This window comes from Rhizobium oryziradicis (assembly GCF_001939045.1).
Lineage (GTDB): Bacteria > Pseudomonadota > Alphaproteobacteria > Rhizobiales > Rhizobiaceae > Allorhizobium > Allorhizobium oryziradicis.
In genome coordinates, this window is record NZ_MKIM01000031.1 from 1 (window position 1) to 57,671 (window position 57,671).

52 protein-coding genes (1 of these 52 running past the window's edge) are annotated in these 57,671 nt (G+C 55.8%); 27 read left to right on the forward strand and 25 right to left on the reverse strand.

Annotated features, from left to right (window positions below):
- Window positions 1-250: hypothetical protein (locus BJF95_RS24250; protein ID WP_210187748.1), on the reverse strand; the 250-nt coding region annotated here is incomplete at its 3' end.
- Window positions 251-266: 16 nt separating this feature from the next.
- On the opposite strand from BJF95_RS24250, the gene lhpI reads away from it, so the two are divergent.
- The 4 genes from lhpI (at window position 267) to BJF95_RS20000 (ending at window position 5,941) form a co-directional block, all read left to right on the forward strand.
- Window positions 267-1,211, forward strand: coding sequence for a bifunctional Delta(1)-pyrroline-2-carboxylate/Delta(1)-piperideine-2-carboxylate reductase (lhpI, locus tag BJF95_RS19985; protein ID WP_075641260.1), 945 nt, complete (start codon window positions 267-269; stop codon window positions 1,209-1,211).
- Between the two features lie 18 nt (window positions 1,212-1,229).
- A complete protein-coding gene (gene hrpB / locus BJF95_RS19990; protein WP_075641261.1) occupies window positions 1,230-3,692 on the forward strand; it encodes an ATP-dependent helicase HrpB in 2,463 nt (820 codons plus the stop codon).
- Window positions 3,693-3,758: 66 nt separating this feature from the next.
- On the forward strand, window positions 3,759-5,078 hold the full coding sequence (locus BJF95_RS19995; protein WP_075641262.1) for an ActS/PrrB/RegB family redox-sensitive histidine kinase: 1,320 nt from the start codon (window positions 3,759-3,761) through the stop codon (window positions 5,076-5,078).
- A gap of 254 nt (window positions 5,079-5,332) precedes the next feature.
- The gene (locus BJF95_RS20000; protein ID WP_075641263.1) at window positions 5,333-5,941 is read left to right on the forward strand and encodes an ActR/PrrA/RegA family redox response regulator transcription factor; all 609 of its coding nucleotides are present in this window, start codon (window positions 5,333-5,335) and stop codon (window positions 5,939-5,941) included.
- Between the two features lie 12 nt (window positions 5,942-5,953).
- On the opposite strand, the gene BJF95_RS20005 is transcribed toward BJF95_RS20000, so the two are convergent.
- On the reverse strand, window positions 5,954-6,448 hold the full coding sequence (locus tag BJF95_RS20005; protein ID WP_075641264.1) for an MmcB family DNA repair protein: 495 nt from the start codon (window positions 6,446-6,448) through the stop codon (window positions 5,954-5,956).
- Between the two features lie 178 nt (window positions 6,449-6,626).
- Between BJF95_RS20005 and BJF95_RS20010 the strand changes: the two genes are divergently transcribed.
- On the forward strand, window positions 6,627-7,331 hold the full coding sequence (locus tag BJF95_RS20010; protein WP_075641265.1) for a L,D-transpeptidase: 705 nt from the start codon (window positions 6,627-6,629) through the stop codon (window positions 7,329-7,331).
- 81 nt (window positions 7,332-7,412) lie between these two features.
- Here the strand turns inward: BJF95_RS20010 and BJF95_RS20015 are convergent, their stop codons facing one another.
- The 4 genes from BJF95_RS20015 to hslV form a co-directional block, all read right to left on the reverse strand.
- On the reverse strand, window positions 7,413-9,575 hold the full coding sequence (locus tag BJF95_RS20015) for a malate synthase G (protein ID WP_075641266.1): 2,163 nt from the start codon (window positions 9,573-9,575) through the stop codon (window positions 7,413-7,415).
- Window positions 9,576-9,808: 233 nt separating this feature from the next.
- Window positions 9,809-10,756: a DUF1402 family protein gene (locus BJF95_RS20020; protein WP_075641600.1), complete on the reverse strand. Its 948-nt coding sequence runs from the start codon at window positions 10,754-10,756 to the stop codon at window positions 9,809-9,811.
- A 189-nt stretch (window positions 10,757-10,945) separates the two neighbouring features.
- Entirely contained in the window at window positions 10,946-12,256 is a 1,311-nt protein-coding gene (hslU, locus tag BJF95_RS20025; RefSeq protein ID WP_075641267.1) for an ATP-dependent protease ATPase subunit HslU, read from the reverse strand.
- A 49-nt stretch (window positions 12,257-12,305) separates the two neighbouring features.
- Entirely contained in the window at window positions 12,306-12,875 is a 570-nt protein-coding gene (gene hslV, locus BJF95_RS20030) for an ATP-dependent protease subunit HslV (protein WP_075641268.1), read from the reverse strand.
- A 285-nt stretch (window positions 12,876-13,160) separates the two neighbouring features.
- Here hslV and hisB point away from each other — a divergent pair, with 285 nt between their 5' ends.
- From hisB to BJF95_RS20065, 7 genes are read left to right on the forward strand one after another with little or no spacing between them, the layout of a single operon-like run.
- On the forward strand, window positions 13,161-13,760 hold the full coding sequence (gene hisB / locus BJF95_RS20035; RefSeq protein ID WP_075641269.1) for an imidazoleglycerol-phosphate dehydratase HisB: 600 nt from the start codon (window positions 13,161-13,163) through the stop codon (window positions 13,758-13,760).
- Between the two features lie 33 nt (window positions 13,761-13,793).
- The gene (gene hisH / locus BJF95_RS20040; RefSeq protein ID WP_075641270.1) at window positions 13,794-14,444 is read left to right on the forward strand and encodes an imidazole glycerol phosphate synthase subunit HisH; all 651 of its coding nucleotides are present in this window, start codon (window positions 13,794-13,796) and stop codon (window positions 14,442-14,444) included.
- A gap of 25 nt (window positions 14,445-14,469) precedes the next feature.
- Window positions 14,470-15,216 carry a 1-(5-phosphoribosyl)-5-[(5-phosphoribosylamino)methylideneamino]imidazole-4-carboxamide isomerase gene (hisA, locus tag BJF95_RS20045; RefSeq protein WP_075641271.1) on the forward strand — a complete coding sequence of 249 codons (747 nt, stop codon included), beginning with the start codon at window positions 14,470-14,472 and terminating at the stop codon, window positions 15,214-15,216.
- Window positions 15,213-16,007, forward strand: a complete 795-nt coding sequence (gene hisF / locus BJF95_RS20050; RefSeq protein ID WP_075641272.1) for an imidazole glycerol phosphate synthase subunit HisF — start codon at window positions 15,213-15,215, stop codon at window positions 16,005-16,007. The genes hisA and hisF overlap by 4 nt, the downstream gene beginning before the upstream one ends.
- A gap of 10 nt (window positions 16,008-16,017) precedes the next feature.
- Window positions 16,018-16,341 carry a phosphoribosyl-ATP diphosphatase gene (locus BJF95_RS20055; protein WP_075641273.1) on the forward strand — a complete coding sequence of 108 codons (324 nt, stop codon included), beginning with the start codon at window positions 16,018-16,020 and terminating at the stop codon, window positions 16,339-16,341.
- Between the two features lie 20 nt (window positions 16,342-16,361).
- A complete protein-coding gene (coaA, locus tag BJF95_RS20060; RefSeq protein WP_175577308.1) occupies window positions 16,362-17,345 on the forward strand; it encodes a type I pantothenate kinase in 984 nt (327 codons plus the stop codon).
- A 59-nt stretch (window positions 17,346-17,404) separates the two neighbouring features.
- Window positions 17,405-17,983, forward strand: a complete 579-nt coding sequence (locus BJF95_RS20065) for a DUF3237 domain-containing protein (protein ID WP_075641275.1) — start codon at window positions 17,405-17,407, stop codon at window positions 17,981-17,983.
- 20 nt (window positions 17,984-18,003) lie between these two features.
- Here BJF95_RS20065 and arfB read toward each other — a convergent pair whose 3' ends face one another.
- Window positions 18,004-18,438 carry an alternative ribosome rescue aminoacyl-tRNA hydrolase ArfB gene (gene arfB / locus BJF95_RS20070; protein WP_075641276.1) on the reverse strand — a complete coding sequence of 145 codons (435 nt, stop codon included), beginning with the start codon at window positions 18,436-18,438 and terminating at the stop codon, window positions 18,004-18,006.
- Between the two features lie 153 nt (window positions 18,439-18,591).
- Window positions 18,592-20,202, reverse strand: a complete 1,611-nt coding sequence (locus BJF95_RS20075) for a phosphoenolpyruvate carboxykinase (protein WP_075641277.1) — start codon at window positions 20,200-20,202, stop codon at window positions 18,592-18,594.
- A 342-nt stretch (window positions 20,203-20,544) separates the two neighbouring features.
- Between BJF95_RS20075 and BJF95_RS20080 the strand changes: the two genes are divergently transcribed.
- The 12 genes from BJF95_RS20080 to trxA all read left to right on the forward strand — a co-directional run bounded on the left by BJF95_RS20080 (window position 20,545) and on the right by trxA (window position 38,680).
- On the forward strand, window positions 20,545-21,267 hold the full coding sequence (locus BJF95_RS20080) for a response regulator transcription factor (protein ID WP_139317580.1): 723 nt from the start codon (window positions 20,545-20,547) through the stop codon (window positions 21,265-21,267).
- Between the two features lie 63 nt (window positions 21,268-21,330).
- Entirely contained in the window at window positions 21,331-23,121 is a 1,791-nt protein-coding gene (locus BJF95_RS20085; protein WP_075641279.1) for a sensor histidine kinase, read from the forward strand.
- Window positions 23,111-23,584 carry an HPr kinase/phosphorylase gene (locus tag BJF95_RS20090; protein ID WP_075641280.1) on the forward strand — a complete coding sequence of 158 codons (474 nt, stop codon included), beginning with the start codon at window positions 23,111-23,113 and terminating at the stop codon, window positions 23,582-23,584. Before BJF95_RS20085 ends, BJF95_RS20090 begins: the two co-directional genes overlap by 11 nt.
- A gap of 380 nt (window positions 23,585-23,964) precedes the next feature.
- Window positions 23,965-24,366 (forward strand): PTS sugar transporter subunit IIA, encoded by a 402-nt coding sequence (locus BJF95_RS20095; protein ID WP_075641281.1) that lies wholly within the window; start codon window positions 23,965-23,967, stop codon window positions 24,364-24,366.
- 14 nt (window positions 24,367-24,380) lie between these two features.
- A complete protein-coding gene (locus tag BJF95_RS20100) occupies window positions 24,381-24,656 on the forward strand; it encodes an HPr family phosphocarrier protein (protein ID WP_075641282.1) in 276 nt (91 codons plus the stop codon).
- 171 nt (window positions 24,657-24,827) lie between these two features.
- Complete coding sequence (gene ahcY, locus BJF95_RS20105) at window positions 24,828-26,228, forward strand: adenosylhomocysteinase (protein WP_075641283.1); 1,401 nt, start codon at window positions 24,828-24,830, stop codon at window positions 26,226-26,228.
- Window positions 26,229-26,703: 475 nt separating this feature from the next.
- Window positions 26,704-29,154 carry a sensor histidine kinase gene (locus BJF95_RS20110; protein ID WP_425348718.1) on the forward strand — a complete coding sequence of 817 codons (2,451 nt, stop codon included), beginning with the start codon at window positions 26,704-26,706 and terminating at the stop codon, window positions 29,152-29,154.
- A complete protein-coding gene (tsaE, locus tag BJF95_RS20115; protein WP_075641285.1) occupies window positions 29,151-30,659 on the forward strand; it encodes a tRNA (adenosine(37)-N6)-threonylcarbamoyltransferase complex ATPase subunit type 1 TsaE in 1,509 nt (502 codons plus the stop codon). Before BJF95_RS20110 ends, tsaE begins: the two co-directional genes overlap by 4 nt.
- Window positions 30,660-30,732: 73 nt before the next feature.
- Window positions 30,733-31,464, forward strand: coding sequence for a nucleotidyltransferase family protein (locus tag BJF95_RS20120; RefSeq protein ID WP_075641286.1), 732 nt, complete (start codon window positions 30,733-30,735; stop codon window positions 31,462-31,464).
- Window positions 31,465-31,467: 3 nt separating this feature from the next.
- Window positions 31,468-34,647 (forward strand): double-strand break repair protein AddB, encoded by a 3,180-nt coding sequence (gene addB / locus BJF95_RS20125; protein ID WP_075641287.1) that lies wholly within the window; start codon window positions 31,468-31,470, stop codon window positions 34,645-34,647.
- Entirely contained in the window at window positions 34,640-38,191 is a 3,552-nt protein-coding gene (gene addA / locus BJF95_RS20130) for a double-strand break repair helicase AddA (protein ID WP_075641288.1), read from the forward strand. Before addB ends, addA begins: the two co-directional genes overlap by 8 nt.
- Window positions 38,192-38,359: 168 nt before the next feature.
- Window positions 38,360-38,680 (forward strand): thioredoxin, encoded by a 321-nt coding sequence (gene trxA, locus BJF95_RS20135; protein WP_075641289.1) that lies wholly within the window; start codon window positions 38,360-38,362, stop codon window positions 38,678-38,680.
- A gap of 214 nt (window positions 38,681-38,894) precedes the next feature.
- On the opposite strand, the gene BJF95_RS20140 is transcribed toward trxA, so the two are convergent.
- The 8 genes from BJF95_RS20140 to BJF95_RS20175 form a co-directional block, all read right to left on the reverse strand.
- Window positions 38,895-40,238, reverse strand: coding sequence for a bifunctional folylpolyglutamate synthase/dihydrofolate synthase (locus BJF95_RS20140; protein WP_245297388.1), 1,344 nt, complete (start codon window positions 40,236-40,238; stop codon window positions 38,895-38,897).
- A 53-nt stretch (window positions 40,239-40,291) separates the two neighbouring features.
- A complete protein-coding gene (gene accD / locus BJF95_RS20145; RefSeq protein ID WP_075641602.1) occupies window positions 40,292-41,200 on the reverse strand; it encodes an acetyl-CoA carboxylase, carboxyltransferase subunit beta in 909 nt (302 codons plus the stop codon).
- A 130-nt stretch (window positions 41,201-41,330) separates the two neighbouring features.
- A complete protein-coding gene (gene trpA, locus BJF95_RS20150; RefSeq protein ID WP_075641290.1) occupies window positions 41,331-42,170 on the reverse strand; it encodes a tryptophan synthase subunit alpha in 840 nt (279 codons plus the stop codon).
- A 1-nt stretch (window position 42,171) separates the two neighbouring features.
- Window positions 42,172-43,392: a tryptophan synthase subunit beta gene (gene trpB / locus BJF95_RS20155; RefSeq protein WP_075641291.1), complete on the reverse strand. Its 1,221-nt coding sequence runs from the start codon at window positions 43,390-43,392 to the stop codon at window positions 42,172-42,174.
- Window positions 43,389-44,057, reverse strand: a complete 669-nt coding sequence (locus tag BJF95_RS20160; RefSeq protein WP_075641292.1) for a phosphoribosylanthranilate isomerase — start codon at window positions 44,055-44,057, stop codon at window positions 43,389-43,391. The genes trpB and BJF95_RS20160 overlap by 4 nt, the downstream gene beginning before the upstream one ends.
- 75 nt (window positions 44,058-44,132) lie before the next feature.
- A complete protein-coding gene (locus tag BJF95_RS20165) occupies window positions 44,133-44,897 on the reverse strand; it encodes a M48 family metallopeptidase (protein WP_075641293.1) in 765 nt (254 codons plus the stop codon).
- 205 nt (window positions 44,898-45,102) lie between these two features.
- Window positions 45,103-45,540, reverse strand: a complete 438-nt coding sequence (locus tag BJF95_RS20170) for a DUF2852 domain-containing protein (RefSeq protein WP_425348715.1) — start codon at window positions 45,538-45,540, stop codon at window positions 45,103-45,105.
- Window positions 45,541-45,644: 104 nt separating this feature from the next.
- Complete coding sequence (locus BJF95_RS20175; protein ID WP_075641294.1) at window positions 45,645-46,934, reverse strand: polyhydroxyalkanoate depolymerase; 1,290 nt, start codon at window positions 46,932-46,934, stop codon at window positions 45,645-45,647.
- A 569-nt stretch (window positions 46,935-47,503) separates the two neighbouring features.
- On the opposite strand from BJF95_RS20175, the gene BJF95_RS20185 reads away from it, so the two are divergent.
- The gene (locus BJF95_RS20185; protein WP_075641296.1) at window positions 47,504-48,097 is read left to right on the forward strand and encodes a nitroreductase family protein; all 594 of its coding nucleotides are present in this window, start codon (window positions 47,504-47,506) and stop codon (window positions 48,095-48,097) included.
- 232 nt (window positions 48,098-48,329) lie between these two features.
- On the opposite strand, the gene gyrB is transcribed toward BJF95_RS20185, so the two are convergent.
- From gyrB to BJF95_RS20210, 5 genes are all read right to left on the reverse strand, one after another.
- Window positions 48,330-50,774: a DNA topoisomerase (ATP-hydrolyzing) subunit B gene (gene gyrB / locus BJF95_RS20190; protein ID WP_075641297.1), complete on the reverse strand. Its 2,445-nt coding sequence runs from the start codon at window positions 50,772-50,774 to the stop codon at window positions 48,330-48,332.
- Window positions 50,775-50,925: 151 nt separating this feature from the next.
- On the reverse strand, window positions 50,926-51,291 hold the full coding sequence (locus tag BJF95_RS20195; protein ID WP_075641298.1) for a helix-turn-helix domain-containing protein: 366 nt from the start codon (window positions 51,289-51,291) through the stop codon (window positions 50,926-50,928).
- Complete coding sequence (locus BJF95_RS20200; RefSeq protein ID WP_083638939.1) at window positions 51,288-51,779, reverse strand: Smr/MutS family protein; 492 nt, start codon at window positions 51,777-51,779, stop codon at window positions 51,288-51,290. Before BJF95_RS20200 ends, BJF95_RS20195 begins: the two co-directional genes overlap by 4 nt.
- 65 nt (window positions 51,780-51,844) lie before the next feature.
- Window positions 51,845-52,963, reverse strand: a complete 1,119-nt coding sequence (mltA, locus tag BJF95_RS20205; RefSeq protein ID WP_075641604.1) for a murein transglycosylase A — start codon at window positions 52,961-52,963, stop codon at window positions 51,845-51,847.
- On the reverse strand, window positions 52,963-53,652 hold the full coding sequence (locus tag BJF95_RS20210) for a Tim44/TimA family putative adaptor protein (protein WP_075641300.1): 690 nt from the start codon (window positions 53,650-53,652) through the stop codon (window positions 52,963-52,965). Before BJF95_RS20210 ends, mltA begins: the two co-directional genes overlap by 1 nt.
- A 119-nt stretch (window positions 53,653-53,771) precedes the next feature.
- Here BJF95_RS20210 and BJF95_RS20215 point away from each other — a divergent pair, with 119 nt between their 5' ends.
- Window positions 53,772-54,275, forward strand: coding sequence for an FxsA family protein (locus BJF95_RS20215; RefSeq protein ID WP_075641301.1), 504 nt, complete (start codon window positions 53,772-53,774; stop codon window positions 54,273-54,275).
- A gap of 123 nt (window positions 54,276-54,398) precedes the next feature.
- The gene (secB, locus tag BJF95_RS20220) at window positions 54,399-54,875 is read left to right on the forward strand and encodes a protein-export chaperone SecB (RefSeq protein WP_075641302.1); all 477 of its coding nucleotides are present in this window, start codon (window positions 54,399-54,401) and stop codon (window positions 54,873-54,875) included.
- A gap of 100 nt (window positions 54,876-54,975) precedes the next feature.
- On the opposite strand, the gene dnaQ is transcribed toward secB, so the two are convergent.
- The 4 genes in view from dnaQ to BJF95_RS20240 are tightly spaced (each overlapping or abutting the next) and all read right to left on the reverse strand, a layout consistent with a single transcriptional unit that may run on beyond the window.
- Window positions 54,976-55,683: a DNA polymerase III subunit epsilon gene (gene dnaQ, locus BJF95_RS20225; protein ID WP_075641303.1), complete on the reverse strand. Its 708-nt coding sequence runs from the start codon at window positions 55,681-55,683 to the stop codon at window positions 54,976-54,978.
- Window positions 55,683-56,294 carry a dephospho-CoA kinase gene (gene coaE, locus BJF95_RS20230; protein ID WP_075641304.1) on the reverse strand — a complete coding sequence of 204 codons (612 nt, stop codon included), beginning with the start codon at window positions 56,292-56,294 and terminating at the stop codon, window positions 55,683-55,685. The genes dnaQ and coaE overlap by 1 nt, the downstream gene beginning before the upstream one ends.
- Window positions 56,291-57,166, reverse strand: a complete 876-nt coding sequence (locus tag BJF95_RS20235) for a shikimate dehydrogenase (RefSeq protein ID WP_075641305.1) — start codon at window positions 57,164-57,166, stop codon at window positions 56,291-56,293. Before BJF95_RS20235 ends, coaE begins: the two co-directional genes overlap by 4 nt.
- Window positions 57,159-57,671, reverse strand: the 3' portion of a protein-coding gene (locus BJF95_RS20240) for a Maf family protein (protein ID WP_075641306.1). 87 nt of this gene lie beyond the right edge of the window; only the last 513 of its 600 coding nucleotides appear in the window; the start codon falls outside the window, past its right edge; it ends in the stop codon at window positions 57,159-57,161. Before BJF95_RS20240 ends, BJF95_RS20235 begins: the two co-directional genes overlap by 8 nt.

Sequence of the window (57,671 nt, forward strand, 5' to 3'; positions counted from 1 at the left end):
AGAGCGAAACCAACACTTCCAAAGAAGCGCCGCCTCGTTCGGTGAGGCGGTTTCTAGGCCCACAGCCCAAATATGTCAAACAGATTTTTAGCGAAAATCCCACTTTTCTGCCAATCAATTGATCGTACACGATGTTTGTTGTTTTCATTGCGTTTATGACAAAAACATTGAGCGCCAAAAGTTGAAAAACACTGCCAAACCTCGGCGTCGCTCGCTCAATCGCACAGAACTTGATAGTTTCTGCATTCATATAGAGGGAGATTTTGATGCTGGTATTGAATGAACATGAAACAGAGCGTGCGCTGGAATGGCTCGCTCTTATAGACGCGCTCAAAGCGATGTTTTCGGCACCCTGTGAAATGCCTGTACGGCACCACCATAATATGAAGGTGCCCGGGCGCGCCGATGCGACATTGCTGTTGATGCCCGCCTGGTTGCCGGGGCAATATTGTGGGGTGAAGCTGGTTTCTGTCTATCCTGATAATCATCTGTCTGGTCTGCCAGCGGTGCAGGGCGGTTATCTTTTGACATCGGGCAAGACCGGTGAAATGTTGGCTTTGGTGGATGGTGGTGTCCTGACGGCGCGGCGCACAGCTGCGGCCTCCGCCCTGGCGTCCAGCTATCTTTCACGCGATGACGCCAGCCACATGCTGATGGTGGGGACAGGACGCCTTTCTCTTCATCTTATAGAGGCGCATTCAACGGTACGGCCGCTTAAGCAGATATCGATATGGGGGCGCAACGCCGCCAATGCTGAAGCAACGGCGACTGATGCGCGCTCGAAGGGCTTTAATGCCCAAGCCGTGACCTCTTTGGAAGAGGCAGCGCGTCAGGCGGATATTATATCCTGCGCGACATTGGCAACTGATCCGTTGATTTCTGGCGAATGGCTGAAGCCCGGTGCGCATCTTGATCTGGTGGGCGGCTTCAAGCCTTCGATGCGTGAAGCCGATGATGCCGCCATTCGCCGCGCAAAGGTATATGTTGATACCCGGGCGGGTGCGATGGCGGAGGCTGGCGATATTGTGCAACCGCTGGCCAATGGCAGCCTGAGCGCGGAAAAGATTTGTGGTGAGCTATCTGAACTGGTGCACGGCGCGGCAAAAGGTCGTAACAGTGCGGACGAAATCACCCTGTTCAAATCGGTGGGTGCAGCGCTGGAAGATCTCGCCGGAGCGATTCTTGCCTATGAGACGGTGCGCAACACTTAAGAGACCCGACCTGCCATTATGCCCATAACGCTTCCTGTTTATCCGGTTTCCGAAATCCTGCCTCCTCTTGCTGCCGCCTTGGGGGCTGGAAACCGGGCTGTCGTCTCGGCTCCTCCGGGTGCTGGCAAAACCACGCTGATTCCTCTCTATCTGTTGGATCAGCCTTGGCGGGGCGATGGCCGGATTATTCTGCTGGAACCGCGCCGCCTGGCTGCACGGGCAGCGGCAAGCCGCATGGCCAGCCTTTTGGGCGAGCAGGTCGGACAAACGGTGGGCTATCGGATGCGGTTGGATAATCGCATTTCCGCCAGCACCCGGATTGAAGTGGTGACGGAGGGGGTGTTTGCCCGGATGATTCTGGAAGACCCCGAATTATCGGGCATCAGTGCTGTGCTGTTTGATGAGTTTCATGAGCGCTCGCTGGATGCCGATTTTGGCTTGGCACTGGCGCTGGATTGCCAATCGGCCTTGCGGGATGATTTGCGCCTGATTGTCATGTCTGCCACGCTGGATGTGGAGCGGGTGGCCGCGCTGATGGACAATCCACCCGTTTTGGAAAGTGCGGGGCGCGGATTTCCCATCGATATTCGCCACCGCGACCGGCCCGGCACCGAGCGGATTGAAGACAGCATGGCAGCCGCCATTTTGGACGCCCACGCCAATGAGGCGGGTTCAATTCTGGCATTTTTGCCGGGTCAGGCCGAAATTCGGCGGGTGGCAGAACGGCTGGAGGGGCGGCTTCCTGCCTCCACACTGATTGCCCCGCTGTATGGCAATCTGACCCAAGGTGAGCAGGATCAGGCGATCAAGCCTGCCCCTGCTGGTACGCGAAAGCTGGTATTGGCGACGTCGATTGCCGAAACCTCGATTACCATCGACGGGGTGCGAATTGTTATTGATAGCGGCTTGCAGCGTCTGCCAGTCTATGAAGCGTCAACCGGCATCACCCGACTGGAAACCGTGCGGGTGTCGCGCGCCTCTGCCGATCAACGCGCCGGGCGCGCCGGGCGCACCGAGCCGGGGATCGCCATTCGGCTATGGCATGCGGGACAAACGGCGGCCCTGCCTGCCTTTACCCCGCCGGAAATTCTCTCCAGTGATCTTTCCAGCCTTGTGCTGGATATGGCCCATTGGGGGGTGAGCGATCCCGCCGACCTCTGCTTTATCGATCAGCCGCCGAAAGCGCCGCTGAAAGAAGCGCGAAATCTTCTTTTGTCGCTGGGCGCGCTGGATGATCAAGGGCGTTTGACTGCGACGGGCAAAACCATGCGCGGCCTTGGCCTACCGCCGAGGTTGGCCGCCATGGTGATTGCTGCCGCAGAGGATGGCAATGGCAGAACGGCCAGCGAATTATCCGTTTTGATCACCGAACAGGGCCTTGGCGGCAGCGATCTTGATCTGGAAGAGCGGTTGCGGCGTTTTCGCCAAGATCGTGGGGAGCGGGCGAATGCGGCTCGCAAGCTGGCGGAGCGGTTGGTCAAAGACCTGCCTCGCAGCAAAAACTCACCCTCGCCGGTCTCTGCCGGGCAATTGCTGCTGCACGCCTATCCCGACCGGATTGCTTTCAAGCGCGGGGGGCGCGGACGTTATGTCATGGCCAATGGTCGCGGGGCTGAAATTTCCGAGACAGAACGGCTGGCAGCCAGCGAGATGTTGGTGATTGCCGATCTGACCGGGCGTGCCGCGCAAGCACGTATCCTGAGCGCTGCCGAAATCCTGCTTGCCGATATTGAGGCTTATCTGCCAGAGGCGATCACCCAAGGCGATGAGAGCTTTTTTGATCTCTCTGCCAAGGAAGTGCGCGCCCGCCGGGTCAAGCGCATTGGAGCCATCATTCTGGAAGAAACGCCACTGGCCAAGCCGACGGGTGAAGCCGCAACCAAAGCCTTGGCTGAGGGTTTGCGTCAAATCGGGCTGGAGCGCTTGGAGTTTAGCAAAGCAGCGGAGCAATTGCGCCAGCGGATTGGCTTTCTGCATCGTTCCCTTGGTGCACCTTGGCCAGAGATGAGCGATGAGGCGTTGCTGGAGCGGCTGGATGAATGGTTCCTTCCATTTCAAACGGGTGTGCGCAGTTTTGCCGCCATTTCCGCCAGTGGATTGATGGATGGGTTGAAATCTCTTGTTCCCTATGAGGTTCAGCGCGATCTGGAACGGCTGGCCCCCACCCATTTCACCGCCCCCACCGGCATGAACCATGCCATCCATTATGAGGGCGATGAGCCAAAATTGATCATTCGAGTGCAGGAGCTTTATGGCTTGAAGCAGCATCCCACCATTGGTGGTGGAAAATTGCCGCTTTTGCTGGAGCTCACCTCACCCGCCCACCGGCCCATCCAGACCACGCGTGATCTGCCCGGTTTCTGGGCCGGATCGTGGAGTGATGTGCGCGCCGAGATGCGTGGGCGTTATCCGCGCCACCCGTGGCCGGACGATCCGGCCAATGCAGCCCCCACGACACGGGTAAAACCGCGTGGTACATAAGGATAATATTGGCTGGGGAGGGTCAATATAGCTTTGGTCCGAAACGTGGGAACCGGGGGGATTCGCATGAACGAAAATGTGGATACGCAGATGAATTTTGGCACTACCAGCCGCCGCCTCCGGCTTGAAACACTGGTTCGCCTTCGCTGGTTGGCCGTTGCAGGGCAGACGATGACCCTGATCATCGTGTCGCTGGTCTTGCAATTTCCCATGCCGGTTCTGGCGGTGGCGATTCTGATTGGCACGCTGGCAATCGTGAATTTCATTTTGCAAGTCGCCTTCCCATCCACCCAAAGGTTGGAGCCGATCTGGACCTTTGCCATTCTGGCGCTGGATCTTTTGCAAATGACCGGGCTGCTGTTCATCACCGGCGGGCTTTCCAATCCGTTTGCGCCGCTGATTTGCGTGCCTGTTATTATCACCTTTGCATCGCAACCGTTGCGTCATGCCATGGCGCTGATGGTGCTGGCGTTAATTTGCATTTCAAGCTTGGCGTTCACGCCTTATCGGCTGCCCTGGTATGCCGATTATATTGATCGTGGCGGACCGGTGATGCTGGTGGCCATCTGGTGTTCTATTGTCTCCATGAGCACGTTTGCGGCGTTCTATGCCTATCGGGTTTCCAAGGAGGCCAATCTTTTGGCCGATGCGCTGACGGCAACGGAGCTGGTGTTGCAAAAGGAAAAGCACCTTTCGCAACTGGATGGTCTGGCCGCCGCCGCCGCCCATGAGCTAGGCACGCCGCTGGCCACTATCAGTGTTGTCGCAAAAGAAATGGAGCGTGAATTCGGCAAAGACCCGCGCCTGAGCGAGGATTTGCAGCTGTTGCGCAGCCAGAGTGAGCGGTGTCGCGATATTCTCAAGCAGCTGACCACGCTGTCATCCGAGGGTGACGAGCATATGCGCACCTTGCCTTTGTCATCCTTGATTGAAGAGGTGATTGCGCCCCATCGGGAATTTGGCATCAAGCTGACCGTGCTGGAGCCATCCGGGCGCGAGGGCGAGCCAGTGGGCAGCCGCAATCCCGGCATTCTTTACGGTCTTGGCAATCTGATCGAAAACGCCCTGGATTACGCAAAGGACCAGGTGACGGTGACGGTTGAGCACGACCACCGGCACGTCACCATTACCATCGATGATGACGGCGAAGGGTTCACGCCCGACATCCTGCTGCGGATTGGCGAGCCTTACGTGACCAGCCGCAAGAGCGATGCCCGCGCCGGCGGCCTCGGGTTGGGATTGTTTATCGCCAAGACTTTGCTGGAGCGCTCAGGCGCGCATCTGAAATTTGAAAACAGAGCGGGGCCGACGCCGGGTGCGCCTGTGCTGGGTGCCTCTGTTGTTGTGCGCTGGCCGCGCAAGGCCATGGAAACCCCAATAAAGTGACTTTACCATGACAGCCGTACGGGCGATAAACCTTTGGAATGAGAGTTTGTTCGGTAAAAATAATCGCTCCTTTTCCAAAAAGCAGACTCATACAAGAGAACCGAGAGTCAGTCTGGTTCGTATAAAGCTAGAGTGACGCTCTACCCTGTCAGGTTCAAATTGAACCGGACAGGGTGGAAACTTTTTTATTTTCGTTTGTCGGATCAGAAAACCGGATTCCACTTTTCTCTGACAAACGCTGAAGGACTGAAAATATGACCCAGGATAGTTTGCACCAAGAGCAGCAGGCAAAGGACGTCGCCTCCAGCGAAGACCTCAACGACACCGTCGATCTTGGCGTGGACCCCACGCTGTTGATTGTCGATGACGATTTGCCTTTCTTGCGGCGCCTGGCGCGGGCCATGGAATCGCGCGGTTTCAAAGTGGATATGGCCAGTTCTGTGGCCGAAGGCATTGCAAAATCCATTGCGGCCGCACCCAAATATGCCGTGGTTGACCTTCGGCTGGGTGATGGCAACGGGCTTGATGTGATTGCAGCCATTCGTGAGCGCCGCGACGACACGCGGATTATCGTTTTGACAGGCTATGGCAATATTGCCACCGCCGTGACCGCTGTGAAGCTGGGTGCTGTCGATTACCTGTCAAAACCTGCCGATGCAGATGATGTGTTTAACGCCCTCACCCAACGCGCTGGCGAAAAAGCGGATGTGCCGGAAAACCCGATGTCTGCAGACCGGGTACGCTGGGAGCATATTCAGCGCGTCTATGAAGCTTGCGAACGCAATGTGTCTGAAACCGCAAGGCGGCTTAACATGCATCGCCGCACCCTGCAGCGCATTTTGGCCAAACGGGCACCCAAATAGAGCGCACCCAAATCATTCCACCTGTTTTTGGCGGGGTGGGATGGCATCCCACTCGGCTTTCATCAACCGATGCGCAGCAGCGGTTGCGAAATTCAAGGTCACGGCCTTGCGGGTGGCGGGGGCCAGCCTGTGTTCCGGTGCCTCGCGCAGGATATGGGCGGCATAGCCATCCGAGAGAATAAAGCCGCAATCGGGTGGAAAAATCTCCTGCGGCACATCGGGCAAGGTTGCGAAAAACAATCGGTCGCAGTGCTTGCGATAATCGGGCCATTTGCGATCCACCCGAAAATCTTCAATCGACGACTTGATCTCGATAATCCAGATCTCTCCCTTGTCCGAGAGACTGATGAGATCAGCCCGCCGTCCACTGGCCAAGGCAAGCTCCGGCAAGCAGGCTTGACGCATCTGGCGAAGCAAAACTTGCACGCCCCGGCGAATCATTAACGCGCGCTCCGATTGTCGTCCGTCGATTAAGGAGTCTTTAACGGAAACGTTAAGAATCGTCATTTTTCAGCCCTCCTCGCGTCATCGATATGTTGCAAAAAAACCATCCTTCAGCAATTTGCGAGGCGCGAGCGCGCTTGATCGCCCAGAGCGCTTGCAAACTTTCCAGTAATAAAAAATATACCTCTATCAAAGCTGTAAACCCAGTTAAACTTCCTGCCCGAAAGTCGATGAGCCTCCCATGCGAATCCGCACTGCACTGACCGTGCTCGGTCTCCTGTCCACCATTGCCATCACAGGCTGCACAACAACATCTCAAGCTGACACAAAAAAGACGGCTGCCGCAACACCGGTTGCCGCCCCAGAGCCAGTCAAGGTTGCCACAGCCAAAATCTTTGACGATGCTTATGGCCCTGTCACTGATGCCGGTTATGCGCTGCCAGCCATTCCAATTCAGAAGGTCAACCCAAAGTTCCGCCGTCAGGTGGTTTCTTATCAGACCAATGAAAAGCCCGGCACGATCATCGTCAACACCAAGGAACGTTTCCTGTATTACGTTCTCGGCAATGGTGAGGCGATGCGCTACGGCATTGGCGTCGGCAAGGACGGTTTTGCATGGCAGGGCGAGGCCTATGTGGCCTGGAAGCAGGAATGGCCAACCTGGCATCCGCCCAAGGAAATGGCTGTTCGCAAGCCTGAAATTGCCAAATATGTCGAAAACGGTATGGGCCCCAGCATCAGCAATCCGCTGGGTGCGCGCGCCATGTATCTGTTCAACGAAAAGGGTCAGGACACGTTGTTCCGCATCCATGGTTCGCCAGAATGGGCCTCCATCGGCACCGCCGCATCGTCTGGCTGCATCCGTATGATCAATCAGGATGTGATTGATCTTTACAGCCACGTGCGTCCGGGCAAGGAAACCAAGGTTATCGTTCAGCAGAGCTGAGCGTAAAACTTGTTCTACAAAAAAGCCGCCGAATGCACATTCGGCGGCTTTTTTGTTTCACGTGAAAACATGTGAGGCTTTTCAGGCGGCTTTCACTTCCAGCCGACGGCGGTGTAAAACTGGCTCTGTGTAGCCATTGGGTTGCTCGCGGCCCTTCAACACCAGATCCAGCGCTGCCTGAAACGCAATTGATCCCTCGAAATCCGTTGCCATAGGCTGATAGAGCGCGTCGCCAGCATTTTGCTGATCCACCACAGCCGCCATGCGCTGCATGGTTTCCACCACCTGCTCTCTGGTCACAACGCCATGATGCAGCCAGTTGGCCATATGTTGGGCAGAAATGCGCAAGGTCGCGCGGTCTTCCATCAGACCGACATTGTTAATGTCAGGCACCTTTGAGCAGCCAATGCCCTGATCCACCCAGCGCACCACATAGCCCAGAATGCCTTGGGCATTGTTGTCCAGCTCGCGCTGGATTTCTTCTGGCGTCCAATTGGGACGGGTTGCCACCGGCACCGAGAGAATGTCGGAGAGTTTGGCCCGCGCCCGGCTTTTCAGGCTGGCCTGCACACCGGCAACGTTGACCGTATGATAATGGGTGGCATGCAGGGTTGCTGCCGTGGGCGATGGCACCCAGGCGGTGTTGGCTCCGGCCTTTGGATGGGCAATTTTCTGCTCCAGCATCGCTGCCATCAGATCGGGCATGGCCCACATGCCCTTGCCAATCTGGGCGTGGCCAGAAAGGCCGCATTGCAGACCAATATCCACATTCCAGTTTTCATAGGCGGCAATCCATGACGCCTGCTTCATATCACCCTTGCGGATCATTGGACCCGCTTCCATGGAGGTATGAATTTCATCGCCGGTGCGATCGAGGAAGCCGGTGTTGATGAACACCACGCGGTCCTTAGCGGCGCGAATGCATTCCTTCAGGTTCACCGTGGTGCGGCGCTCCTCATCCATAATACCCATTTTGATGGTGTTAGGGGCCATGCCCAGTGCCTGCTCGACTTTTGAAAAAATCTCGACGGCGAAAGCCACTTCTTCCGGCCCATGCATCTTCGGCTTAACCACATACATCGAGCCAAGCTGCGAATTTTGGCGGCGACCGTTAGGGCCGATGTCATGCAAGGCAATCAGCGCGGTGACCATTGCATCCATAATGCCTTCCGGCACTTCATTGCCGTCACGATCCAGAATGGCCGGATTGGTCATCAAATGCCCGACATTGCGCACCAGCATCAGGGAGCGGCAATGAATGTCGAAGGATTTGCCGTGCGGGTCGGTGAACTGGCGATCCGGGTTGAGCTTGCGGGTAAAGCTGCTATCGCCCTTGGAGACCACCTCCTCCAAATCGCCCTTCATCAGGCCAAGCCAGTTGGAATAGGCCAGCACCTTGTCTTCGGCATCCACCGCTGCAACCGAATCCTCGCAATCCATGATCGTGGTGATCGCCGATTCAAGCCGCACATCGTTGATGTTTGCCGCATCGTTTGCTCCAATTGCGCCTGTCGCATCAATGCAGATTTCGATGTGCAGACCATTGCGCTGCAAGAGATAGGACGTGATTGCGCCAGCTTTGGCGTTGGAGCCGGCAAACTGGCTAGGATCGGTCAGGCCCGTCTTGACACCATTGGTCAATGTGACGGCAAGATAGCCATCGCTGAGGCCAAGGGCTGCGACATCGGCCCAACTGCCGCCCGTGAGCGGCACCGACTGATCGAGAAAATGGCGCGCCCAGGCAATGACTTTTGCGCCGCGCACCGGATTATAGCCCCTGCCCTTTTCCGCACCGTCGCTCTCGGCAATAGCATCCGTGCCATACAATGCGTCATAGAGCGAACCCCAGCGCGCGTTGGCAGCGTTCAAGGCGTAGCGCGCATTCATCACCGGCACGACCAGTTGCGGCCCGGCAATAGTGGCAATCTCGGCATCGACATTTTGAGTGTTGACCGAAAAATCCGGCCCTTCTGGCAGGATATAGCCAATCTCACGCAGGAAGGCTTCATAGGCTGCAAGATCGTTCGGCGCGCCATTTTTGCGATACCAGTCATCGAGCTTTGCCTGAAAATCATCACGCTTGGCAAGCAATTCACGGTTTTTGGGGCCAAGGGTGTGGATCAGATCGGCAAAAGATTTGAAAAACGCCTCAGCCTCCACCCCTGTGCCGGGCAGCGCCTTGTGCACGAGGAAGTCATAAAGCCCCTGATCAATCGCCAGACCATAGTGTTCAACACGCGCCATTTCAGCCTCCTGCGGTCATTTTATGCCATTCTACAGCCTGCGCACCTATCATCAAAGGATAGTCGCGCCTGCAAAATCCAGTTTGCACAGTGATGCTGCGCGTGCGCTTCTGTCAATCAGGCACAAGTTCGAAAGATTTATGCTTTTTTGGAAATAATCGTCTGCTATGCAGCAGATTTAAAGTGTTACAGCGTCTTTTGTGCGCCATATATGGCGCACGGCGCTGTAGGCGTTTACAGCAGACCCTTGAGCTGCTTCAGCCGATCATTGATCAGCCAGCCGTAGTAATTTTCCTCAGGCCAGACCGTGGCACCACCCACATTGCGCCGCGCCAATGCCTTGGCCCGTGCCACCGAATCACCAAGGTTATAGAGCGTTGCGGTCAAACCCGGATTATCGGAAATATCAAAGCCTGCTATGTTTTTGTAATCATCGATGGATTTGCGGATAATGGCGGCCATATAGGCCAGCGAAATATCCGGATCCATAATGGCTTTATAAACGCCGGCCGCATCATTTTCATTCAGCTTGGGATAGCCGGAAACACGATGCACCATATCGGTCAGCATCAGGGCTGTCAGAGGGTTGATCTGACCCAAACCAAAGGTTTGGCCAGCATAGAAGGGCTGAAAAAACACCGCGCTGAAACGATTGTTGGGAAAGCGTTTGCCGCCCACCGTCTTGCCCTGAAACTTGTCTTGCCACACATCATTGCGGCAGGTCCACAGGCGGTCTGAATCCTTGAATGCGCTGCATTGGGCAAATTCGGGACGGGATACGAACTGATCAATGGTCTCCCCCTCATAGGCAAAACGGAACGAATTGCCAGCGTAAGAGGCTGCCTTCACATAATAGCTCTGCAGCGTATCGTAGGCGTCGACATTGTAGGTGTGTTCGCCAACCAATGCGCCAATCATATGAATGGGATCAATGCCATAGGCCCCAGAGACTTTTTTGATTTTGGAAACCAGATCACGATCACGCGTCAGCAGATCAATGATCTTGTCGTATTTCAGATCAAATGTGGTCTTGGTCTCTTTGGTACGCTGCTTCGATCCGCCCGGAATGGGCGGTTGCTCCGCATTGCGGTTGCCCTCAGGCACCATCTTCGCTTGAGCGACAGCGGCAACAGACGAAAAACAAGCGAAAGAGAGGAGCAAAATAACAGCAAAGCGACGCAGCATGTCTTATCCCGTGCAGAGGGGTCGGTTCGGCGGCGTGCGCATAAGCCACCCCGAACATGGGTTAGTCGCAGCAACGGCCAGATCGCCTCTTACAAGGTGAAGACCGCTGCTGTCGACCAATAGATCATCTCAAGGCGAAATTAGGGCGCGTGCCCGCCGATTTCAGCATGAGACGGTGCATAAACATCACAGAATATAGCGCGACAGATCCGCATCGGCAGCGATTTCGCCGACATGCTCATGCACATAGGCCGAATCAATCACCACTTTTGCGCCATTGCGATCCGGCGCGCTGAAGGAAATCTCATCCAGCACCCGCTCCATCACCGTTTGCAGGCGACGGGCACCAATGTTTTCAACCGAGGTGTTCAGGGCCACGGTCACATCGGCCAAGGTATCAATCGCATCCTCGGTGAATTCCAGATCAAGGCCTTCGGTGGCCATCAGCGCAATATACTGGCGAATGAGACTGGCTTCCGTTTCCGTCAGGATCCGGCGAAGGTCTTCCTTGGTCAGTGGTTTCAGCTCGACCCGGATCGGCAGACGGCCCTGCAATTCTGGCAGAAGGTCCGATGGCTTCGACACATGGAAAGCGCCCGAGGCGATAAACAGAATATGGTCGGTTTTCACCGGGCCATATTTTGTGGCAACGGTTGTGCCTTCCACAAGCGGCAGCAAATCGCGCTGCACGCCTTCGCGCGAGACACCGGCACCCATGGCACCCTCGCGGTTGGCGATCTTGTCGATTTCGTCCAAAAAGACGATACCGTCATTTTCCACCGATTTCACGGCTTCGCGCTGGATCAGCTCATTGTCGATCAACTTCTCCGATTCATCGCGGATCAGATCGGTATAAGAGGCTTTGACCGTTGTGCGCACCTTTTTGGTGCGGCCACCCATGGCTTTGCCAAACATATCCGAAAGATTGATAATCCCAACATTGCCACCCGGCATGCCGGGAATGTCAAAGCCAGGCATGCCGGATGCACCCGTATCCGCCACCTCGATGTCGATTTCCTTGTCATCCAGCTCGCCAGCCCGCAGCTTTTTGCGAAAACTGTCGCGGGTGGCCGGTGAGGCTGTTGCCCCCACCAGCGCATCCAGCACACGCTCTTCAGCACCGGCATGGGCCTTGGCTTCGACCTCCTGCCGCTTCTTTTCCTTGATCAGACCAATGCCGATCTCAACCAGATCACGGATGATCTGCTCAACGTCGCGGCCGACATAGCCCACTTCGGTAAACTTCGTGGCTTCAACCTTGATGAACGGCGCGCCCGCCAATTTAGCAAGGCGGCGCGAGATTTCGGTTTTGCCAACGCCGGTTGGGCCGATCATCAGAATATTTTTCGGCATCACTTCATCGCGAAGGCTCTCATCCAGCTGCTGGCGGCGCCAGCGATTGCGCAGCGCAATGGCAACGGCGCGCTTGGCATCATTTTGGCCAATGATGTAGCGGTCGAGTTCTGAGACGATTTCGCGGGGGGAGAAATTGGTCATATGCAATATCCGTAAAAAGAGAACGGGAAAGTCGGTTTAGTCATCTGCGTCAAGCATCTGGATCGAGCGACAGCGTTTCAACCCGCACGTTTTCATTGGTGTAAACGCAGATATCGGCGGCGATCTTCATGGCCTTGCGCGCCACTTCCTCGGCTGTCTTATCTGTGTCCATCAGGGCAAGGGCCGCCGCCAGCGCATAATTGCCGCCAGAGCCAATGGCAATGGTGCCGTGCTCAGGCTCCAGCACATCGCCATTGCCGGTAATGGCCAGCGTGATGGTTTTATCGGCCACCAGCATCATGGCTTCGAGATTGCGCAGGTATTTATCGGTGCGCCAATCCTTGGCAAGCTCGACGGAAGCGCGCATCAATTGGCCAGGATATTGCTCCAGCTTCTTTTCCAGCCGCTCCAAAAGCGTAAACGCATCAGCCGTAGCACCGGCAAAACCGGCAATCACATCGCCACCCTTGCCAATGCGGCGCACTTTTCTCGCATTGCCCTTCATCACGGTCTGGCCGAGGCTAACCTGACCGTCGCCTGCCATTGCCACCATATTGCCTTTGCGCACCGAGATAATTGTGGTGCCATGCATTGTTCCATAAGGATTATGTTCGCTCATATCCAATCCGTTCCGGTCTAACTCTTTGTCCTTACGCATTTCCGGACGGAAAACCGCTACGCACTTTTCCTGGAAATGCTCTAAAGGCCGCACAAATCGGCCCCTGATGTTAGACCCTATGTAAGCAGCCCAATCGCAATTGCAAACAACTGTCACAATCCCTTGATCAGGCCACTGATCTAGCCATGGATTGCCCCTAATGCACCGCATCAAAATCGCCGTCATACTTCTGGATATTTCACCCCTGCCCTGATAAACAACCTCATCTTTGCAGGGAGAGACTTGATGAGTGAGAGCCGCAGCGCCGCTATTGTGCGCAAAACCAACGAGACCTCGGTATCCGTCTCCGTCAACATCGACGGCACCGGCACCTCGAAAATCTCCACGGGCGTCGGCTTTTTCGATCATATGCTCGACCAGCTCAGCCGCCATTCGCTGATCGATATGGAGATCGACGTGCAGGGAGATCTGCATATTGATGATCATCACACGGTCGAAGACACCGGCATTGCCATCGGCCAGGCCATTGCCAAGGCGCTGGGCGACCGCCGCGGTATCATGCGCTATGCCTCGATTGATTTGGCCATGGATGAAACCATGACCAAGGCCGCCATTGATGTGTCAGGCCGCCCGTTTCTGGTGTGGAATGTGGCGTTCAGCGCGCCCAAAATCGGCACGTTTGATACCGAACTGGTGCGCGAGTTCTTTCAGGCGCTGGCGCAAAATGCTGGCATTACCCTGCATATCCTCAATCACTATGGTGCCAACAACCACCATATTGCCGAGACCTGTTTCAAGGCCGTGGCCCGCGCTTTGCGCGCTGCCACCGAGATTGATCCGCGCCAGGCTGGCCGCATTCCTTCGACCAAGGGAACGCTGGCCTGACACTCCGCTCTTGGGGTTTATTGAGGTATCGAAATGCGTGTTGTGATTATTGATTATGGTTCGGGCAATTTGCGCTCCGCCACCAAGGCGTTCGAGCGTGCCGCCCGTGAAGCCGGGCTTAGTGCAGACATTGAACTGACCGACAAGGCCGAGCGCGTGGCAACAGCCGATCGCATCGTGCTTCCGGGTGTTGGCGCTTATGCCGATTGCAAGCGCGGCCTTGATGCCGTGCCGGGCATGAATGAGGCGCTGGTGGATGTGGTGGAACACAAGGCCCGCCCATTCATGGGTATTTGCGTTGGAATGCAGCTGATGTCATCGCGGGGCTTGGAAAAGACCGTGACCAACGGCCTCGGCTGGATCAAGGGCGATGTGGTGGAGATGGCCCCATCGGACCCCGCTTTGAAAATCCCGCAAATCGGCTGGAACACGCTGACCTTGAACCGCCCTCACCCGCTGTTTGATGGCATTGCCACGGGAGAGCAGGGATTGCATGCCTATTTTGTGCATTCCTACCACTTGGCAGCACAAAACCCCGAAGACGTGATTGCCACCACAAATTACGGTGGCGCGATGACAGCCTTTGTCGGCCGCGATAACAAGGTTGGCGCGCAATTCCATCCGGAAAAGAGCCAGACGCTGGGTCTGAAGCTGATTTCCAATTTTCTGACATGGGCTCCATGAGCCTCTCCGCGATGGAGTGCACGCTATGATTCTTTTTCCCGCCATCGACCTCAAAGACGGCCAGTGCGTACGCCTGAAACTGGGCGATATGGAACAGGCCACCGTTTACAATACTGATCCCGGCGCACAGGCCAAAGCGTTTGAAGATCAGGGGTTTGAATGGCTGCATGTGGTGGATCTTAATGGCGCTTTTGCTGGCGAGAGCGTCAATGGCGCGGCAGTAGATGCGATTTTGAAGGCGACCAAAAACCCGGTGCAGCTGGGTGGTGGCATTCGCACGCTGGCGCACATTGAAAGCTGGCTGTCTCGCGGACTCTCAAGGGTCATTCTCGGCACCATTGCCGTGCGCGATCCGGCGCTGGTGATTGAGGCCTGCAAGCAGTTTCCGGGCAAGGTCGCGGTGGGTATTGATGCCAAGGGCGGCAAAGTGGCGGTTGAAGGCTGGGCGGAAGCGTCTGAACTGGGCGTGATTGAGCTTGCCCAGAAATTCGAGGGTGCTGGCGTTGCCGCCATTATCTATACGGATATTGACCGCGACGGCATTCTTGCGGGTATCAACTGGGCCTCGACGCTGGAATTGGCCGAAGCTGTGTCCATTCCCGTGATTGCCTCTGGCGGCTTGGCCTCCTTGGACGACATCCGCCGCATGGTGCAGCCGGATGCACGCAAACTGGAAGGTGCCATTTCTGGCCGCGCGCTCTATGATGGCCGGATTGATCCGGCGGAAGCTTTGGCGCTGATTGTCGCTGCCAAGAAGGAGCCCGCACGATGACCTTGAAAGCCCGTGTTATCCCCTGTCTCGACGTCAAAGATGGCCGCGTCGTCAAGGGCGTCAACTTTGTCGATCTGATTGATGCCGGTGATCCGGTGGAAGCCGCCAAGGCCTATGATGCCGCGGGTGCCGATGAGCTGTGCTTTCTTGACATTACCGCTTCATCCGACAATCGCGAGACGATTTTTGATGTGGTGGCACGCACCGCGGATCATTGCTTTATGCCTGTCACCGTCGGTGGTGGTGTGCGCGCCGTGGGTGATATTCGCAAACTGCTTTTGGCTGGCGCTGATAAGGTGTCGATCAATTCGGCTGCCGTCAACAACCCGGATTTTGTTGCGGAAGCAGCGGATAAATTTGGCAATCAGTGCATTGTGGTGTCGATTGATGCCAAACGGCGCCGTAGCCAAGCAAGCGGCGGTGATAATCTCAGCGCATGGGAAATTTACACCCATGGCGGCCGCAATGCCACGGGCATTGATGCCGTCGAGTTTGCGGTGAAAATGGTAGAGCGCGGCGCTGGCGAATTGCTAATCACATCCATGGACCGCGACGGTACCAAGATCGGTTATGATCTGGAATTGACCCGCACCATTGCCGATGCCGTGCGTGTGCCGGTGATTGCCTCTGGCGGCGTTGGCACGCTGGATGATCTGGTGGCGGGCGTCAAAGAAGGCCATGCCACAGCGGTGCTGGCAGCCTCCATCTTCCATTTCGGCACCTATTCCATTGCCGAAGCCAAAGCCTATATGGCTAACGCTGGCATCCCCATGCGTCTTGATCAAGCGTGAGAGAATTTTGATGAGCACATTCACGCTAACCGATCTGGAAGCCATTGTCGCCACGCGCGCCAAAGCATCGCCTGACGAGAGCTGGACCGCCAAGCTGGTGGCTGCCGGACAGGATAAAGCCGCGAAGAAACTGGGCGAAGAAGCCATTGAAGCCGTGATGGCAGCGGTCAAGGATGACCGCGCCAATTTGATCTATGAAAGTGCCGATCTCCTCTATCACCTTTTAGTGGTATTGAAAATTGCTGACATCCCGGTAGAAACGGTGATGGAAGAACTTCAACGACGCACCGCCCAATCCGGTTTGAGCGAGAAAGCCAGTCGGCAAAGCCCATGATAACAGCGGTCAAGGAAGCGATGGGCGGGGAGCCTGAGGTGGAGGAGAACCTTGATCACTTTCGAGTCGGTAGCTATTCGCCCTATCTGTTCTTCTCAACCGATGAATGGGCAAAATTTCGGGCTGACACGCCCCTCACATTGACGCTGGATGAAGTCCATCGCCTGCGATCTATTGATGACCCGATTGATCTGGCCGAAGTACGGCGCATTTATCTGGCACTGTCACGGCTTTTGTCGTCGCACGTTGAATCATCGCAATTGTTGTTTGAGCAGCGAAACCGCTTTTTGAGCACCAATGTCACCAAAACACCGTTTATCATCGGTGTTGCCGGGTCTGTGGCGGTTGGCAAATCCACCACGGCGCGCGTGCTGAAAGAGCTTTTGGCCCGCTGGCCTTCCAGCCCCAAGGTTGATCTGGTCACCACCGACGGTTTTCTCTATCCCAATGCAACGCTGGTGCGTGAAAACCGCCTGAACCGCAAAGGTTTTCCAGAAAGCTATGACACGGCAGCGCTTTTACGTTTTCTCTCCGCCATCAAGGCCGGTCAGCAAAATGTCAAGGCACCGCGCTATTCGCATCTGACCTATGATGTTCTTCCCGACGAGCATACGATCATTGACCGTCCAGACATTCTGATTTTCGAGGGCATCAATGTTTTGCAATCGCGTGACCTGCCGCGCGACGGGAAAATCGTTCCCATGGTCTCGGATTTCTTCGATTTCTCGATTTACATCGATGCCGATGAAAACCTCATTCACCGCTGGTATGTGAAGCGCTTCATGAAACTGCGCCAAACGGCATTTCGTGATCCCAATTCCTACTTCCATCGCTATGCGACGATTGGCGAAGAGGAAGCGCTCGCCATTGCGGAAAGCCTTTGGGCGAATATCAACCTGAAAAACCTACGTGAAAACATTCTGCCCACCCGACCAAGGGCCGATCTGATTTTGCGAAAAGGCGAAAACCATCTGGTTGAGCAGGTTGCACTCCGCAAGCTTTGATGGCACCCTCCCAGATAGTAAGTAGTCAATACTTTACTGTCTCTGGGAGGAGAAGCACAATGTCAGACATTTCAGCACCGAACCACGTCGATCGGCAAAGACGACTGTTTCTTGGCGTCGCCACCACCGCACTGGCCGCAAGCACCGGCGGTCTTCAGGCACAAGCAACAGACGCGGCAACGCCGGACGGTGGCCCGCTTTCCGATGTGCCCATCGTTTTACCAAAAACAGAATTTGTCTATGAGGCAATCGTCACGCTTCAGGACACCATTGAAATGGGCCAGTCACCTCTCGGCGATCGACGCATTATCAACATCACCGGTGGTGAATTTGCAGGCCCCCGTATCAAGGGCAAGGTTATGCCAGGTGGCGCGGACCGGCAATTGCTGCGAAAAGATGGCGTGCGGCTTTTGAATGCGCTCTATGAAATGCAGACCGAGGATGGTGCGATTATCACCGTCAACAACAGGGTTCTGATCGATTCGCCCAAAGATGGGCCTCGATACGCATTTTCTCATATCGACATCACCGCACCAGAAGGTCCGCATGACTGGCTGAACCGCCGGATGTTTGTCGGCACCCTGCATAGCCTGCGGCCAAAGCCCATGGTTCTGATTCGGGTTTTCAGCCTCGTGTAACAGACACGCCGATCAAGCGATCAATCCTGATCGGGTTTGACGCGCATTTTCTTGATTTCGCCGCGGCCCGTCTTTGCCTTGAGACGGCGCTCAATCGAGCCTTTGGTGGGCTTGGTTTTGCGCCGTGGCGGCGGCGGTGGTTTTGCGGCTTCCAAAACCAGTTCTTTCAAACGCTCGCGCGCATCTTCACGGTTGCGATCCTGACTGCGAAACCGGCTGGCCTCTATCAACAGCACGCCTTCTTTCGAGAGCCGGCGGCCTGCCAGCTTGATGGCATTGTTTTTGACCCGCTCCGGCAAGGATGGCGAACCGACCAGATTGAAGAACAGTTGAACAGCCGTCGAAACCTTGTTGACATTTTGCCCACCCGGACCACCGGCCAGCACAAATTGCTCGGTCAGTTCCCAACCGGCGATCGTGATTCTGTCGTTGATGTAGAGCGGGTCGCTCGCCATGGGTTCTGTCCAGCCTTGCTATCCTTTGGCTTTAGCCGAAAAGCGACGCGCGATCAAACCCGGATTCCAATTGACAAAAAGCCGGATTCAAAAAGCAAAAAGCCCGGCGATGATATCGCCGGGCCTCGAAAAAATGGTTCCACGTGAAACCTTTTATTCGGCTGCAACCGCCAAGACAGGTGCAGCATCACGCACATTGCTGTCCACATGGGCTTCGAATTTCTCGAAGTTGTTAATGAACATGCCCACCAGCTTCTTGGCTTGTGCGTCATAGTCTGCCCCATTGGCCCAGGTGGAACGCGGATCAAGGATCTTGGTATCCACGCCATCCACAGCCACAGGAACCGCGAAGCCGAAGTTGGCATCGGTGCGGAACTCAGACTTCTTCAACTCGCCAGAGAGTGCTGCGGTAAGCAGCGCGCGGGTTGCCTTGATGGGCATACGGCTGCCAACGCCGTAAGCGCCGCCGGTCCAGCCGGTGTTGACCAACCAGCAATCCACCTGGTGGGTTGCAATCAACTCCTTGAGCAGATTGCCGTATTCAGCCGGATGACGCGGCATGAACGGTGCGCCGAAGCAGGTCGAGAAGGTTGCTTCCGGCTCGGTCACGCCACGCTCTGTGCCAGCCACCTTGGCGGTGTAACCCGACAGGAAGTGATACATGGCCTGCTCAGGTGTCAGCTTGGCAATGGGTGGCATCACGCCGAACGCATCGGCAGTCAGCATGATGATGGTCTTGGGATGACCAGCGCGACCTGTGTCCGATGCATTCGGAATGAAATCCAGCGGATAGGCGCAACGGGTGTTTTCCGTCTTGGAGCCATCGTTGAAATCCGGCACGCGGTTTTCATCCAGCACCACATTTTCCAGCACTGTGCCGAAACGCTTGGTGGTAGCGAAAATTTCCGGCTCGGCTTCAGCCGACAGACGAATGGTCTTGGCGTAGCAACCACCTTCAAAGTTGAAGATGCCGTCCTCGCCCCAGCCGTGCTCGTCATCGCCAATCAAGGTGCGCGATGGATCAGCCGACAGCGTGGTCTTGCCCGTGCCCGACAGGCCGAAGAACACAGCCGAATCACCAGCAGGGCCAACGTTGGCCGAGCAATGCATGGGCATTACTTTCTTGGCGGGCAGCATGTAGTTCAGCGCGGTGAACACCGACTTCTTCATTTCACCCGCATAGAACGTGCCAGCAATCAGCACGATATTGTTGGTGAAATCGCAAGCGATCACCGTTTCGGTGCGGCAACCATGGCGCTCTGGGTCTGCTTTGAAGCTGGGCAGGTCAATGATGGTGAACTTGGCTTCAAACGTATCCAGTGTGGTGCGATCCGGGCGAATCAGCAGGTTACGGATAAACAGCGAATGCCAGGCCAATTCCGTTACCACACGGGTTGGCAAAGCATTGGCTGCATCGGCACCGCCAATCAGATCCTGCACAAAAAGCTCTTTGCCCGCCACATGCGCCAGCATGTCTTTGTGCAAGATGTCGAAATGCTCTTTCGACATAGGCTTGTTGTTATCCCACCAGATTTTGCCATCGGTGTTTTCATCGCGCACGATGAATTTGTCCTTCGGCGAGCGGCCGGTGTGCTGGCCGGTTTCTGCCAAAAGCGCACCGTCCGCGGTCAGAACGGCTTCGCCCTTGCGAATGGCATGCTCATAAAGAGCAGCCGGAAGAAGGTTATAGTGGACGCGGGTGGCCTGACCCAGACCCATCGTCTCAACACCTGTCCTGGTATTGTTCACTCCAAGCTCCTCCATGAGATATTTCCTTTTTTGGCAGGATTGGCGGTATGAATATGACTTAACGCTAGAGCCTAGATTTTAAATTTGCAAGGGCGAAATTTCAATAAAATTCAATAAAATCATATATTTAATCGGTTTAAACTGATATGCCAGTTTTTAAATCGGTTCAATTTCTGGCCAGCATCCGCTTGGCGCTTTTCAGATCGTCTCGAGCCATTGCAAGATCATCCGCATCTTGCCCTTTATCTTTGCCACAATTTGTTCCACCTTTACCCTCATGAAGCGTTTCAGCAGGGACCATTGATCACGAGATGGCTGAAAAGCCGGGAACGCACAAAGATGACGGAGATAAGCCGCATGCAAACAATCGCGCTGGTTGACGACGACCGGAACATTCTGACGTCCGTATCCATTGCTCTGGAAGCGGAAGGCTATAAGGTCGAGACCTACACCGACGGCGCATCCGCACTCGACGGACTTTTGGCCCGCCCCCCGCACCTTGGAATTTTTGACATCAAGATGCCGCGCATGGATGGCATGGAACTTTTGCGCCGCCTGCGGCAGAAATCCGATATGCCGGTGATTTTCCTCACCTCCAAGGATGAAGAGATTGATGAGCTGTTTGGCCTGAAAATGGGTGCCGACGACTTTATCACCAAGCCTTTCTCCCAGCGCCTGCTGGTCGAGCGCGTCAAGGCCATTTTGCGCCGCGCCGCCAACCGGGAAAATGCTGCCGCCGGCGGCACAGTCAAAACAGCCGCCGAACAGCAAGCCCGCAATCTGGAGCGTGGCCAGTTGGTGATGGATCAGGAACGCCACACCTGCACCTGGAAGGGCGATCCGGTAACATTGACTGTGACGGAATTCCTCATTCTGCATTCGCTGGCCCAGCGCCCCGGCGTGGTCAAGAGCCGCGATGCGCTGATGGATGCCGCCTATGATGAACAGGTCTATGTGGATGACCGCACCATTGACAGCCACATCAAGCGATTGCGAAAAAAGTTCAAAATGGCCGACAATGACTTCGACATGATTGAAACGCTCTATGGTGTAGGATACCGCTTCCGCGAAAGCGCGTGAGCCTCGTCTGAGTACTGGGCTCAACGCCAGAGCTGACATGATGGTTGAAAGGCTACTCCCTTGATGAGGCGATCTGCGGATAAGGATACAGAACTGGGCGACGGTCGCCCAGCCTCAAGACGCTTGTCCTTTTCCCATCCTTTCACGCTGATCCGGCGGATCTTCGGCAATGCCGTTTTCTCCAGCCTGACGCGCCGCATCGTGTTTTTCAATCTTGCCGCCCTCATCGTGCTGGTGGGCGGTATCATGTATCTCAATCAGTTCCGTGAAGGGCTGATTGATGCGCGGGTGGAAAGCCTGCTGACGCAAGGCGAAATCATTGCCGGCGCCATTGCGGCGTCAGCCTCCGTGGATACCAATTCGATCACCATTGATCCGCAAAAGCTGCTTGAGTTGCAGGCCGGACAAAGCATTACGCCTGTGCCCAATGATGAGGATCTGGAATTTCCCATCAACCCGGAGCGGGTGGCACCAGTTCTGCGGCGCTTGATTTCGCCAACCCGCACCCGCGCCCGCCTGTTTGATGCCGATGCCAATCTGTTGCTGGATTCACGCCATCTGTATTCGCGCGGACAGGTGTTGCGTTACGATCTGCAACCCGTTGAAGGCGATACGGAAAGTTGGGGGGATTGGGTTGGCAAGCTGTTTAACCGCATGCTCCAGCCCGGCAATGTTCCGCTCTATAAAGAGGCCCCCGGCGGTGATGGTTCTATTTACCCGGAAGTGATGAACGCCCTGACCGGCGTGCGCGGCGCAGTAGTTCGCGTCACCGAACAAGGCGAGTTGATTGTCTCGGTGGCCGTGCCTGTGCAGCGGTTCCGCGCCGTTCTCGGCGTCTTGCTGCTATCAACACAAGCCGGTGATATTGACAAGATCGTCCATGCCGAGCGGCTGGCAATCCTGCGGGTGTTTGGTGTTGCCACGCTGGTCAATATCGTTTTGTCGCTGCTGTTGTCCTCCACCATCGCCAACCCGCTGCGCCGCCTCTCGGCTGCGGCCATTCGCGTACGGCGCGGAGCCAGAGAACGCGAGGAAATTCCGGATTTCTCTGTGCGTCAGGATGAAATTGGCAATCTTTCTGTCGCCATTCGCGAGATGACCACAGCGCTCTATGACCGCATTGATGCCATTGAGAGTTTTGCCGCCGACGTCAGCCATGAGCTGAAAAACCCCCTCACCTCGCTTCGAAGTGCTGTGGAAACCTTGCCGGTGGCCAAGACCGACGCCTCCAAGGCGCGTTTGCATGAAATTATCCAGCATGATGTGCGCCGCCTTGATCGTTTGATCAGCGATATTTCCGATGCGTCGCGGCTGGATGCCGAGCTTGCCCGCTCCGATGCCTCGCCTGTTGATATGGAGGTGGTGCTTGGCAATATGGTGGAAATCTCGCGCCAGATCAGGAGCAACAAGAAGCCGGTGAAAATCGAATATGTGCTGGAGCACAAACAAAACCAGAAAGCACGCTATATTGTTGAAGGTCACGACCTGCGCATCGGCCAGATCATCACCAATCTGATCGAAAATGCCCGGTCTTTCGTGCCCGAAAAAGAAGGGCTGATTTCGGTACGGCTTTCGCGCACCCGCAGCCGCTGCATCGTCACGGTGGAGGATAACGGTCCGGGCATTCAGGCCGAGGATATCGACCGGATTTTTGAGCGCTTCTACACTGACCGCCCGGATGGCGAGAGCTTTGGCCAAAATTCTGGTCTCGGCCTGTCCATCAGCCGCCAGATTGCCGAAGCCCACGGCGGATCACTGCGGGCAGAAAACATACTCGAAGAGGAAACCGGCAAAGTTCTGGGTGCGCGCTTCATTCTGACCCTGCCTGCCGATCCAAGCACCCATGAAAAATAGCGGGATCAACATCCATGCAACGGGAATTGTGCTTGGCCGGCAAGGGTTTTTGATTGTCGGTCCAAGCGGCTCTGGTAAATCGCGCCTCGCATCTGCACTTTTGGCAAATGCCGCTCAAAACGGGATTTTCGCAGCCTTGATCAGCGATGACCAGATCTGGATCGAGGCAAAAGCCGGGACAGTGATTGCCCATCGCCCTGAGACCATCCGGGATTTGATCGAGATCCGCTTTAGCGGCATTGTTCAAATGCCCAGCATCCGTTCTGCGGTGATCGATGCTGTGCTCATGCCGGTCTCAGCAGGCCTTGATACGGAGCGTCTGCCAGCCTTGCATGAGACCATGGAGATTTTGCCTCAGGTGTCTCTTCCGGTCTTGCGGCTCTGTGTCGATTTCAATCCCGATGTGGCCATGGTGAAAAACCTCATGCATGGCCGCATACGCGATCAGGACGCCCGTTCTTAAACACCCATCGAAGCACGTTGCACGTCTTCAAGCGAAGGGCGCGGCCCGCTCTGTTTTTCCTCTCAGGCTTGCTGATGCGGATGATCCTGAATTTCTACGGGTTTCGCAAAAACCCACCCCATTTTTTTTGACAAATGCGAATCATAGGCAGCATGCAAATATTTTATGCTTGCACTTCACATTTTCATCGCCAAGATAGCCATCCAGTTGAGAAGAATTCCAAATCATGAACGGTGTGTCTACGCTGTTTGATGAGGGAATGCAGTGGCTTTTGAGATTGTGGCGGGCAAGACGATTGATCTTCGATCAACAGACGGGTAAACGGGCCTTTTGCAGTGCGATAACTGGCCGTCAGCAGTTGAGCAGGGAGCTATAAGCGAATGATCGGACTTGTGCTTGTCACCCATGGCAAGCTGGCTGAAGAATTTCATTATGCCGTGGAACACGTTGTGGGTCCGCAGAAATTCATAGAAACAATCTGTATTGGCGCAGAAGACGATATGGATCAGCGCCGCCAGGATATTCTGGATGCGGTGTTGCGTGCCGATGATGGCCATGGCGTGATTATCCTCACCGATATGTTTGGTGGAACGCCCTCCAATCTGGCGATCTCGGTGATGAATACCGGCCGTATTGAAGTGATTGCCGGTGTTAACCTGCCCATGCTGATCAAGCTGGCCGGTGTGCGGGGCGAGAATGATATGGAAAAGGCCCTGATTGATGCATCAGAGGCCGGGCGAAAATATATCAACGTGGCCAGCCGCGTTTTGAGCGGCAAATAGGAACCACGACCAGAATGACGTCTTTCACACGAGACCTGCTCATCATCAACAAGCGCGGCCTTCACGCCCGCGCTTCGGCCAAATTTGTACAGACAGTACAAGGGTTTGAAGCCACGGTTCATGTCTCCAAGGACGGAACGACCGTTGGTGGCACATCCATCATGGGCCTGATGATGCTGGCTGCCAGCCCCGGCTGCACCATCACCGTAACGACATCGGGACTGGATGCCGAAAAGGCACTGGATACGCTGGATGCATTGGTTGCCGACAAGTTTGGCGAGGAAATGTAAACCAAGAACAACATAAAGATATAAAGACCTCTTTATGTGATTATTGCCATCATTGGCTTTCCCTGATACACCGGTTGCAATGGCCTGCCTTAAATGGTGGGCGTCGCTTGCCTGTCTTCTGCTTGAAACCAGATCGCAGGCCTGCGGTTCAATCCCGGTCTGGAGAACGCCATGAGCACTACACAGGATTACATCGTCGCCGATATCACCCTTGCCGACTACGGTCGCAAAGAGCTTGATATTGCTGAAACGGAAATGCCGGGCCTGATGGCCTGCCGCCGCGAGCTGGGCGAAACCAAGCCTTTGAAGGGCGCGCGCATCAGTGGCTCCCTGCACATGACCATTCAGACAGCCGTGCTGATTGAAACCCTCACCGCTCTGGGTGCAGAGGTTCGTTGGGCATCGTGCAACATCTTCTCGACGCAGGACCATGCTGCTGCGGCCATCGCCGCTTCTGGCGTTCCAGTGTTCGCCATCAAGGGCGAAAGCCTCACCGAATACTGGGAATACACCGACAAGATTTTTCAGTGGACCGACGGTCAGCCTTCCAACATGATCCTCGACGATGGCGGCGATGCCACCATGTACATCCTGCTCGGCGCCCGCGCTGAAGCTGGCGAAAATGTTCTGGTGAACCCATCTTCTGAAGAAGAAGAAATCCTGTTTGCCCAGATCAAGAAGCGCTTGGCTGCAACACCGGGCTTTTTCACCAAGCAGCGCGATGCCATCAAGGGCGTGACCGAAGAAACCACCACAGGCGTGAACCGTCTGTACCAGTTGAGCCAGAAGGGCCTGCTGCCTTTCCCCGCCATCAACGTCAATGACTCGGTCACTAAGTCGAAATTCGACAACAAATACGGCTGCAAGGAATCGCTGGTCGACGGCATTCGCCGCGCAACCGACGTGATGATGGCTGGTAAAGTTGCCGTGGTCTGCGGCTACGGCGACGTGGGCAAGGGCTGCGCTGCATCGCTGATCGGCGCTGGTGCTCGCGTAAAGGTCACGGAAGTTGACCCGATCTGCGCGCTTCAGGCCGCTATGGACGGCTTTGAAGTGGTGACACTGGAAGACGTTGCCAAGACCGCTGACATTTTCATCACCACCACCGGCAACAAGGACGTGATCCGCATCGAGCATATGCGCGAGATGAAGGACATGGCGATTGTTGGCAACATTGGCCACTTCGACAATGAAATTCAGGTCACAGCCCTGAAGAACATGACATGGACCAACATCAAGCCACAGGTGGACATGATCACCTTCCCGGCTGGTAACCGCATGATCCTTCTTTCCGAGGGCCGTTTGCTCAACCTTGGCAACGCCACAGGCCACCCATCCTTCGTGATGAGCGCCTCCTTCACCAACCAGGTTCTGGCCCAGATCGAGCTTTACACCAAGCCCGATGCCTACCAGAAGCAGGTCTATGTTCTGCCCAAGCACCTCGATGAAAAGGTCGCGCGCCTGCATCTGGAAAAGCTCGGCGTAAAGCTTTCTGTTCTTTCTGAAGAACAGGCTGCCTATATTGGTGTCACTCCGGCTGGCCCATTCAAGGCTGACCACTACAGATACTAATCATTAACCATATACCCACAAGATATAGAGATCGCGGTCTTGACAAAGGCCGCGATTTCTTTTTTCGCCCTACCCCTTCCCGATGAATCTTATCCACAGTATTGTTTTAACACTTGATTCGCGTGCCAACGTGAGTGCGCGGAGGTGGACAGACAATTGGTTTCTGTTCAGCTCCTTCCCCAAAAGGGATGCACTTGTGCGGTTCTCTTTTTCAAACGCAGTTGATGCCTGCGGTTTTTGAAAAATGGAGTTGCGCTAAATTGGCACATGAAATGGGGATGTCTTGTCAAAGATGCGGCAATAGGACGGAGACAGACCGGAAATGACGGTTCATACGAAATACCCGTTCCTACGGGGAAGGACGGGTAACATTCTGCGTGCCGGAATGACGCCTGTGGTGAGATTAACATATCACGGTGCAGGTGGTGGGCGCGTGATCGGTCAAAGAGCCATGCGTTGGCTGCGGTGCGGCACCATGCTCCGGGGCAGCGCTTTGAGCCTCACCGGTGGCGTGCTCGGCGCAAGACCTGTGTTCGCGCAAAGCGTGAACGCAGTCGGTACCAACACATTCTCCTCCGCAGAAATGATCGGCTTCTCTCTGGTGATCGGTGCGATTTCCGCAACGCTTTTGTCCACACTCTGGCTGGTGCGCCAACGCAACACCATTGAGGCGGAAAGCCAGGAAGCACGAACGGCTCTTTCCGAGGCCAACCAGCGCATCTCCCGCTATCAGGCGCTGATTGCCGATAAAAACCGCCGGATCGTCATCTGGGATGGTGAAGCGGAAAAGCCGGAACAGCTCGGCCATTTGCCGATTGAGACCGGTGCTCCGCAGCAGGAATCCGAGTTTTTGGCGTTTGGCCGCTGGCTCAAGCCTGTATCGGCTGCCGATCTGGATCAGGCCGTTGAAAAATTGCGGTTCAAGGCGCAAAGCTTTGATCTGATTGTTGAAACCCATCGCGATGAAGTGCTGGAAGTTCAAGGTCGCGTCTCCGGCGGCCGCGCCTTTGCCCGCTTTGTTGCGCTCAATAATCTGCGCGCCGAACTGGCTGAGCTGAAAATTGAAAAAGCCCGCCTATCCTCGACCATCGAATCCTTTGAGGGCCTGCTGGAATCCGTTGAGCAGCCCGTTTGGCAGCGCGACAACAATGGCCGGCTGATTTGGGTCAATCAGGCCTATAGCGATGCCGTGGAAACCTTGACGCCGGACCAAGCCGTGCTTGAGGGGCGTGAAATCCTCAACACCATCACCCGCGAGAAAATTCGCGCCACCATGACGCCGATTTCGCCGTTTATCGACACCGTCTCCACGGTGGTGCATGGCAACCGCACGTTCTTTGACGTGGTTGATACCAAAACGCCCAATGGCTCTTGCGGCATGGCCATCAATGTTTCGCGCGAGGAAGCGCTGCGCGAAGAGTTGAACCGCACCTTGAAAAGCCACGCCGAAACGCTGGATCATCTGGCTACACCGGTTGCGATTTTTGACGGCGAGCGGAAATTGCAGTTTTACAATCAGGCGTTCCAACAGCTTTGGGATCTGGATCTTGCTTTCCTGGAATCGCGCCCTGACCATAGTGAATTGCTGGACCGGCTGCGCAGCGCTGGCAAATTGCCAGAACAGTTAAGCTGGAAAGCATGGAAAGAAAACACCCTTTCCGTCTATCGCTCGATTGATACCCAAACCGTGCTGTGGCACCTGCCTAATGGCCAAACCTTGCGCGTCATTGCCTCTGCTCATCCGCAAGGCGGCGCAACCTGGGTGTTTGAAAACCTCACCGAGCAGGTGGATCTGGAAACCCGCTACAACACATTGGTGCAAGTTCAGGGCGAAACCATTGATCACCTGTCTGAGGGTGTCGCCGTCTTTGGTCCCGATGGCCGTATCCGGCTGTCCAACCCGGCATTCCGGGCGCTGTGGGGCATTACCGAGGCAGAAGCGGCCCCCGGCACCCATATCCGCGGCATTGAAGCCGCCTGCCTGCCCTCCTATGACAAGCCGGATGGCTGGCGCGCCTTTGGCAAGATGATCACCAGCTTTGAAGATGAGCGCCCTTCCAGCCAAGGCACAATTGAGCTTTTGTCGGGCCTGGTGCTGGACTATGGCGTAACACCGCTGCCAAACGCCCAGACGATGCTGACGTTCGTGAACATCACCGACAGCGTGCGAGCAGAACGCGCGCTTTTGGAAAAGAACGATGCGCTGCGCAAGGCCGATGAGCTGAAGAATGATTTTGTGCAGCATGTGTCCTACGAGCTGCGCTCACCGCTGACCAATATCATTGGCTTCACCGATCTTTTGAAAACCTCGGCGATTGGCCCGCTAAATGAGCGGCAGGCGGAATATGTCGATCATATTTCCACCTCGTCTTCGGTGCTGCTCACCATCGTCAATGACATTCTCGATCTGGCAACGGTGGATGCCGGCATCATGCGGCTGAACTATTCCGAGATTGATCTGACTGATCTGCTGGACGATGTATCGATGCAGATGACAGACCGCTTGCAAGAAGGTGGCGTGACGCTGGAAATCATGGTGCCGCCGCAGCTGGGCGACATTGTTGCCGACCAGCAGCGCTTGAAGCAGATCCTGATCAAAATCGTCACCAATGCCGTGAATTTTTCGCGCGAAGGCGAAACGGTGGTGCTGAAATGCTGGCGCGAGGGGGCGGATTTCGTGTTTTCCGTCACCGATACCGGCTGCGGTATTCCCGAAGACATGCTGCCATCGGTGTTCAAGCGGTTTTCCTCCAACGCCAAGAGCGGCAAACGTTCTGGCGCGGGTCTGGGTCTCTCGATTGTTGAAAGCTTCGTGTCCTTGCACAATGGCACGGTTGCCATCAACAGCGTTCCCAATCAGGGCACAACGGTCGTTTGCCGGATTCCATCTGGCACGATCTCTCATTCGGTTGCCGCTGCAGAATGACAACGGCACCGTCCTTGATCACTCTGAACCTTGCCGATGAAGCCGCAACCAAGCAGCTCGGACAGGATTTGGCGCTGGCGGTAAAGCCCGGTGATTGTCTCGCTCTCCATGGCGATCTTGGGGCTGGAAAATCCACCTTGGCGCGGGCCTTGTTACGCGCGCTTGCGGAGGATGAAGGCCTCGAAGTGCCAAGCCCAACGTTTACATTGGTGCAGAGCTATGATCTGCGCATACCGGCCTCGCATTTCGATCTTTACCGCTTGGGTGACGCTTCTGAATTGGACGAGCTTGGCTTTGACGAAGCGCTGGAAAGCGGCATTTGCCTCGTGGAATGGCCAGAGCGCGCGCAAGATCGTCTGCCGAAAGACACGATTTCCATTGCCTACAGCTTTTCCGCGGATGGTGGACGGACACTGACCATCACCGGGCTTGAATCGAAACTGAGCCGGATTCAGCGCAGCCTGAACATTCGCAATTTCCTCGACACCAATGGATTATCGGAGGCGATCCGCCTGCATCTGGCCGGTGATGCCTCCATGCGCGCCTATGAAACCATAGCTGTGCCGGGCCGCCCACCGATGATCTTGATGGATGCCGCTAAACGTCCCAACGGGCCACCAATCCGCGATGGCAAGCCCTATTCGCAAATTGTGCATCTGGCAGAAGATGTTTACCCGTTTGTGGCCATAGGCGAGATGTTGAAAACCAAGGGCCTTGCGGCACCGGCGATTTTTGAGCGCGACCTCGATCAGGGTATTTTGCTGATTGAAGACATGGGCCGCGATGGCGTGCTGGATGAGAGCGGCCAACCGATTGCCGAGCGCTATCAGGCTGCCGTTTCCTGCCTTGCCCATATCCACACGCTCGACATTCCACGCGAGATCAGCGTGACCGAGCGCTACATTCACCGCATTCCTGATTTTGATCGGGTGGCGATGAAGATGGAAGCGGAATTGCTGATTGATTGGCATATTCCATGGAAGCTCGGGCGTGAGGCGACAGCGGAAGAGCGGGCAGACTATCTCAGCATCTGGGACGGGCTGATTGACCAGCTCAAAACCGCAGAAACATCCTTGGTGCTGCGCGATTTTCATTCGCCCAATATTATCTGGCGGGGTGACAAAACCGGCGTTGATCGCGTTGGGTTGATCGATTTTCAGGATGCGATGATTGGGCCTGCGGCCTATGATCTGGCCTCGCTTGCTCAGGACGCGCGCGTTACCATTGAGCGTCCGCTGATGGACGCATTGATGGAGCGCTATATATCCGATCGCCATACCCATGGTGATTTTGATGAAGCCCGCTTCCGGCGCGATTTCGCCATTATGGCCGCCCAGCGCAATTGCAAGCTGGCGGGCCTGTGGTTCCGGCTGCTGAAACGCGATGGCAAACCGGGCTATATGCGGCATATGCCACGCACGCTGACCTATCTTTCCATAGCTTTCGAACATCCAGCCCTTGCAACGCTCAGGGATTGGTGTGCAAAACTCGGTCTGTTGCATTAGAGTTTCATAGGGAAAAGTGGAATCCGGTTTTCCCTAAAATCCAAACTCAAACAAAAAAACAGATTAGGGCTCCGTGATGATCCATCAAGCCATGGTGCTGGCCGCAGGGCTTGGCACGCGCATGCGTCCCGTTACCAATTCCATACCCAAGCCACTGGTGAAGGTTGCCGGTAAGACATTGCTGGATTACGCGCTTGATCATTTGCAACAGGCCGGGGTGGAAACGGCGGTGGTGAATGTCCATCACTTTGCTGATCAGATGCTGACGCATATCGCCCAGCGCCACGATTTGAGAATCTTGATCTCTGACGAACAGGAACGGTTGCTCAACAACGGCGGCGGGCTGGTTCAAGGTATCAAGCTGATGCCACCAGGCCCGCTTCTGGTGATGAATGCCGATCTGTTCTGGATCGGCGAGCAGGCAGGCCAACCAACCAATCTTCAACGTCTTGCGCAGTTTTTTGATCCTGAGCGCATGGATATGGCCATGCTCTGTGTGAAGCTTCAAAACACCACAGGACACAATGGCAAAAACGACTTTAACCTCGCGCCCGATGGACGTTTGAGCCGCTATCAAGAGAATGATCCCAACCCCTTTGTTTATTGCGGCGCACTGGCCATGCACTCTTCCCTATTGGATGATGCGCCAGAAGACCCCTTCAACATCAATATCTATTTTGACCGCGCCATTGCCAAGGGCCGTCTCTATGGGCTTGAGCTGCAAGGCCATTGGGTGACCGTGGGCACGCCAGAGGCCATTGGCGAGGCGGAAGTGGTGATGCAACAGCATCAGCAAGGTGCCTGATAGATGAGCCACCCCCGCATTCTCACCATTCCCGCTTCAAAGCCGTTTTTGCGACTGATCGCGCAATCGCTCTGCGATGGACGCCTCGTGCCGGGGTTTACGCATAATCCAGACGATCCGCTGTCGCTGTCCAATGTCACCATTTTGGTGCCCACCCAGCGCTCTGCCCGTGTGCTGCGGGCGGAATTTGTTGAGGTTTTAGGGGGCAGAGCTGCGATTTTGCCGATCATCAAACCGCTGGGCGAGGCAGAAGAGGACGCCAGCTATTTTGATGTCGACACCCCTGCTCTCTTGGCGCTTAACCCGCCGATCAGCAACACGGTGCGGCTGTTGGAACTGGCACAGCTGATTTTGCTCTGGCGCAACAAGCTGCCGGATATTGTGCTGAGCATTCACGCAGAAACACCGCTGGTGGCCCCGGCCAGCCCCGCCGATGCGGTGTGGCTGGCGCGTGCCCTGGTGCAGCTGATTGATTCGGTGGAAACAGAAGAGCGTGATTGGGCTGATCTCGATAAGTTAGATGCCCGCGATTTTGCTTCCTGGTGGCAATTGACGCTGGAGTTTTTGCTGATCGCCAGTGCCTATTGGCCCGCCCGTCTGGAGGAGTTGCGACGCTCGTCGCCGGTTTTGCACCGCAACAGCCTGCTCAAAGCCGAGCGCGCAAGGCTTGCGGCAAACCCGCCCCCCGGCCCGGTGATTGTAGCGGGCTCCACCGGCTCCATTCCGGCAGCGTCCGAGCTGGTGGCCACCGTCTCACGTCTGCCGCAAGGGGTTATCGTTTTGCCGGGGCTGGATAAAACCATGCCCGACCAACAATGGGCCGTGATCGGCGGCGAACAGCCCGCTGGCATGCCGCCAGAGCCTACCGCCCGCGCCCATCCGCAATATGGTCTGCACCGTCTGCTGGGTAAGCTTGGCATTGCCCGCGACGAGGTGGCGGTGCTGACAGCCGCAGAGCCGGATTTGGCGGATCGCGCTGAGATTCTATCCCGCGCCCTGTCACCCGCCAAAGCCACCGATGGCTGGACAGCCTGGCGCGAAAGCTTTGGCGATGCCCGTTTCAAAGCAGCCTTTGCTGATGTGGCCCTGATTGAAGCCGCCAATGAGCGCGAAGAAGCAATTGCCATTGCGGTGGCGCTGCGGCTGGCGCTGGAGCAGCCGGGCTTGGATGGCGGTGAAAGCCGCGCCGCTCTGATCACGCCGGATCGAAACCTTGCCCGCCGCGTGGCATCTGAGCTGGCCCGTTTCGGCATTATTGCAGATGATTCGGCCGGAACGCCGTTTTCATCGACCCCGCAGGGCACCTTAACCGCCCTTGTGCTGGAAGCCATATTGCGCCCCGGCGATCCGGTCTCGATTGTTTCGCTGCTCAAGCACCCGCTTGCCTGTTTTGGCCAAGACGATGAAGGCTTGCAAGAGGCCGCAGACGCGCTGGAAGTGATTGCGCTTCGCGGCGGCAAAGGCCCCGTGGATATTGCCGATCTGGCCAATCTGTTTGATCGGCAGTTGGTGGAGCAATTCGATGACCGTCACCCGCCCTCGTGGCGGCGCACTGTGAGTGATGACGCCAAAGCGCGCGCCCGCGCCTTGGCCGTGGCCATTGCCGAGGCTGTGGAGCCCTTGGCGGGGCATGTGGTGTCCAAACCGGATGGGCGCTCCTTCACCACGCGCCTGTCTTTAAAAGAATGGGCAGAGCGCACAGGCCGGGTGCTGGAGGCCGTGGCAAAGCGCAAAAACGGCGATCTCGCCCCCCTGTGGGCCGATGAAGCTGGGGCAGTTCTGGTTCGGCTGCTCAGCGAAATTATGGAAACCGATGGTGAGCTATTGGCTGATGGCTCGCAATGGATTGATATTCTGACCGCTTTGACGGCATCCGAGTCAGTCAAGCCCAAGGCGTTGCGCCATCCGCGTGTGTTTATTTTCGGGGCGCTTGAAGCGCGTCTGCAAAGCGTGGACACCATGGTTTTGGGTGGCTTGAACGAGGGATCATGGCCCGGCACCACCACCAACAATCCATTTTTATCGCGCACCATGAAAACAGAAATGGGGCTTGAGCCGCCGGAGCGGCAAATTGGCCAGCTGGCCCATGACTTTGAAATGGCCAATGGCACAAGGCAGATGATTTATAGTCGCGCCCTGCGTCAAGGCTCTGCCCCCACCGTTGCCTCGCGCTGGCTACAACGCCTGATGGCTTTGGCCGGCAAGGATTTTGCGGCTGCGATGAAAGAACGCGGCGAGCGCTATCGCCACTTTGCCGATCTGCTCGATCAAGGCGGTGATCAGGCCCCCGCCCAGCGCCCCGGCCCCAAACCACCGGAGGATTTGCACCCGAAAACCTATTCTTTCAGCGAGGTTGGGCGGTTGAGGCGTGATCCCTACTCTATCTATGCACGGCGAATTTTGAAACTCGATCCAGTCGATCCCTTCAACAGCGATCCGGGCGCGTCGGAGCGCGGCACGCTCTATCACGCCATTGTCGAGCGATTTATCTCAACAATGCCAGAAAAGCTGGGACCGGATGCGGAAGTTTTGATGCAGCAAATCACCGATGAGCTGTTTGATGCCGAGAACCTGCCTGCCCATATTGATGTGGTGTGGCGCAAGCGCTTTGGCGATGTTGGCCGCGCCTTTATTGAGTGGCAGCGCCAGCGCGATCCGGCCAAGATGGTGACAGAAGCGCGCGCGGGCGTTGATCTCGATGGCATCAATATCCGGCTAACAGGTATTGCCGACCGCATTGATATTCGCGCAAGCCACGCCGATATTATTGATTATAAAACCGGCTCAAACCCCAGCACATCGCAGGCGCGGTCCTTGCTCGATCCGCAATTGGCGCTGGAAGCAGCAGCTTTGAAAATGGGAGCTTTCAAAGATGTTGGAAGACTGACACCGGAAAACCTCACCTATGTGCGGCTTCGCCCCGGCGGGCGATTTAAGGCCGAAATGGTCAATAATGAGCTGACCGGCAAGGGCGACAAGGCCAAATCGGCGCTCGATCTGGCCGCAGAATCCATTGAGCAGCTCACCCGGTTTGTCACGCTTTTGCAATCGGGTGATCGCGGCTATGTCTCGCGCCTCATGCCAGCGCAGATGAATGATTACAGCGGCGATTACGATCATTTGGCCAGAGTCGCCGAATGGTCGACCGCAGAAAGCACAGAGGAGAGCGCCAGCGATGAATGATCTTGATGCGCTTCCAGACTCCGACGATCCGAAACTGTGGATTGACTGGACAACGGCCAAACAGGCCACGGCCTCGGACCCCACCCGCTCGGCTTGGGTGTCGGCCAATGCGGGGTCTGGCAAAACCCATGTGTTGACCCAGCGGGTCATTCGCCTGTTGCTGGCGGGGGCACGGCCATCGTCGATTCTTTGCCTCACCTATACAAAAGCGGCGGCATCGGAAATGTCCAACCGCGTGTTTGACCGGCTGGCGGAATGGGCCACCCTGCCCGATGTCGCCCTTTCCAAACGCATTGAAGACATTGAAAAGACCCCACCGGATGCGCTCAAGATTGCGGAAGCGCGCCGCCTGTTTGCCCGCGCACTGGAAACGCCGGGCGGTTTGAAAATCCAGACCATTCATGCCTTTTGCGAATCGCTTTTGCATCAGTTTCCGCTGGAGGCCAATGTCGCCGGGCATTTCTCGGTGCTGGATGATCGCGCAGCCTCTGTGCTGCTGGCGGATGCGCGCCGCTCACTGCTCACTGCAACCGCAACAGAAGACGACGTGGTGTTAGCGGACGCCTTTGCCGAAGTGCTCAGTCTGGGTGATGAATTCGGGCTGGAAAATCTGCTCTCGGATATCATTGCCAATCGCCATGCCATCCGCGGCTTTATCACCGCAGCAAGCTATAAAGGCGGCGTGGATCTGGCTTTGCGGCAGGCGCTGGGGCTTGGACAATATGAGACAGAGCAATCCTTGGCGGAAGCCTATTGGCCACTGGCCGATTTAAGCGGCCCCCTTCTCTCCACCTATATTGATCTGGCTTTCAGCAAGGGTGGGGTGAAGGTGCAAGATACCGCACACCTTCTGGAACGGGCGGTGCGCCAGACCGATCCGTTTTTGCGCGCTAAGCTGCTGGATGAAGCCTTTCATACCGCCGCCGACAAGCCAAAGGCCGATGTGTCGCTGATCGCAGCAGCCATGAAAAAGGCAGCCCCAGAGCTTTCGGATGCCGTTGCCAATGCGCGCGAGCATGTGGTGACTTGTCGCGAACGCTTGCGGCTCTTTCGGCTGTTTAAAGCCACCAAAGCGGCGCTGACCTTGGCTGAACGGTTGAGCCTAGACTATGAGGAGTTGAAAAAACGCAGCAGCCAGCTGGATTTTGAAGACTTGATTGCCCGCACCGCCGAGCTTTTGACCCGCAGCGCCGTTGGCCCTTGGGTGCATTACAAACTCGATCAAGGCATTGACCATATTCTGGTGGATGAGGCGCAAGACACCAGCCCGGTGCAATGGTCGGTGATCCGCTCGCTACGAGAGGACTTTTTCTCGGGGCAAAGCGCACGGCAGGTTCGCCGCACCTTCTTTGCCGTGGGCGATGAAAAGCAATCGATCTATTCGTTTCAAGGCGCAAGGCCGGAGCGCTTTTCGCAAGAAGCACGCGAAACCGAGCGGGAAGTGGCCAGAGGCGGCGAAAACTTTAGCGCTGTGCGCCTGCCGCTCTCGTTTCGCTCCACCAATGCCGTGCTCTCGGCCGTGGACCAGGTGTTTGCCCAAGGCCCCAATGCGCGTGGCCTGTCTGCTGTTAACGAGCCGGTGGTGCATATGTCCAGCCGCACGGGCCACCCCGGCAGCGTCGAAGTGTGGAAGATGGTGGCCCCCGAAGGCATCGACAATGAAGAGGACTGGACAGCCCCCTTTGATGCCACGCCGGAAAGCGCGCCGTCGGCGATTTTGGCCCGGCGCATCGCCCAGCGCATTGAAGCGATGATTGGCCGAGAAACCATTGTTGAAAAGGGTATTGAGCGCGCAATTGAGGCGGGCGATATTCTGATTTTGGTGCGCAAGCGTGGCGCTTTCGTCAATGCCCTGACGCGGGCTTTGAAACGGCGCAACAATATTCCGGTGGCTGGTGCAGACCGCTTGCGCCTGACCGGCCATATCGCCGTGCAGGATCTGATGGCGCTTGGCCGCTTCACGCTGCTCACTGCGGACGATCTGTCCTTGGCAGCGCTTTTGAAAAGCCCACTGTTTAATCTCACCGAAGAGGATGTGTTTGCGGTGTCGGCACGGCGCGGGGACTCAAGCGTCTTTGGCGAGATCCAGCGCCTGGCGCAGGAAGGCGTTGAGCCATGGGTCTCGGTGTCGACGCGGCTCACGGAGTATCAAACGCAGGCGCGGGAATTGCCGCCCCATGATTTTTACGCGCGCGTGCTAGGCCCGCTGGGTGCGCGCCGCGCCTTCCTTGGGCGCCTCGGCAGTGAGGTCAGCGATATTCTCGATGAATTCCTCACCTTTGCCCTTGCCCACGAGCAATCTGGCCTGCCGGGCCTGCAATCCTTCATCACCATGCTGGAGTTGGAAAGCCCCGAAGTGAAGCGCGAGCAGGACAAGGAGCGCAGCGAAGTGCGGGTCATGACCGTTCATGCCTCAAAGGGTCTGGAAGCGCCGATTGTGTTTCTGGTCGATGACGGCTCCAAGGCGTTTAATCACAGCCATCTGCCGAAATTCCGCATGATTGCATCGGAAAATAGCGAGATGGAATTTCCCATCTGGGCACCCGTGAAGGCGGTGGACAATGCCATTGTCGCCGCTGATGTGGCGCGCCGAAAGCAGGCGACCGAAGAGGAATATCGCCGCTTGCTCTATGTGGGCATGACGCGGGCTGCTGACCGCTTGGTGGTTTGCGGCTATCGCGGCAAGATCCAGCAAAGCGAGGTCTGGCATGAGATGATCATGTCGTCGCTGGAGCTGGATGAAAACCAATGCCGTCAGGAGCGCTTTTCAGGGCCGGAAGGGGAATGGGAAGGCTTGCTTTGGCAGCGTCCCGGCCCAAGGACCAGCTTTGAGCGTTTTGAGGCCCATAAAATCATCAAAACGCCGGAGCCTTTGCCCGACGCCCTTTTGCGCCCTGCGCCGCCACCGCCGCGCTTGCCAAGGCCGCTCAGCCCATCCGGTGCAAGCCTTGCCGTGGATGAAGACGATGGCGAGTTGATGCTTTACTCTCCCCTGTTTGATCAGGGGCAAGATGCCGGGCTTGCGCTGCAACGCGGACGTATTGCCCACCGCATGTTGCAGATGTTGCCCGGCCTGCCGCCGTCAGAGCGCGGCGATGCGGCCCACCGTTACGCGGAAAGGGCGGCGCGCTTTTGGCCAGCGCATGAGCGTGAGCGCATGGTCGCTTCGGTTTTGAATATTTTGGCCCACCCTGATCTAAGCGATGTTTTCTCCGGTACCGGTCAGGCGGAGCTTTCGATTATGGGCACAATCCGTCTTGGGCGCGAACTTCGCGCCGTGTCTGGCCGAATTGACCGCTTGGTGGTGACAGACGAAAAAGTGATCCTGCTGGATTATAAAACCAATCGGCAGCCACCAACGAGATCTGAAGACGTGCCCTTTTCCCACACGGCCCAGCTGGCTATCTATCGGGAACTGCTCACCCCTCTCTATCCGGGCAAGCCGATAGACTGCATTTTGGTTTATACGGAGGGTCCGAATGTTGTGACAATGAGTGAGGCTGGAATGAGCCATGCACTGGAAGCACTTCAGCCTCCTGAATAATTCCTTCAATCGAAATCAATTAAAGGAATTATTCAGCAAATTTAAAGTGCTACAGCGAAGCTAGATGCGCCTTAAAAGGCGCACGGCGCTGTCGTGCGCAAGATCACATTGAAATCTGAATGATTATCATCATATATATGACAACAGCATTTCTCCAAGGAGCAGCCAATGGCTACCGTAAAAGTTGACATGAACAATTTCGACGCAGAAGTTCTGCAGTCCGCAGAGCCTGTTGTTGTAGACTTCTGGGCAGAATGGTGCGGCCCATGCAAGATGATCGCTCCAAGCCTGGACGAAATCTCGGTTGAAATGGCGGGCAAGGTGAAGATCGCCAAGCTCAACATTGATGAAAACCCGGAACTGGCCGCCAAGTTTGGCGTACGCTCCATTCCAACGCTGGCTATGTTCAAGGGCGGCGAAGTGGCTGACATCAAGGTTGGCGCATCGCCAAAGACCGCCTTGTCCAGCTGGATCTCCAGCGCGGCCTAATCTCTGGCCCACATAGTCAGCAAAAAGCCCGGTTGATGCCGGGCTTTTTTGTGGGCATTTTTGAACGCACTCTCAACCTTTCGTCACCCTCAAGCCTGTCCCGAGGGTCGCAGCCGGAGAAGATGTCGCTGGTGTCAGTTCTCACATTGGGCAGCAGCAGATGCTCGGCACAAGACCAAGCATGACGCCGGAGCGTTTGGAACCGTGTTGGAGCTCACGCCGGTGGCGTGCCATTGTCCGCCAGCACATTGCCAACCAGATAGAGCGATCCGCCAATCAGAATACGCGCTGGCTCGGCACTGCCTTCCATGGTGGCGCGGATAGCCTCCAGCGCGTCTGTCACCGAAGACACCGGCGTGGCAGGTATGCCCTCGTCATAGGCGGCGGCGGCCAACGCGACGGGGTCCAATGCTGCATCGGTTCCGCGAATAGGAACCGTGAACACATGAACGGCCAATCCCTCAAACGCCTTGAAGTAACCGTGTGGCTCTTTGGTGTTGAGCATGCCGATAATCAGATAAAGCGGGCGGGACTGACGCTCTTCAAAGCCTGCCATGGCCTCGGCAATCACTTCGCCTGCACCGGGATTATGGCCGCCATCCACCCAGATTTCTGCGTTTATTGGCGCGTGGCTGATCAACGCACCTTCGGTCAGTTTTTGCAGACGACCGGCCCATTCAACGCTGGTCATAGCAGCGTCGGCCATCGCCTGGGTAACCGTAAAGCCTGCTGCGCGTAGTGCCCGAATGGCAGCGGCGGCATTGGCATATTGGTGGCGCCCCGGCAATTTCGGCAGGGGCAAATCCATCAAACCGGATTCGTCTTGATAGACGAGGCGCCCATGCTCTTCAAAGGCCAGAAAATCCTGACCGAAAACAACATGCGGACAATGGAGCCGCTCGGCGGTGTCCACCAATGTGTCTCTTGCTGCTTCAAATTCCTGATGGCCGATCACCACCGGACAGCCTTTTTTCATGATCCCGGCTTTTTCCGCCGCAATCAACTCCACCCGGTCACCAAGATACGCCTGATGATCAAAGGAAATCGGCATGATGACTGAGACGGCCGGTTTATCGATCACATTGGTGCAATCCAACCGTCCGCCCATGCCCACTTCCATAATCACCACATCGGCGGGAATTTCGGAAAACAGCAAAAAGGCCGCAGCGGTGAGGATTTCAAACACGGTGATGGCTTGGCCATCATTGGCTTTGGCCACCCGGCGCAGCGCATCGGCCAGCACCAGATCATCCACCAGCGCTCCGCGCCCACCTTTGACACCAATGCGATAGCGCTCGTGCCAATTCACCAGATGCGGCGAGGTGTGAACATGCACGGCAAGGCCAGCCTGCTCTAACAGTGCGCGGGTAAAAGCGGTAAACGAGCCTTTGCCATTGGTGCCTGCCACATGGATCACCGGCGGCAATTTGTCTTGCGGATTGCCCAACACGTCTAGCAGGCGGCGCATACGCCCAAGGGTCATATCAAAACCCTTGGGATGCAGGCTCATCAATTCATCAATAACCTGTTCGGCTTGGCTGGCGGCGATATCGGTCATGTCTCTATCCAAGTCTTACAGGGTGTCTTTGTCGTACAGGTCTGCGATCGGCTTTAAGCAGACGCAGCCCGCGATGCATCGGCAATCGATAATTTCGCGTTGTCGACATTCGCAGGCTTTTTCGTCATGATTTTCAGCACGCGCGCCAAAGTGTCTGGAATATCGTGGCGCTTGACCACCATATCCACCATGCCATGCTCCAGCAGATATTCCGAGGTCTGGAAGCCTTCTGGCAGCTTTTCACGAATGGTCTGCTCGATCACGCGCTTGCCAGCAAAGCAGATTTCAGCACCTGGCTCCGCCATATGCAAATCACCCAGCATAGCGTAGGACGCGGTCACGCCGCCCGTTGTCGGATTGGTCAGCACCACAATATAGGGCAGGCCTGCTTCTTTCAGCATATTGACCACAACGGTTGTGCGGGGCAACTGCATCAAAGACAAAATGCCTTCCTGCATGCGCGCCCCGCCAGAGGCCGGGAACATCACTAAGGGGCATTTTTCAGCGATAGCGCGCTCAAAAGCCTTGATGATGGCTTCGCCTGCGGCAATGCCGAGCGATCCGCCCATGAAGTTGAACTCGTGCACCACAGCCACCAGCTTCAGGCCCTGAACGGTGCCAACGCCAGCCACAATTGTGTCTTCCTGCTCGGTCTTGGTGCGGCTGTCTTTCAGGCGATCCGCATATTTTTTGGAATCGCGAAATTTCAGCGGGTCTTGCGCCACTTTGGGCTGGACCAGCGCTTCAAATTGGCCGCCATCAAATAGATCGGCCAACCGCGCCTTGGCGGGCATTTTCATATGATAGCCCGAAGCCGGGATCACCCACTTGTTTTGCTCGAGATCTTTATGAAAGACCATCTCCCCGGTTTCGGGGCATTTGATCCAAAGATTTTCGGGCACATCGCGGCGACCCAACATGGAATTGATGCGCGGACGAACGTAATTTGTGAGCCAATTCACTGAAAACACTCCTGGCTGGCGCAATTCCTCGGGGGCCGAAGTGACTTTCCCGACACTGAACTGCTTTAAATCGACAATGTGGGGAGCGGTATCATTTGATACCCTTCCCCACGGAACCCAAGGGCGAGAACTATTCAGCGGCCGCTAGGCGGGCGGTATGCACGCCGCTGGCCAGACCACGCACCAGCGTGACCACCGATTGCACCGTATCTGCTGTTGCCTTGTCGTCCTTGGTCAGGCTCAGGGCCACCTGATTGACAATAGCCGTGCCCACAACAACGCCATCGGCATTAGCCCCGATCAGCCTTGCGTGTTCAGCGGTTTTAACACCAAAACCAACGCAGATCGGCAGATCGGTATGGGCCTTGATGCGCTGTACGGCACCGGCCACCTTGGACGGATCCGGCAAGGCCGAGCCGGTAATGCCATTCATCGACACATAATAAACGAAGCCGGAGGTGTTTTGCAGCACTTTCGGCAGGCGCTTTTCATCTGTGGTTGGCGTCGCCAGACGGATGAAGTTGATGTCGCGCGAACGGGCAGGCAGGCACAGCTCATCATCCATTTCAGGCGGCAGATCCACCACGATCAAGCCGTCAATGCCAGCTTCCAGCGCGTCATCGAGAAACTTTTCAACGCCGTAGATATAGATGGGGTTATAATAGCCCATCAGCACAATCGGTGTTGCCTGATCATGCTCGCGGAATTTGCGCGCCATATCCAGCGTCTTGATCAGGGTCTGGCCCGCTTTCAACGAACGCTGCCCGGCCAGCTGAATGGCAGGGCCATCGGCCATCGGATCCGAAAAGGGCATGCCCAGCTCGATCACGTCAGAGCCAGCGGCAGGAAGCGCTTTCATGATCTCAAGCGAAGTGTCGAAATCCGGATCGCCACCCATAAAATAGGTAACGAGGGCCGGACGGCCCTCAGCCTTCAGGTCGGCAAACCGTTTGTCCATACGCTGTGTCATATCACAACCCCATTCCCAGAATTTTGCCGACGGTGAAGATGTCTTTGTCGCCGCGACCGCAGAGGTTCATCAAGATGATCTCATCCTTGCCCATCTTTGGCGCACGCTTCATCACTTCGGCCAAAGCATGGCTTGGTTCAAGGGCTGGAATGATGCCCTCGGTGCGGGTCAGAAGCTGGAAGGCTTCCAGTGCTTCCGTATCCATGATCGGCACATATTCCACCCGGCCAAGGTCTTTCAACCACGAATGCTCCGGGCCAATGCCGGGATAATCCAGACCGGCCGAGATGGAATGACCATCCTTGATCTGACCGTCAGCATCTTGCAGCAGATAGGTGCGGTTGCCATGCAAAACGCCAGGCGAGCCCGCTGTCAAGGATGCGCAATGTTCATTGCCGTCAAGCCCCTTGCCGCCCGCTTCAACACCTACCATGCGAACGCTCTTGTCGTCGAGGAAGGGATGGAACAGGCCAATGGCGTTGGAGCCACCGCCAACAGCGGCGATCAGCATATCGGGCAAGCGGCCTTCAACCTGCAACATCTGCTCGCGGGCTTCCGCGCCGATCACCGATTGGAACTCGCGAACCATTTCCGGATAGGGATGCGGACCTGCGGCTGTGCCAATCATATAATAGGTGTCATCGACATTGGTGACCCAATCGCGCAGAGCTTCGTTCATGGCATCTTTCAGCGTGCCATGACCAGAGGAAACGGGGCGCACTTCTGCGCCCAAGAGCTTCATGCGGAACACATTCGGAGCCTGACGCTCGACGTCCGTTGCACCCATATAGACAATGCAAGGCAGGCCAAAGCGGGCCGCCACCGTGGCCGAGGCCACGCCATGCTGACCGGCACCGGTTTCAGCAATGATGCGGGTCTTGCCCATGCGCTTGGCAAGCAGGATCTGGCCAAGGCAATTGTTGATTTTGTGCGAACCGGTGTGGTTCAGCTCATCGCGCTTGAAATAAATCTTGGCACCGCCAAGCTCAGCCGTCAGGCGTTCAGCAAAATACAGCGGGCTTGGGCGCCCGGTATAATGGGTGTTGAGGTGATCCAGTTCGGCCTTGAAGGTTGGATCGGTCTTGGCCTTATCCCATTCTGCCTGAAGATCAAGGATCAGCGGCATCAAGGTTTCGGCCACGAAGCGGCCGCCAAAAATGCCGAAACGGCCATCTTCATCCGGACCTTCCCGGAAGGAATTGGGGATTGGGTTCTGGTTCACTTTGCACTCCCTGTCGTCCGCTCTGAAGCCAGCTGGACGCTTTTAAAGAATTCTTCCATCCGTGCGAGATCTTTCACACCCGGAGCACTTTCCACGCCAGAGGAAACATCCAAGCCGCGTGCGCCCGTTTCTTTCAAAGCTTGCGCCACATTGTCCTTATGCAGCCCACCCGAAAGCATGTAATCGATATCTGCGTCAAGATTTTGCAGCAGACGCCAATCAAATGTCACGCCATTGCCACCGGGCAGCTCTGATCCTTCCGGCGCTTTGGCATCAAACAAAAAGCGATCGACAATCCCTATATAGGGATCAATGCGTTTTAGATCACCCGGCTCGCGAATAGAAAGGACTTTCATCACCGGAATGCCATAGAGCGCCTTGATGGTCAGCACCTGTTCCGGTGTCTCATGGCCGTGAAATTGCAGGATATCGGGCTTGAGCAGATAAACGATGTCATCAAGATCATCATTGTCTGCATCCACGGTCACGGCCACAATTTTAGCGCGGCCACGGGCCTTTTCGGCGATGCGCCCGGCAATATCAGGCTCGATATTGCGTGGGCTCTTTTCAAAGAAGATGAAGCCCACATGGGTTGCCCCAAGGCTGACCGCCTTCTCCACGGCCTCGCTGGTCTTCAATCCGCAAATTTTGACATCTGGTTTCATGGTGCCGAAGTGACATGAAATCGATTGCGAGTCGAGCCAAATTGCAAATAGGAAGGTGCCTGAGAGGCGAAAAAGTCAATCGAAATCGATGGCGTGCAATTCAGAGCCATGGCGCTTCAACCAGGACTTCGCCTCTTCCATGCCGGGACACAGGCTTTTGCACAGCGCCCAGAATTGCGGACCGTGATTCATTTCCTTCAGATGCGCAACCTCATGGGCGGCCAGATAATCAATCACCTCCGGCGGTGCCATGACAATGCGCCAGGAAAAACTCAAATTCCCTTCCCAGGAGCACGATCCCCAGCGGCTGCGGGTGTCTTTCATCGTCAAGCTTTTGGCACGCTTGCCCAAGCGTCCGGTATGAATGGCCACCAGCCGATCCAGATCCAGCCGTGCTTCCTTTTTGAGAAAGGTCGAGAGCCTGCGGCCCAAATGCTCTTCATGGCCACTCACCCGGATCACCGGCTCACCATCCAGCATCACCGCTTCGGTAATGCCGCGCAATTGACCTGTTGGCACAATGCGGTGATCAACCCCGCGCAGCGCGAGTGTGCCCCCTGCCCTCACCTTGGCATCACCCGAATATTTAGAGAGTTTCACTTCCAGCCAACCGCGATGGCGATCCAGAAAATCGGCCACATCGGCTTCGCGCACCCCCTTCGGAATGGTCATTTTGAGCGCACGGCCACCCGGCTCAATGCGCAGCGTGATGCGCGTGGCGCGCAGGTTTTCGCGAATGGCAAGCGGCACCACACGCCCGGCCACATGCAATTCGCGGCTTTCCGGCGTCTTTGGCTTTTTCAAAGCCCGTGTCGGTTTTCGCAAAAACTGGGGAAACATCTGGGCCTTTTATCGTGCTCGCCGTCGCTTTTGCTCCTGTCGCGGAGCGTCAATCACTGTGCTTGGTAGTGCAAGTTCTGCCGGGTTGGCAAGAAATTTCCCGGCGCAAGCACCATGCGCCGCACGAACTCTTCGAAGTGAGAGCGCATAAAAAAGACCGCCATTGGGACATGCCGGTCTCTTAAAGATCATCACAATGATCTTGCTATTTGCTGCGGTTGAGATTGCGATCCTGCATGAAGCGATCAAACTCTTCCTGATCTTTTGCCCGGCGAAGCTCGCGCATATAGCTGGAAAATTCATCGCGCATCTCATCAAGCTTGCGCTGTTCTTCCTGCAGACGCGCCAATTCGGCTTTACGCCAATCGTCAAACGCCACATTGCCGCTTTCGCGCATCGGCGAAGCACCCGGCGTTTTCCAACCACGGCATTTGGAAACCAAATCATCAACCGATAGGTTGGCGGCTTCCTTGAAGGTATTGAAACGGTCACCGAAGAGAATATAGGCAAGCATGGCAAGGCCAAGTGGCCAAAAAACCACGAAACCGAGCACCATCAACGCTACTGTCGCGGGCGTCCAATCGGGCCGCAGCAATGCTGACTGATTCATGTTCATCATCCTCATGTCTGCCGGCAGCACCATGCTGCCGGTATGATCGAGATGGGAATGATCGGCTCTGCCTTCAAGCCGCTGGATATGTCAATCGGCTAACATACTCAAAAGAGGCGCTTAAATCGCCTCCCCTCTCAGGCAGATTTGCCGCCCTTGATCACCCGCTTGACCGGGCTGGATTGCGGCCTTGCGGCAGGCGTGGAGTGCTCCTTGGCGAAGGCCACGATGCGCGGCGCAATTTCCTTGCGGAAACGCGAACCGTTGAACACACCGTAATGACCAACATCGGGCTGCATGTAATGCATCCGCTTGTCGTCTGGCAAATTGGTGCAAAGGGTTTGTGCTGCCTTGGTCTGGCCAACACCAGAGATGTCGTCGTTCTCACCTTCAACGGTGAGCAGCGCGACATTGCGGATTGCGGAGCAATCCACCGGCTTGTCCCGATGCATCATTTCGCCCTTTGGCAGCGCATGCTGCATAAACACGGTTTCGACTGTCTGCAGATAAAACTCCGCCGTCAGGTCCATAACCGCCAGATATTCATCATAGAAGTCGCGGTGCTTTTCTGCCGGATCTCCGTCATTCTTGATGAGATTCATGTAGAAATCTTTTTGCGCGGTCATATGCCGGTCAAGGTTCATCGACATGAAGCCGGACAGCTGCAAGAAGCCCGGATAGACCGGCCGCATGAAACCCGGCTGCGGCCAAGGCACATCCATGATGACGTTTTCCTTGAACCATTCGATCGGCTTGTTCTTGGCCAGCTCATTCACCGCCGTTGGGTTGATGCGCGTATCAATCGGCCCACCCATCAGCGTCATTGAGGACGGGGCCAGCGGATCGCTGTCTGCTTCCATGCGCGCAACAGCAGCCAGCACCGGCACAGATGGCTGGCAGACCGCCACAATATTGGTGCGCGGACCAAGATGATGCACCATCTCGATCACGTAATCGATATAATCATCGAGATCAAACAGGCCATCGGTCAGCGGCACCATGCGGGCATCCACCCAATCGGTGATGTAAACCTCGGCATGGGGCAAAAGTGCTTCGACCGTTCCACGCAACAGCGTGGCATAGTGGCCGGACATCGGGGCCGTGATCAGGATTTTCGGATCATCTGGCCGAACTGATGGGAGCGCTCTCTTGAAGTGAATGAGATTGCAAAAGGGCTTGGACCAGGTGATTTCCTCAGTCACCTTGACCGGTGAGCCATCAATCGTGGTGGTGGCAAGACCAAATTGCGGTTTGCCATAGCGGCGTGTGCTGCGCTCAAACACTTCGAAGCTGGCAGCCACAGTGCGGCCAATCACCGTGTGAGACAAGGGATTGAGAGGATTGCCAAAGGCGAGGCGCATGGCATCTGCGGTTGCCCGCAAAGGAGCCATGGCTGCATGATTCATTTCATAGAGTTGATAGAACATAGACTTGATTGCCTTTTTGGTTTGCTTCTATCCATCCCACCGACAACGATCAGTGGGCCCGTAACGTTCCACAAAGAGTTCATGCCAGACAATCAACACACATATAGCCTGACGTTTAACCAGCCTCTCGGCTCTTGTTCATGGTCACCATGGCATAAAAGCGTTTATTTTTTCTACAAGATATGCGGGAAAAGCGAAAACCGGCTTTTCTGACAGGACGAGGACAAACACAAACACGCTTTTCAAAATGCTTGCGCGGCCTGACGTTCTTTTACCAAGGTGAGGTGCTGCTGACACAGCCTTGCCTTGAAGACATTACGAATACCAAGAGCCATTTTCAATTTCTCTTGATAGAAGTGGTGGTGCAGCATCTAAAGCACGACCTATTTTACTGGATGCACGAGAGCCGCGCATTGTGCTTTTTTCGTGCAGATGCGCAGCGTCCAATTGCTCGCAGTTGAACGTGACCGCTTTAGCGTCTTGTTCCTGCCGCGCCTACGTTCTATCTCAAGGGAGCGAAAAGAACGTCAGTTCACTCAATCCATTTTGAACAAAAGGCAGATCGAACCATGACAAGCAGCAATAACCGTACAGCCAGCAAAAGCATCAACCCAATCTTCCTCGATCGTTGGTCTCCCCGTGCTTTTACCGGCGAAACCATGAGCCAAGATACGCTGCTGACCATTCTCGAGGCTGGTCATTGGGCACCGTCCGCGTTTAATTATCAGCCTTGGCGCTTTATCTATGCGCTCAAGGGCACTGCGAATTTTGATGCCTTGCTCAGCACCTTGATTGAATTCAACCAAGGTTGGGCCAAGAATGCGTCGGCCTTGGCGTTTATTGTGTCGGACACTTTGAGCCGCCCAGCCGATGGCGGTGAGGCAAAGCCATCGCGCAGCCACAGTTTTGATGCCGGTGCTGCCTGGGGCTATATCGCGCTTCAGGCTCTTCATCTGGGCTACCATGCCCATGGCATGACCGGTGTGGATTTTGACAAGGCCGCCAGCACCATCAATCTGCCGGAAGGCTTCCACATTGAAGCGGCCGTGGCGATTGGCAAGATGGGCGATAAATCGATCCTGCCAGAAGGCCTGCAGGCCAAGGAAGTACCAAACAGCCGCAAGCCGCTGGATGAAGTGGCTTTTGAGGGGCGTTTCGCTTAACCCCTCCCCTGACAATGTTTCACGTGAATCACGTTAAGATCATCATAACCATGTTTCACGTGAAAACAGAGAGTTTGTCAGGTAAAAGTGGTTACCGGTTTTCCCGAAAAGACAAACTCAAAAAAGGAACGAAGAGTCCGTCAGGTTCAAAAGGAACCTGACGGACTCTTCGGATAAAAAAAAAGGCCGCACCTGGATCAAGTGCGGCCTTTTTTCAATTGAGTTGAATGGGTCAAATATCGAGATTGGCGACGTTCAACGCATTTTCCTGAATGAAGTCGCGCCGTGGCTCAACCTCATCGCCCATCAGGCGTGAGAACAAGCTGTCAGCGTCCGTCGCATCAGGAACGCGAACCTGCAACAGCGAGCGCACATTCGGATCCAGCGTGGTTTCCCACAGCTGTTCGGCGTTCATTTCGCCCAGGCCTTTATAGCGCTGCATCGACAGGCCCTTGCGGCCGAAGGTGAAGACGGCATCCAAAAGACTGCGCGGACCGGAAATTGATTGCTGACCATCCTTGCGGCTCAACACCGGCGGCTGGCCGTAAATATCGTTGAGGCGGCTTGAGAGCTGATCAATATGGCGGGCATCGGCCGAGCCAATCAGCGCCACATCCAATGTTGCCACTTCCTTGACGCCGCGCACCATGCGCTCAAATCGCAAACCGCCCTGGTCATTGACGTGGCCAGTCCAGCCGCGCTCGGTTTCATCCGCAATCAAATCCAGACGGCGCGCCACTTCAGCGGCGGTCTGTTCGGCCAGCGCCCGGTTGGCCGTCAATTCATGGTTCAGCGCACCAACAATGGCGGCCTGCTCAACCACGCTGCGGCTGTAGCGTGAGTGCAAACCATCAATCAGGCTGCGCAGACGAAGGGCATCCTGCACCACTTCGCGCAGATCCTGGCCGGTGCGCACTTCGCCGCTGCCAAGCTTAAGAGCGGCATCATCGAGACCCATGCCAATCAGATATTCTTCAAAGGCTTTTTCGTCCTTCAAATACTGCACCGACTTGCCGCGCGTCACTTTATACAGTGGTGGCTGAGCAATGTAGATATGGCCGCGTTCAATCAATTCCGGCATCTGGCGGAAGAAGAAGGTGAGCAACAAGGTTCTGATATGCGCGCCGTCCACGTCAGCATCGGTCATGATGATGATCTTGTGGTAGCGCAGCTTGTCAGCGTTGAACTCGTCCTTGCCAATCGATGTGCCAAGCGCGGTGATCAACGTGCCGATTTCCTGACTGGACAGCATCTTGTCAAAGCGTGCGCGCTCGACATTGAGGATCTTACCACGCAGCGGCAAAATTGCCTGTGTTTCACGCGAACGACCTTGCTTTGCAGAACCACCAGCGGAGTCACCCTCGACGAGGAAGACTTCGGATTTGGCCGGATCGCGCTCGGAGCAATCGGCCAGCTTGCCGGGCAGCGATGCAATATCAAGCGCGCCTTTACGGCGGGTCAATTCACGGGCCTTACGAGCCGCTTCGCGGGCCGCAGCCGCTTCAACCACCTTGCCGACCAGAATTTTGGCTTCCGTGGGATGCTCTTCAAACCATGTGCTCAAAGCTTCATTGACGAGGCTTTCAACAACCGGCCGCACTTCCGACGACACCAGCTTGTCCTTGGTCTGGGACGAGAATTTCGGATCTGGCACTTTCACTGACAAAACTGCTGTCAGGCCTTCGCGGCAATCTTCGCCCTGAAGCGTCACCTTTTCCTTTTTGGTGATGCCGGAGCTTTCACCATAGGAAATAATCTGCCGGGTCAAAGCACCGCGGAAACCGGCCATATGGGTGCCGCCGTCGCGCTGGGGAATGTTATTGGTAAAGCACAGCACATTTTCATGATAGCTGTCGTTCCACCACATCGCCACTTCAACGGTGATGCCGTCTTTTTCGCCCTTGATGGCAACTGGCTTGGTCACAAGCGGCTTTTTGGCGCGGTCTAGATACTGCACAAAGGCTTCCAGGCCGCCATCATAGACCATTTCTTCGACGCGAATGTCTGACTTGCGCTTGTCGGTCAACAGAATGTGGACGCCGGAGTTGAGGAAGGCGAGTTCGCGCAGGCGATGCTCCAGCGTTCCAAAATCAAACTCGGTTTTGGTAAAGGTCTCTTCGCTGGGCAGGAAGGTGAGTTCCGTGCCAGAGCGACCTTCATAAGTGCCAGTCACTGCCAGCGGGCCATCGGCCACGCCATGGGTAAAGGTGATTTCATGCACCTTGCCGCTGCGGCGGATTTTAAGCGACAGTTTGACCGACAGCGCGTTCACCACCGACACGCCCACACCGTGCAGACCACCAGACACCTTATAGGAGTTCTGGTCGAACTTGCCGCCGGCGTGCAGCTGGGTCATGATCACTTCGGCGGCGGAGATGCCCTCGCCCGTGTGAATATCGGTTGGAATGCCGCGGCCATTATCCGTGACTGTGACTGAGCCATCAGCGTTCAGCGTCACCGTGACAATGTCGGCATGACCGGCCAGCGCTTCATCGATAGCGTTATCGACAACTTCGTAGACCATGTGATGCAGACCGGAGCCGTCATCCGTGTCGCCAATATACATGCCCGGCCGCTTGCGAACAGCGTCAAGGCCTTTTAGAACCTTGATGGAGTCGGCGCCATAGGCATCACTTGCGGCATTGGCGGCAGTTTCAGCTTCGGTCAGTTCAGTCATTCAGCGATCTTTCCAGTGTCAGACAGTGAAATCTGCAAAAAGGCAAATTGCACAACAGGTGCGAATCACGCACTTATACAAATTTGACTATAGGGATTTTATGGCCAGTTCCAAACCGTAGCGTCCAATTACGGCAGGATTTCAGGGGATTTCATCGCCCCTTCTCCACTTTTTTCAAAACGGTATTGAGTTCTTCTATCACATCCGGTGGCAGGGTGCGAATCATCCGTGCAAGTGTGTTGGCAAATGCCGTGTAACTGGCGGGCAAACCGGCAGTATCCACCGTGATTTTCGGATGCGAAACCCCGGCGACCGCAAACAGCGCATCGGCTTCATCCCAGATAATATTGAAATAGCCAGCAATGCGTTGCAGCATATCAAAGGTGGGTGCGCCACGGCGCCCGTGTTCCAGCGCCGAAAGATAGGCAGGGGTCACCCCCAGCGCCTGCGCCATCTCTTTCTGGCTGACGCCTTTTCGTTCGCGTAACACCCGCACAGCCTCACCAAAGGGCGTCATGTGCCCTCCCGGCCATGACGCGACAGGCGAACATACAACGCACCCTCGCCGCCATGATGCGGTGCTGCGACTTCATGCGAGGAAATCAGATAGCGAAATTCTGCCTTGGAGAACCACAAAGGCACGGCCCGTTTTAACGCGCCTTCGCTGCCCATCGAGCTGCCCTTGCCGGTGATAATCAACACATGGCGCAAGCCCCGCTCATGAGCACGAATAAGAAAGCCCAGCAACATGCCGTGGGCCTCGCTTTGGATCATCCCGTGCAAATCAATCCGCGCTTCCAGCTTCAGCTTGCCGCGCGACAGCTTGCGCTTCACCGGGCGCTCAAACGGATGGTGAAAACCGGATGGTTTCTTGATCTCTGGTTTGGCCGCCGAGCTTTCAAGGGCAGCCTTAGTGAGCGACACGCTGGTGCCCTGCTCTTCGCCTTTTTCAAACTCGGCAAAGGCCTCTTCAAACGCTGTCAACTCCTCCATCCGACCAGCCATAGGCCGGGTGGAGCGCGCAACCTTGCCCCAGAGAATGCGATCTTCTGCACTGATCTTGTCATTGCTCACGACGAGATAAACCTTGCTGCCGCCTGCTTTGGGATCAGTATATAGAAATCTGCATCATTGCGCACCGCCCCCGCAAGATCGCCGGCATCGTCCCCAGAGCCGGTGAAAATATCGCCGCGCGCCGGGCCAACAATGGCCGAGCCGGTGTCGAGCGCCAGCATGAGCCGCGAAAACGGCTTTCCCCCATCAAGACGGGTGAGGGTTTTGGCGTGAATGAAGAACGGAAATCCAAATGTATGGATCAACCGGTCCACAGCCAGAGAGCGCCCCGCCACAAGCGGCACTTTTGCCGCAGCAATGGGTCCACGCGTGCGGTCTTCAACCTGCGCTTCCTTGAAGAAAATATAGGAAGGATTGTGCCACAGCACCTCGTTGACCTGATCGGGGTGATCGGCAAGCCAGGCGCGAATGGACTGCATCGACATGGCTTCCAGCGGAATTTCACCGCGATCCAGCAGCAATTTTCCAATGCCCGAAAAGGCATGTCCGGCTTTGGCGGCATAGGTGATGCGCCCTAACCGTCCGTCCGTATAGCGCAATCGAGCTGCACCCTGCACATGCACAAAAAACACATCGACGATGGATTTCGCCCAGGCAATTTCCAGCCCCCGACCTTCCAGCGCCCCTTGGTCAATGGCTTTGCGATCCGGGTAAAGACCAATCCCGTACTGATCTTGCAGACCAAAAGCATAGGATGGGTCCATATCCGCAGGCCGGTTGGCATCATTCACATCAATCAGATCATCGGGCCTGCGGTAAAATGGATATTTGAAAACCGCGTCCTTCTGATCCGCAACATCAATCTCCGGCTCATAAAACGCCGTCACGAACCCTGCCTGACCATCGGTACGGTTGATGCGAAACGGCTTGCATTCTACCTCAAAAAACCGCCGCATGGCTTGCGCATCAGCGGCCGCAAAATTTGAGGCCTTCGTCAACAGGGGCCGCAAATCGTCGGCTGTCAGCCCCAAGCCACCTGGGCGGTATGGCTTCCCCGTCTCAAGATAGGTCAAACAATCGGCCATTGCCGGAAGCAGCGGGCGCGGATCATCCGCCTGCCACCCCGGCAGGTCGGTGAAATCCATAGGCTCAAGCGTGAAAGACGGATCGGACATCATTGCTCGGATTCGGTGGCAATCAACTTCCAGTTCGGATCCCGCGAGCGCGTGTCGCGCGCAAAGGTCCAGATGTCATTGACCTCAACCACGGCTTCCGCGTCGCCATCGATCAGCGTGCCCATCTTGTCATAGGTGGCCGAAATCAAATGGCTGAACAGACGCACGGTGATCTGCTCTTCATTGCCTTTCACGCCAGCCGAGGTGATTTCGGCTTTTTCAATCCCGACAAAGGTGAATTTCATCACCGAGCCACTGCGCTCGCGCTCGGAAATGGCGGCATCAAAGCCATCATAAACCTCAGCTGACAACAGGCCCTTGAGCGTTGCGCGATCACCGGAGGCAAAGGCAGTCACAATCATCTCATAGGCAGCACGAGCACCGTTGAGAAATTCCTTGGGCGTAAAGGACGGATCAACCTGCGCCAGTTCGCGCAATTGCTGGTTCAAGGGTGTGCCAGCCGGGCTGAAAGCATCAATGGCGGCAAACCGGTCTTCTGCTTCAGAGCGCGCCAGCGTAACCACCCGATCCTCATCACTGGGACCGGCACTGTCTTTTGCCCGTTCGCCAAAAATATCGGCAGGCGGCTTTTCATTGCCGGTGCGACGCCCCAAAACGCTGCGCAATTGCCAGAAGATCACCACCGCAGCGACCAGAAAAAAGAGAGTCACAAAATCATTGGAATTCATCGACTGTTGCACCGCTGTTTAAATTGAAGCTTTCACACACCATATAGTCTGCATACACCCTTCATTCAAATAGCAGATGATAATCTTTGGGCCTAAATGCCACATTCACAGGAGACCTTATGCGAATACCAGCCATAATCCTGCTTCTTTTACCCTTAGCGGAGATTGCAGGCTTCGTTTTGGTCGGACAGTGGCTGGGTGTTTTAACCACACTGGCACTGGTTCTTGCCTCATCCGTGCTTGGTCTCCTGGTGCTGAAAAGCAATGGTGTCAGCCTTGCCCAACGTTTGCGCCGTCCGCAGAGCGATACGCCAGAAGAAACGGTAAAGACCCTGGTGGATGGAACAGCTCAGGTGGTTGGCGGCATTTTGCTACTGGTGCCGGGCTTCATCACCGATATTGTCGGTCTTTTGCTGCTGGTGCCGCTGGTGCGCACAACATTGTGGGGGTTTATCAAAACCCGCATTGTCACCGTGCGCACGCGCAGCGATTTTCAGTGGCGTGAAGGGCAATCCCGTCCAAGTTCCAAAGACACCGTGGTTGATTTGGATGCGGAAGAATACAGCCGTCATGACCCCAACACACCATCCCCATGGAAACAGCTGCCGAAAGACGATCGCTAAACATTATGGGAAAACCGGTGATCCGCTTTCTCTGACAATCTTCAACGCGAGGCTGAAAGCCTTGTAACGGCAGTCTTGAAATGCTAGATGCCGACAGCAACCAAAAAGCCTTGAGGAACCCCAATGGCCAATGAAAACAGCACCGGGGCGAGCCCGTCCCTGAATATTCTCGCGCAATATATCAAGGATCTTTCCTTTGAAAATCCGGGCGCGCCACACTCGCTTCAGGCCAGAGACAAGGCCCCGTCGATCAACATCAATGTCAATGTCAACGCCAATCCACTGTCTGAAAATGACTTTGACGTTGTCTTGACCCTGAACGCCGAAGCCCGCGATGGCGATAAGGTGGTTTTTGCAACCGAGTTGGTTTACGGCGGCGTTTTCCGCATCGAAGGCTTCCCGCAGGAACACATGCTGCCCGTGCTCTTCATCGAGTGCCCGCGCCTTCTGTTCCCGTTTGCCCGCCAGATCATTGCCGACGCAACCCGCAACGGCGGCTTCCCGCCCTTGATGATCGATCCTATCGATTTCGCACAAATGTTCACACAGCGTTTTGCTGAAGAGCAGGCCCGCGAAGCAGCAAACACCAGCGTCAACTAAAATTCGCCGGAAAACCGCTCAAGCGATTTCCCGTTTATAAAAAACCCGGATACTGCGATCGGCAGATCCGGGTTTTTTAGTGTCTGATGACAAGGGGGCGTTATTCGCCGGGTAAATACTGGCCCCAAAGCGCCTTTGAGCCCAATCGTTTCACCAGTCCCTGATGGCCTTCGCGCTCTTCCTCCGTCACGCGGGGTGGCAAAGGTGTCGGGCGAAGCGCAATTTCGACCTTCACATCATCGCGTCTGGAACTGCCCTGCTCTCGCGATCCCGATTGCTCGAGACCAAAGGTCGCCTGACGGCCACCGAGCATTTCGATGTAAACTTCCGCCAGAATTTCAGAGTCGAGCAAGGCGCCGTGCTTTGTCCGATGGGAATTGTCGATACCGTAACGACGACACAAAGCATCCAGCGAGTTTGGCCCCATCGGGTTTTTGCGGCGCGCCAGCGCCAAGGTATCCACCACCAGATCATTGGAAATTGGCGGCTTGCCCAGTCGATCCAGCTCGGCATTGATGAAGCCCATATCGAAGTTCGCATTATGGGCCACCCATTTTGCGCCTTCGAAAAAGGCCAGAAACTCATCAACAATGTCGGAGAACGGCGGCTTGTCTTTCAAAAATGCATCGGTAATGCCGTGCACTGCCAAGGCATCGGGATGCACCGGCCGATCACCGGGATTGATATAGACATGAAATGTACGCCCGGTCGGGAAATGGTTGAACAGTTCAACGCCACCAATTTCGATCACCCGATCAATCTTGCTCTCGAGACCGGTTGTTTCCGTATCAAAAATGATTTCCCGCATTATTCATCCTCCAGCCATGGCACATCCGCTTCAAGGCGAAGCGCCTGCACGATGTCTTTCACTTGCGCCTGGGCTATCTCAAGTCCAAATCCGGTCTCGACCACAAAATCAGCGCGAGCACGCTTTTCCTCGTCGGGCATTTGCCGTGCCAATACCATAGCCAGCTTCTCTTCTGTCCAGCCGGGTCTTGCCAACACCCGCTCACGCTGGGTTTCGGCATCGCAACTGACCACGACAACCTTGTCCAGCTGCTTTTGGCCGCCGGTTTCAAACAGAAGCGGAATATCAAAAGCCACGAGATCGGCACCTGCCAGTTCCTGATCTTCCAGAAAGGCCTGCTGTTTGCGCCGCACCAACGGATGCACAATGGCTTCCAGCGCCTTCATCTTATCCGGATTCTGAGCCAGAGTCTGACTAAGAACAGTGCGATCCACCACGCCGTCAACAATCGCTTCCGGAAAGACCGCGCCGATCGGCTCAACCGCCTCATGGCGATAAAGTTCGTGAACGGCGGCGTCCGCATCATAGACGGGAACCCCCTCCTGACGGAAAAAATCCGCCGTGGTGGTTTTTCCCATGCCAATAGATCCTGTCAGTCCCAGCCGGATCATGATGCCTCCAGATCGACAATGATCAACTGCCGCAATTCATCTGTCACCTCTGGTCGCACACCAAACCATTTTTCAAAACCCGGCACAGCCTGGTGCAGTAACATGCCAAGACCATCCACCGTTGCAAATCCTGCCTCACGGGCACGGCGCAACAACTCGGTTTCGAGAGGCACGTAGACAATATCTGTGACCACCGCATCTGCTGCCAGTTTTTCCCAGGCGATCGTCGGAAAAGCCTCGCTGTCTGCGTTTGACGCTTTCGACATTCCAAGCGAGGTGGTGTTGATCAACAGGCCCGCACCTTGCAAAACGTCGTTCAAGGCATCGAATCCGTGCCCCTCAACCGAGGGTCCAAAGCGCGTTGCCAGATCCTGCGCTTTTTCTTTTGTGCGATTGACCACATGGATTTTGGCAATGCCCCGATTGCGGATCGCTTGAATAATGGCGCGGCTGGCGCCACCTGCCCCCAACACCACGGCGCAGTCTGTGTTGTCCCAGCCCGGTTGTTGCTGGTCAAGATTGGCAATGAAGCCATAGCCATCGGTGTTGGTGGCATGGAGTGCGCCATTTTCCAGCCAAAGCGTGTTTGCGGCACCCAATTCTTCAGCCAAGGCGTCAGGATAGTCGGCCAATTGATAGGCGGATTCCTTATGCGGAATCGTCACATTTCCACCTTGATAGCCGGAGTCAGATCTAAGCAATTTCGATAGAAAACCCGCAAAGTCTACAGGCTCAACGGCAAGTTTTTCATAACCGCCCGAAATGCCATGCTGCTTCAGCCAGTAGCCATGGATCATGGGTGAGCGTGAATGGGTTATTGGATAGCCAACAACAAACGCATGTTTCATTTTCGTTTCACGTGAATCATGCATGAAGAACACCCAACTCCCGGAGTTTTTCCAGCAACGGAAAAAGCGGAACCCCAATAATGGTGAAATAGTCGCCGTTGACCTTCGAAAACAGCTGAACGCCCATTCCCTCGATTTGGTAACCGCCAACGCTTTTCAGAATTTTGTCGCCAACTTTATCCAGATAATCATCCAGAAACTTCTCGCTAAACATCCGCACAGACATTTGTGCCTCACTCACATGGGACCAGATGATCTCGCCATCTTTCGCAAACGCCAGTGAGCTGTTGAGCACATGGGTCGCACCCCGCAAGCTGAGAAGCTGTGCCCTTGCCTGCGTCAAATCTTTGGGCTTGTGATAAACCGTCTCTCCAAGCGCCATGACCTGATCACCGCCGAGAACCAAAGCACCCATCTGCTTTCTGCTCACCGCCAGCGCTTTTTCGCGGCCCAATATATCCGCAAGCTGCAAAGGCGATAAAGACTGATGTTCTGCCCGCGCCTCAATTTCGCGCTCGTCAATATCGGG

Coding starts and splice junctions, on each gene's coding strand:
- tsaE (WP_075641285.1), top strand. CDS start 29,151: ATGACAACGGCACCGTCCTTGATCACTCTGAACCTTGCCGATGAAGCC.
- mltA (WP_075641604.1), bottom strand. CDS start 52,963: ATGTCCGATCCGTCTTTCACGCTTGAGCCTATGGATTTCACCGACCTG.
- BJF95_RS20215 (WP_075641301.1), top strand. CDS start 53,772: ATGCGAATACCAGCCATAATCCTGCTTCTTTTACCCTTAGCGGAGATT.
- hisB (WP_075641269.1), top strand. CDS start 13,161: ATGAGTGAGAGCCGCAGCGCCGCTATTGTGCGCAAAACCAACGAGACC.
- BJF95_RS20065 (WP_075641275.1), top strand. CDS start 17,405: ATGTCAGACATTTCAGCACCGAACCACGTCGATCGGCAAAGACGACTG.
- gyrB (WP_075641297.1), bottom strand. CDS start 50,774: ATGACTGAACTGACCGAAGCTGAAACTGCCGCCAATGCCGCAAGTGAT.
- hisA (WP_075641271.1), top strand. CDS start 14,470: ATGATTCTTTTTCCCGCCATCGACCTCAAAGACGGCCAGTGCGTACGC.
- BJF95_RS20165 (WP_075641293.1), bottom strand. CDS start 44,897: ATGTTTCCCCAGTTTTTGCGAAAACCGACACGGGCTTTGAAAAAGCCA.
- dnaQ (WP_075641303.1), bottom strand. CDS start 55,683: ATGCGGGAAATCATTTTTGATACGGAAACAACCGGTCTCGAGAGCAAG.
- BJF95_RS19995 (WP_075641262.1), top strand. CDS start 3,759: ATGAACGAAAATGTGGATACGCAGATGAATTTTGGCACTACCAGCCGC.
- BJF95_RS20210 (WP_075641300.1), bottom strand. CDS start 53,652: ATGAATTCCAATGATTTTGTGACTCTCTTTTTTCTGGTCGCTGCGGTG.
- secB (WP_075641302.1), top strand. CDS start 54,399: ATGGCCAATGAAAACAGCACCGGGGCGAGCCCGTCCCTGAATATTCTC.
- BJF95_RS20005 (WP_075641264.1), bottom strand. CDS start 6,448: ATGACGATTCTTAACGTTTCCGTTAAAGACTCCTTAATCGACGGACGA.
- BJF95_RS20170 (WP_425348715.1), bottom strand. CDS start 45,540: ATGGTGCTGCCGGCAGACATGAGGATGATGAACATGAATCAGTCAGCA.
- hisH (WP_075641270.1), top strand. CDS start 13,794: ATGCGTGTTGTGATTATTGATTATGGTTCGGGCAATTTGCGCTCCGCC.
- trxA (WP_075641289.1), top strand. CDS start 38,360: ATGGCTACCGTAAAAGTTGACATGAACAATTTCGACGCAGAAGTTCTG.
- lhpI (WP_075641260.1), top strand. CDS start 267: ATGCTGGTATTGAATGAACATGAAACAGAGCGTGCGCTGGAATGGCTC.
- BJF95_RS20010 (WP_075641265.1), top strand. CDS start 6,627: ATGCGAATCCGCACTGCACTGACCGTGCTCGGTCTCCTGTCCACCATT.
- BJF95_RS20185 (WP_075641296.1), top strand. CDS start 47,504: ATGACAAGCAGCAATAACCGTACAGCCAGCAAAAGCATCAACCCAATC.
- BJF95_RS20080 (WP_139317580.1), top strand. CDS start 20,545: ATGCAAACAATCGCGCTGGTTGACGACGACCGGAACATTCTGACGTCC.
- coaA (WP_175577308.1), top strand. CDS start 16,362: ATGGGCGGGGAGCCTGAGGTGGAGGAGAACCTTGATCACTTTCGAGTC.
- BJF95_RS20100 (WP_075641282.1), top strand. CDS start 24,381: ATGACGTCTTTCACACGAGACCTGCTCATCATCAACAAGCGCGGCCTT.
- hslU (WP_075641267.1), bottom strand. CDS start 12,256: ATGACCAATTTCTCCCCCCGCGAAATCGTCTCAGAACTCGACCGCTAC.
- BJF95_RS20095 (WP_075641281.1), top strand. CDS start 23,965: ATGATCGGACTTGTGCTTGTCACCCATGGCAAGCTGGCTGAAGAATTT.
- BJF95_RS20085 (WP_075641279.1), top strand. CDS start 21,331: ATGAGGCGATCTGCGGATAAGGATACAGAACTGGGCGACGGTCGCCCA.
- addA (WP_075641288.1), top strand. CDS start 34,640: ATGAATGATCTTGATGCGCTTCCAGACTCCGACGATCCGAAACTGTGG.
- hslV (WP_075641268.1), bottom strand. CDS start 12,875: ATGAGCGAACATAATCCTTATGGAACAATGCATGGCACCACAATTATC.
- BJF95_RS20090 (WP_075641280.1), top strand. CDS start 23,111: ATGAAAAATAGCGGGATCAACATCCATGCAACGGGAATTGTGCTTGGC.
- BJF95_RS20055 (WP_075641273.1), top strand. CDS start 16,018: ATGAGCACATTCACGCTAACCGATCTGGAAGCCATTGTCGCCACGCGC.
- ahcY (WP_075641283.1), top strand. CDS start 24,828: ATGAGCACTACACAGGATTACATCGTCGCCGATATCACCCTTGCCGAC.
- BJF95_RS20195 (WP_075641298.1), bottom strand. CDS start 51,291: ATGACGCCCTTTGGTGAGGCTGTGCGGGTGTTACGCGAACGAAAAGGC.
- BJF95_RS20075 (WP_075641277.1), bottom strand. CDS start 20,202: ATGGAGGAGCTTGGAGTGAACAATACCAGGACAGGTGTTGAGACGATG.
- BJF95_RS20110 (WP_425348718.1), top strand. CDS start 26,704: ATGCTCCGGGGCAGCGCTTTGAGCCTCACCGGTGGCGTGCTCGGCGCA.
- arfB (WP_075641276.1), bottom strand. CDS start 18,438: ATGGCGAGCGACCCGCTCTACATCAACGACAGAATCACGATCGCCGGT.
- addB (WP_075641287.1), top strand. CDS start 31,468: ATGAGCCACCCCCGCATTCTCACCATTCCCGCTTCAAAGCCGTTTTTG.
- BJF95_RS20160 (WP_075641292.1), bottom strand. CDS start 44,057: ATGAAACCAGATGTCAAAATTTGCGGATTGAAGACCAGCGAGGCCGTG.
- coaE (WP_075641304.1), bottom strand. CDS start 56,294: ATGATCCGGCTGGGACTGACAGGATCTATTGGCATGGGAAAAACCACC.
- BJF95_RS20200 (WP_083638939.1), bottom strand. CDS start 51,779: ATGGCTGGTCGGATGGAGGAGTTGACAGCGTTTGAAGAGGCCTTTGCC.
- BJF95_RS20015 (WP_075641266.1), bottom strand. CDS start 9,575: ATGGCGCGTGTTGAACACTATGGTCTGGCGATTGATCAGGGGCTTTAT.
- hrpB (WP_075641261.1), top strand. CDS start 1,230: ATGCCCATAACGCTTCCTGTTTATCCGGTTTCCGAAATCCTGCCTCCT.
- BJF95_RS20140 (WP_245297388.1), bottom strand. CDS start 40,238: ATGACCGATATCGCCGCCAGCCAAGCCGAACAGGTTATTGATGAATTG.
- trpA (WP_075641290.1), bottom strand. CDS start 42,170: ATGACACAGCGTATGGACAAACGGTTTGCCGACCTGAAGGCTGAGGGC.
- BJF95_RS20175 (WP_075641294.1), bottom strand. CDS start 46,934: ATGTTCTATCAACTCTATGAAATGAATCATGCAGCCATGGCTCCTTTG.
- BJF95_RS20000 (WP_075641263.1), top strand. CDS start 5,333: ATGACCCAGGATAGTTTGCACCAAGAGCAGCAGGCAAAGGACGTCGCC.
- hisF (WP_075641272.1), top strand. CDS start 15,213: ATGACCTTGAAAGCCCGTGTTATCCCCTGTCTCGACGTCAAAGATGGC.
- BJF95_RS20235 (WP_075641305.1), bottom strand. CDS start 57,166: ATGCATGATTCACGTGAAACGAAAATGAAACATGCGTTTGTTGTTGGC.